The 56,254-nt window shown below is 69.5% G+C and carries 49 protein-coding genes (1 of these 49 only partly in view); 26 read left to right on the forward strand and 23 right to left on the reverse strand.

What is annotated here, in order from left to right:
• Positions 1 to 10: 10 nt before the first annotated feature.
• The 3 genes from HNR28_RS07400 to HNR28_RS07410 are packed head-to-tail and all read left to right on the forward strand — an operon-like array spanning position 11 to position 2,114.
• Positions 11 to 676 carry an amino acid ABC transporter permease gene (locus tag HNR28_RS07400; protein WP_151024005.1) on the forward strand — a complete coding sequence of 222 codons (666 nt, stop codon included), beginning with the start codon at positions 11 to 13 and terminating at the stop codon, positions 674 to 676.
• The gene (locus HNR28_RS07405) at positions 673 to 1,332 is read left to right on the forward strand and encodes an amino acid ABC transporter permease (protein ID WP_151024006.1); all 660 of its coding nucleotides are present in this window, start codon (positions 673 to 675) and stop codon (positions 1,330 to 1,332) included. Before HNR28_RS07400 ends, HNR28_RS07405 begins: the two co-directional genes overlap by 4 nt.
• Before the next feature lie 50 nt (positions 1,333 to 1,382).
• Complete coding sequence (locus tag HNR28_RS07410; protein ID WP_151024035.1) at positions 1,383 to 2,114, forward strand: amino acid ABC transporter ATP-binding protein; 732 nt, start codon at positions 1,383 to 1,385, stop codon at positions 2,112 to 2,114.
• Positions 2,115 to 2,156: 42 nt separating this feature from the next.
• Here HNR28_RS07410 and HNR28_RS07415 read toward each other — a convergent pair whose 3' ends face one another.
• A complete protein-coding gene (locus HNR28_RS07415; RefSeq protein WP_170288423.1) occupies positions 2,157 to 2,894 on the reverse strand; it encodes a GntR family transcriptional regulator in 738 nt (245 codons plus the stop codon).
• A gap of 108 nt (positions 2,895 to 3,002) precedes the next feature.
• Here HNR28_RS07415 and HNR28_RS07420 point away from each other — a divergent pair, with 108 nt between their 5' ends.
• From HNR28_RS07420 to uxuA, 3 genes are read left to right on the forward strand one after another with little or no spacing between them, the layout of a single operon-like run.
• The gene (locus HNR28_RS07420; RefSeq protein WP_151024008.1) at positions 3,003 to 4,250 is read left to right on the forward strand and encodes an enolase C-terminal domain-like protein; all 1,248 of its coding nucleotides are present in this window, start codon (positions 3,003 to 3,005) and stop codon (positions 4,248 to 4,250) included.
• Positions 4,251 to 4,276: 26 nt separating this feature from the next.
• Complete coding sequence (locus HNR28_RS07425; protein WP_211369276.1) at positions 4,277 to 5,773, forward strand: mannitol dehydrogenase family protein; 1,497 nt, start codon at positions 4,277 to 4,279, stop codon at positions 5,771 to 5,773.
• A gap of 2 nt (positions 5,774 to 5,775) precedes the next feature.
• On the forward strand, positions 5,776 to 6,975 hold the full coding sequence (uxuA, locus tag HNR28_RS07430) for a mannonate dehydratase (RefSeq protein ID WP_151024010.1): 1,200 nt from the start codon (positions 5,776 to 5,778) through the stop codon (positions 6,973 to 6,975).
• Position 6,976: 1 nt separating this feature from the next.
• Here the strand turns inward: uxuA and HNR28_RS07435 are convergent, their stop codons facing one another.
• Positions 6,977 to 7,858, reverse strand: coding sequence for a LysR substrate-binding domain-containing protein (locus HNR28_RS07435; protein ID WP_151024011.1), 882 nt, complete (start codon positions 7,856 to 7,858; stop codon positions 6,977 to 6,979).
• Positions 7,859 to 8,139: 281 nt separating this feature from the next.
• Between HNR28_RS07435 and HNR28_RS07440 the strand changes: the two genes are divergently transcribed.
• The 5 genes from HNR28_RS07440 (at position 8,140) to HNR28_RS07460 (ending at position 14,080) form a co-directional block, all read left to right on the forward strand.
• Positions 8,140 to 8,901: an SDR family NAD(P)-dependent oxidoreductase gene (locus HNR28_RS07440; RefSeq protein WP_151024012.1), complete on the forward strand. Its 762-nt coding sequence runs from the start codon at positions 8,140 to 8,142 to the stop codon at positions 8,899 to 8,901.
• Between the two features lie 17 nt (positions 8,902 to 8,918).
• A complete protein-coding gene (locus HNR28_RS07445) occupies positions 8,919 to 10,592 on the forward strand; it encodes a (2,3-dihydroxybenzoyl)adenylate synthase (RefSeq protein WP_151024013.1) in 1,674 nt (557 codons plus the stop codon).
• 47 nt (positions 10,593 to 10,639) lie between these two features.
• On the forward strand, positions 10,640 to 11,482 hold the full coding sequence (locus HNR28_RS07450) for an amidohydrolase family protein (RefSeq protein ID WP_151024014.1): 843 nt from the start codon (positions 10,640 to 10,642) through the stop codon (positions 11,480 to 11,482).
• Positions 11,479 to 12,687, forward strand: a complete 1,209-nt coding sequence (gene pcaF / locus HNR28_RS07455) for a 3-oxoadipyl-CoA thiolase (protein WP_151024015.1) — start codon at positions 11,479 to 11,481, stop codon at positions 12,685 to 12,687. Before HNR28_RS07450 ends, pcaF begins: the two co-directional genes overlap by 4 nt.
• Before the next feature lie 136 nt (positions 12,688 to 12,823).
• The gene (locus HNR28_RS07460; protein WP_043680217.1) at positions 12,824 to 14,080 is read left to right on the forward strand and encodes an MFS transporter; all 1,257 of its coding nucleotides are present in this window, start codon (positions 12,824 to 12,826) and stop codon (positions 14,078 to 14,080) included.
• Between the two features lie 66 nt (positions 14,081 to 14,146).
• Here the strand turns inward: HNR28_RS07460 and HNR28_RS07465 are convergent, their stop codons facing one another.
• Positions 14,147 to 15,400: a PQQ-dependent sugar dehydrogenase gene (locus HNR28_RS07465; protein WP_151024016.1), complete on the reverse strand. Its 1,254-nt coding sequence runs from the start codon at positions 15,398 to 15,400 to the stop codon at positions 14,147 to 14,149.
• 178 nt (positions 15,401 to 15,578) lie between these two features.
• Here HNR28_RS07465 and HNR28_RS07470 point away from each other — a divergent pair, with 178 nt between their 5' ends.
• Positions 15,579 to 17,024, forward strand: coding sequence for an NAD-dependent succinate-semialdehyde dehydrogenase (locus tag HNR28_RS07470; RefSeq protein ID WP_151024017.1), 1,446 nt, complete (start codon positions 15,579 to 15,581; stop codon positions 17,022 to 17,024).
• Between the two features lie 110 nt (positions 17,025 to 17,134).
• Here HNR28_RS07470 and HNR28_RS07475 read toward each other — a convergent pair whose 3' ends face one another.
• Together HNR28_RS07475 and HNR28_RS07480 are read right to left on the reverse strand one after the other, a co-directional pair.
• Entirely contained in the window at positions 17,135 to 17,797 is a 663-nt protein-coding gene (locus tag HNR28_RS07475; RefSeq protein WP_151024018.1) for an SGNH/GDSL hydrolase family protein, read from the reverse strand.
• Positions 17,798 to 18,077: 280 nt separating this feature from the next.
• Entirely contained in the window at positions 18,078 to 18,890 is an 813-nt protein-coding gene (locus HNR28_RS07480) for an IclR family transcriptional regulator (protein ID WP_151024019.1), read from the reverse strand.
• 460 nt (positions 18,891 to 19,350) lie between these two features.
• On the opposite strand from HNR28_RS07480, the gene HNR28_RS07485 reads away from it, so the two are divergent.
• Both HNR28_RS07485 and HNR28_RS07490 read left to right on the forward strand, forming a co-directional pair.
• Positions 19,351 to 20,097, forward strand: coding sequence for an SDR family oxidoreductase (locus HNR28_RS07485; protein ID WP_151024021.1), 747 nt, complete (start codon positions 19,351 to 19,353; stop codon positions 20,095 to 20,097).
• Positions 20,098 to 20,122: 25 nt separating this feature from the next.
• On the forward strand, positions 20,123 to 20,980 hold the full coding sequence (locus HNR28_RS07490) for a fumarylacetoacetate hydrolase family protein (RefSeq protein ID WP_151024022.1): 858 nt from the start codon (positions 20,123 to 20,125) through the stop codon (positions 20,978 to 20,980).
• 87 nt (positions 20,981 to 21,067) lie between these two features.
• On the opposite strand, the gene HNR28_RS07495 is transcribed toward HNR28_RS07490, so the two are convergent.
• From HNR28_RS07495 to HNR28_RS07515, 5 genes are read right to left on the reverse strand one after another with little or no spacing between them, the layout of a single operon-like run.
• Complete coding sequence (locus HNR28_RS07495) at positions 21,068 to 22,354, reverse strand: L-fuconate dehydratase (RefSeq protein WP_151024023.1); 1,287 nt, start codon at positions 22,352 to 22,354, stop codon at positions 21,068 to 21,070.
• A gap of 13 nt (positions 22,355 to 22,367) precedes the next feature.
• Positions 22,368 to 23,192: a transporter substrate-binding domain-containing protein gene (locus HNR28_RS07500; RefSeq protein ID WP_052355576.1), complete on the reverse strand. Its 825-nt coding sequence runs from the start codon at positions 23,190 to 23,192 to the stop codon at positions 22,368 to 22,370.
• Between the two features lie 49 nt (positions 23,193 to 23,241).
• Positions 23,242 to 23,976 carry an amino acid ABC transporter ATP-binding protein gene (locus HNR28_RS07505; protein WP_151024024.1) on the reverse strand — a complete coding sequence of 245 codons (735 nt, stop codon included), beginning with the start codon at positions 23,974 to 23,976 and terminating at the stop codon, positions 23,242 to 23,244.
• Between the two features lie 31 nt (positions 23,977 to 24,007).
• Positions 24,008 to 24,655 (reverse strand): amino acid ABC transporter permease, encoded by a 648-nt coding sequence (locus tag HNR28_RS07510; RefSeq protein WP_151024025.1) that lies wholly within the window; start codon positions 24,653 to 24,655, stop codon positions 24,008 to 24,010.
• A gap of 10 nt (positions 24,656 to 24,665) precedes the next feature.
• Positions 24,666 to 25,349: an amino acid ABC transporter permease gene (locus HNR28_RS07515; RefSeq protein WP_043680236.1), complete on the reverse strand. Its 684-nt coding sequence runs from the start codon at positions 25,347 to 25,349 to the stop codon at positions 24,666 to 24,668.
• A 172-nt stretch (positions 25,350 to 25,521) separates the two neighbouring features.
• Here HNR28_RS07515 and HNR28_RS07520 point away from each other — a divergent pair, with 172 nt between their 5' ends.
• Positions 25,522 to 26,280 (forward strand): FadR/GntR family transcriptional regulator, encoded by a 759-nt coding sequence (locus HNR28_RS07520; protein ID WP_151024026.1) that lies wholly within the window; start codon positions 25,522 to 25,524, stop codon positions 26,278 to 26,280.
• Between the two features lie 109 nt (positions 26,281 to 26,389).
• Here the strand turns inward: HNR28_RS07520 and HNR28_RS07525 are convergent, their stop codons facing one another.
• From HNR28_RS07525 to HNR28_RS07540, 4 genes are all read right to left on the reverse strand, one after another.
• The gene (locus HNR28_RS07525; RefSeq protein WP_151024027.1) at positions 26,390 to 27,562 is read right to left on the reverse strand and encodes a fumarylacetoacetate hydrolase family protein; all 1,173 of its coding nucleotides are present in this window, start codon (positions 27,560 to 27,562) and stop codon (positions 26,390 to 26,392) included.
• 4 nt (positions 27,563 to 27,566) lie between these two features.
• Entirely contained in the window at positions 27,567 to 27,797 is a 231-nt protein-coding gene (locus HNR28_RS07530; RefSeq protein WP_151024028.1) for a glutaredoxin family protein, read from the reverse strand.
• An 81-nt stretch (positions 27,798 to 27,878) separates the two neighbouring features.
• Positions 27,879 to 28,997: a ribonucleotide-diphosphate reductase subunit beta gene (locus HNR28_RS07535; RefSeq protein ID WP_043680245.1), complete on the reverse strand. Its 1,119-nt coding sequence runs from the start codon at positions 28,995 to 28,997 to the stop codon at positions 27,879 to 27,881.
• 110 nt (positions 28,998 to 29,107) lie between these two features.
• Positions 29,108 to 31,573: a ribonucleoside-diphosphate reductase subunit alpha gene (locus HNR28_RS07540; protein ID WP_170288424.1), complete on the reverse strand. Its 2,466-nt coding sequence runs from the start codon at positions 31,571 to 31,573 to the stop codon at positions 29,108 to 29,110.
• Positions 31,574 to 31,843: 270 nt separating this feature from the next.
• Here HNR28_RS07540 and HNR28_RS07545 point away from each other — a divergent pair, with 270 nt between their 5' ends.
• Positions 31,844 to 33,040, forward strand: a complete 1,197-nt coding sequence (locus tag HNR28_RS07545; protein ID WP_151024030.1) for a fimbria/pilus outer membrane usher protein — start codon at positions 31,844 to 31,846, stop codon at positions 33,038 to 33,040.
• A gap of 45 nt (positions 33,041 to 33,085) precedes the next feature.
• Here HNR28_RS07545 and HNR28_RS07550 read toward each other — a convergent pair whose 3' ends face one another.
• On the reverse strand, positions 33,086 to 33,604 hold the full coding sequence (locus HNR28_RS07550) for a GAF domain-containing protein (protein ID WP_151024031.1): 519 nt from the start codon (positions 33,602 to 33,604) through the stop codon (positions 33,086 to 33,088).
• A gap of 249 nt (positions 33,605 to 33,853) precedes the next feature.
• Here HNR28_RS07550 and HNR28_RS07555 point away from each other — a divergent pair, with 249 nt between their 5' ends.
• The 7 genes from HNR28_RS07555 to HNR28_RS07585 all read left to right on the forward strand — a co-directional run bounded on the left by HNR28_RS07555 (position 33,854) and on the right by HNR28_RS07585 (position 42,344).
• Positions 33,854 to 34,393 carry a DUF2478 domain-containing protein gene (locus HNR28_RS07555; protein WP_043680252.1) on the forward strand — a complete coding sequence of 180 codons (540 nt, stop codon included), beginning with the start codon at positions 33,854 to 33,856 and terminating at the stop codon, positions 34,391 to 34,393.
• Positions 34,390 to 35,202 (forward strand): class I SAM-dependent methyltransferase, encoded by an 813-nt coding sequence (locus HNR28_RS07560; RefSeq protein WP_244978217.1) that lies wholly within the window; start codon positions 34,390 to 34,392, stop codon positions 35,200 to 35,202. The genes HNR28_RS07555 and HNR28_RS07560 overlap by 4 nt, the downstream gene beginning before the upstream one ends.
• On the forward strand, positions 35,199 to 35,294 hold the full coding sequence (locus tag HNR28_RS07565; protein ID WP_184142694.1) for a TOBE domain-containing protein: 96 nt from the start codon (positions 35,199 to 35,201) through the stop codon (positions 35,292 to 35,294). Before HNR28_RS07560 ends, HNR28_RS07565 begins: the two co-directional genes overlap by 4 nt.
• 92 nt (positions 35,295 to 35,386) lie before the next feature.
• Positions 35,387 to 38,518: a bifunctional diguanylate cyclase/phosphodiesterase gene (locus HNR28_RS07570; RefSeq protein WP_151024032.1), complete on the forward strand. Its 3,132-nt coding sequence runs from the start codon at positions 35,387 to 35,389 to the stop codon at positions 38,516 to 38,518.
• Positions 38,519 to 38,679: 161 nt separating this feature from the next.
• Positions 38,680 to 40,725: a DUF294 nucleotidyltransferase-like domain-containing protein gene (locus HNR28_RS07575; protein ID WP_148304876.1), complete on the forward strand. Its 2,046-nt coding sequence runs from the start codon at positions 38,680 to 38,682 to the stop codon at positions 40,723 to 40,725.
• Between the two features lie 166 nt (positions 40,726 to 40,891).
• A complete protein-coding gene (locus HNR28_RS07580) occupies positions 40,892 to 41,539 on the forward strand; it encodes a 3'-5' exonuclease (protein WP_151024033.1) in 648 nt (215 codons plus the stop codon).
• Between the two features lie 190 nt (positions 41,540 to 41,729).
• Positions 41,730 to 42,344 carry an NUDIX domain-containing protein gene (locus tag HNR28_RS07585; RefSeq protein ID WP_151025553.1) on the forward strand — a complete coding sequence of 205 codons (615 nt, stop codon included), beginning with the start codon at positions 41,730 to 41,732 and terminating at the stop codon, positions 42,342 to 42,344.
• Here the strand turns inward: HNR28_RS07585 and HNR28_RS07590 are convergent.
• On the reverse strand, positions 42,329 to 42,967 hold the full coding sequence (locus tag HNR28_RS07590) for a carbonic anhydrase (RefSeq protein WP_151025552.1): 639 nt from the start codon (positions 42,965 to 42,967) through the stop codon (positions 42,329 to 42,331). The two genes, HNR28_RS07585 and HNR28_RS07590, sit on opposite strands and share 16 nt — an antisense overlap.
• The gene (locus HNR28_RS07595; RefSeq protein WP_151025551.1) at positions 42,949 to 43,905 is read right to left on the reverse strand and encodes a LysR family transcriptional regulator; all 957 of its coding nucleotides are present in this window, start codon (positions 43,903 to 43,905) and stop codon (positions 42,949 to 42,951) included. Before HNR28_RS07595 ends, HNR28_RS07590 begins: the two co-directional genes overlap by 19 nt.
• Before the next feature lie 175 nt (positions 43,906 to 44,080).
• Here HNR28_RS07595 and HNR28_RS07600 point away from each other — a divergent pair, with 175 nt between their 5' ends.
• Together HNR28_RS07600 and HNR28_RS07605 are read left to right on the forward strand one after the other, a co-directional pair.
• Positions 44,081 to 45,682, forward strand: a complete 1,602-nt coding sequence (locus tag HNR28_RS07600; RefSeq protein ID WP_244978218.1) for an NADH-quinone oxidoreductase subunit L — start codon at positions 44,081 to 44,083, stop codon at positions 45,680 to 45,682.
• The gene (locus HNR28_RS07605) at positions 45,679 to 48,201 is read left to right on the forward strand and encodes a YbcC family protein (RefSeq protein ID WP_084330801.1); all 2,523 of its coding nucleotides are present in this window, start codon (positions 45,679 to 45,681) and stop codon (positions 48,199 to 48,201) included. Before HNR28_RS07600 ends, HNR28_RS07605 begins: the two co-directional genes overlap by 4 nt.
• 88 nt (positions 48,202 to 48,289) lie before the next feature.
• Here the strand turns inward: HNR28_RS07605 and HNR28_RS07610 are convergent, their stop codons facing one another.
• The 6 genes from HNR28_RS07610 to HNR28_RS07635 form a co-directional block, all read right to left on the reverse strand.
• On the reverse strand, positions 48,290 to 49,858 hold the full coding sequence (locus HNR28_RS07610) for an aldehyde dehydrogenase (NADP(+)) (RefSeq protein WP_184142697.1): 1,569 nt from the start codon (positions 49,856 to 49,858) through the stop codon (positions 48,290 to 48,292).
• Positions 49,859 to 49,874: 16 nt separating this feature from the next.
• Positions 49,875 to 50,864: an aldose epimerase family protein gene (locus HNR28_RS07615; protein ID WP_151024621.1), complete on the reverse strand. Its 990-nt coding sequence runs from the start codon at positions 50,862 to 50,864 to the stop codon at positions 49,875 to 49,877.
• Positions 50,861 to 51,760: an ABC transporter permease gene (locus tag HNR28_RS07620; protein ID WP_151024620.1), complete on the reverse strand. Its 900-nt coding sequence runs from the start codon at positions 51,758 to 51,760 to the stop codon at positions 50,861 to 50,863. The genes HNR28_RS07615 and HNR28_RS07620 overlap by 4 nt, the downstream gene beginning before the upstream one ends.
• The gene (locus tag HNR28_RS07625) at positions 51,760 to 52,635 is read right to left on the reverse strand and encodes an ABC transporter permease (protein ID WP_151024619.1); all 876 of its coding nucleotides are present in this window, start codon (positions 52,633 to 52,635) and stop codon (positions 51,760 to 51,762) included. The genes HNR28_RS07620 and HNR28_RS07625 overlap by 1 nt, the downstream gene beginning before the upstream one ends.
• A 67-nt stretch (positions 52,636 to 52,702) precedes the next feature.
• Positions 52,703 to 53,782 carry an ABC transporter ATP-binding protein gene (locus tag HNR28_RS07630; RefSeq protein ID WP_151024618.1) on the reverse strand — a complete coding sequence of 360 codons (1,080 nt, stop codon included), beginning with the start codon at positions 53,780 to 53,782 and terminating at the stop codon, positions 52,703 to 52,705.
• Positions 53,783 to 53,862: 80 nt separating this feature from the next.
• The gene (locus HNR28_RS07635; RefSeq protein ID WP_052355584.1) at positions 53,863 to 55,035 is read right to left on the reverse strand and encodes an ABC transporter substrate-binding protein; all 1,173 of its coding nucleotides are present in this window, start codon (positions 55,033 to 55,035) and stop codon (positions 53,863 to 53,865) included.
• A 330-nt stretch (positions 55,036 to 55,365) separates the two neighbouring features.
• Between HNR28_RS07635 and HNR28_RS07640 the strand changes: the two genes are divergently transcribed.
• Positions 55,366 to 56,254, forward strand: partial view of a glucarate dehydratase family protein gene (locus HNR28_RS07640; RefSeq protein WP_151024617.1) — the 5' portion only. Its footprint extends 386 nt past the window's final position; only the first 889 of its 1,275 coding nucleotides appear in the window; it begins with the start codon at positions 55,366 to 55,368; its stop codon lies off the right edge, out of view.

Here is a 56,254-nt window from a genome sequence, read left to right on the forward strand (position 1 = left end):
CGGCGGCGGCATGGAGTTCGATTTCAGCCCGGTATTCGACAGCGCCGGCTTTTTGCTCCGGGGCGTCGGCGTCACGGTCCTGCTGTCGCTGCTGTCCGTGCTGGGCGGCGCGATACTGGGCCTGGCGGTTGGCCTGGGGCGCTGCTACGGCCCCAGGTGGCTCGCCATCCTGCTGACGTTCTACATCGATACGATGCGGGCGATTCCCGTGCTGGTGCTGCTGGTGTGGGTGTATTTCGCCTTCCCCATTCTCAGCGGCGCGAGCCTGCCGCCGTTCTGGGCCGCCTTGGCCGCGCTGTCGTTCCACCTGGCGGCCTACGTGGCGGAAATCCTGCGGGCGGGGATCCAGTCCGTCCGGCCGGGGCAGACCCTCGCCGGCCTGGCGCTGGGCATGTCCACAGCCCAGCTGGTGCGCAAGATCGTCCTGCCCCAGGCCTTCGTGCGCCTGTTGCCCGATTTCGGCTCGATCATTTCCCGCACGATCAAGGACACCGCCATCGCCACGGTGATCGCCGTACCGGAACTCATGCGCAGCGCGGATACGATCGCCACCCAGAGCTACCGGCCCATCGAAGTGTTCACGGGGGCCCTGGTCATCTATTTCATTCTCATCTTCCCCGTTACGCGCGTAGTGGACATGTTCTACCGGCGCGTGGCGCATCTGGGCCGATCATGAATCTGGACTGGTCTGTCGTCACGAGCCACTGGCAGTTGCTGGCGCATGGGGTGCTGCTGACGGTCATGCTGACCTTCTTCACCATGCTGATCGCCGTGCCGGGCGGAATCCTGCTGGCTTCGATGCGCCTGTCGAGGTTCCGCGTGCTGTCCGCGGGCAGCGCCTGCTTCGTCGAATTTTTCCGCAATGTGCCCATCATCCTGGTGGTGTACTGGGCGTTCTACGTCATGCCGGTGCTGTCGGGGCTGTCCCTGTCCCCCTTCATGACCGGCCTGGTGGCGCTGGCCCTGAACAATTCGGCCTACAACTCGGAAACGTTTCGCGGCGGGATCAATTCGATTCGCAAGGGCCAGCGCGAAGCCGGCCTCGCGTTGGGGATGAGCGGGGCGCAGACCTTCTTCAAGGTGGTGCTGCCCCAGGCGTGGCGGCGGGTGCTGCCCGTGCTGGCCAGCGGCTGGGTCTCGCTCTTCAAGGACACGTCGCTGGTGTCGGTGATCGCGGTGGGCGAGCTGGCCTATACGGCCCTGCAGATCCGCTCCCAGACCTTCCGCGTGATGGAGATGCTGACCGCCATGGCGGCCATCTACTGGCTGCTGGGCTATCCGCAGGCCAAGCTGGTCGATTGGATCAACAGGAAATACGGAGTCAAGGAATGAGCCTGGTCGATGGCGGCACGCCCGAACGCAAGGGAGCGGACAAGCCCCCCATGCTGGTGTACGAAAATGTGCGGAAATTCTATGGTTCGTTCGAGGCGTTGAAAGGCGTGTCGCTGCAGGTGAACCGCGGCGAGGTCATGTGCCTGATCGGTCCGTCCGGCTCGGGCAAGTCCACCCTGCTGCGCTGCACCAACGGGCTCGAACTCATCGACGACGGCCGCATCGTTTTCGAGGGCGCGGCACTGTCCAAGGACCCGAAATCCCTGCGCGCCGTCCGGCAGCGCATGGGCATGGTGTTCCAGAGCTTCGAGCTGTTCCCGCACAAGACGGCCATCCAGAACATCACGATGGGGCCGATGACGGTCCTGGGCATGTCCGAAGAAGCGGCCACCCGGCGGGCGATGGCGCTGCTGGAAAAGGTGGGGCTGGCCAGCAAGGCCGACAGCTATCCCAGCAACCTGTCGGGCGGCCAGCAGCAGCGGGTCGCCATTGCGCGCGCCCTGGCCATGGAGCCCGACGTGATGCTGTTCGACGAGCCGACTTCCGCCCTGGATCCGGAGACCGTCGGCGAGGTCCTCAACGTCATGAAGAAACTGGCCCACGAGGGGATGACCATGATCGTGGTGACCCATGAGATGACGTTCGCGCGCCGGGTGGCCAACTGGGTCGTGGTGTTCGAGGCCGGCGCCGTCCTGGAGCAGGGGCCTCCGGAGCAGATTTTCGGCGCTCCGCATCAGCCGCGGACGCGCGATTTCCTCAGCCATCTGGGCTGGAGCGGCTGATCCTGGCGGGGGACCGCCAGGGGCCGCGCCGTGCGTGTCCGCCTAGGCGTCGAATTCAAAATATTCGGGAAATTGGGTGGCGGTTTGGCTCAGGTGTTGAAAGATCTTGCGCAGGTGTTCCTTGACGGCGGTCTCGGCGATCGCCGATTCGCCGCTTTTGATGGCCAGGGCGATTGCGCGGTGCTGTTCGATGATCTCGGCCATGCTGTCCACGTGCTTGAGCGTGAACTGGCGGGCGCGGTCCATGTGCAGCTTTGCGTCCGCGATGTCCATCCACAGCTCGGGCAGCCCCGCATGATCGACGATGCTGCGGTGGAAGGCTTCATCGGAGGCATAGAAAGAAGCGATGTCCCCGTTCCGGATGCAGGTTTCCTGAAAGGCGATCTGCCTTTCCAGCTCTTCGTGCAAGGCCAGCTGATGTCCCGATTCGAGCGCCTTCTTGATCAGGTTGATTTCCAGGGATTCCCGGATGAACTGGGATTTCTTCAGGTTGCTGATCCGGATGGGGGCGACGATGGTCTTGCGCTGCGGGTAGATGTCCACGAGCTGCTTGGTGGCCAGCAGCACCAGCGCCTCGCGCACGGGCGTGCGGCTGACGTTCAGGCGGTCGGCCAGCATGTTCTCGGACAGGGCTTCTCCCGGCTTGAGCTCCAGGGTGAGGATCTCGTGCAGCAGGCGTTGATATACCGCCTGCATGACGGTGCGCGTCGAAGCCGGCTCGGCTCGTTTCGGCGCGCGCAACCAGCTCGATGGGGCGCTGGGGGCCCTGGTGTCCGACATGCTGCTTCCTCCCGTACGCGTCATTGATCGACCCTGATTGCATACTACCATGCAGTCGAATCTCACTTACAGAATTAAAGCGTGAATCCCACAGAGGTAAGGCAAGCCATGCGACATCCCAAGATCATCGATTTGAAAGCCACGACGGTCACCGTGCCGCTGGAGGCGCCGTTGCGCCATGCGAACGGGGCTCATTGGGGCCGATTCGTGCGCACCCTCGTCGAGGTGGAGACCGACGCCGGCATCGTCGGCCTGGGCGAACTGGGCGGCGGGGGCGAGAGTGCGGAGCAGGCCATCCGGGGACTCAAGCCGTATCTGGTCGGCACGGATCCGTTCGAGCTGGAAAACCTGCGCTTCAATATCTGCAACCCCACTGGCAGCTTGTACAACAATCGTACGCAGATCCATGCCGCGATCGAATTCGCCTGCATCGACATCATCGGCAAGTTCCTGGGCATTCCCGCGTACGACTATCTGGGCGGGAAGGTGCGCGATTCCGTCGATTTTGCCAGCTATCTGTTCTTCCGTCATCCGGACAGGGCGAGCGGCCAGGGCGAAGTGCGGACGATCGACCAACTGGTGCGCAATGCGCTCGACCTGAAGGCCAGGCACGGTTTTACTTCCCACAAGCTCAAGGGCGGGGTGTTCCCGCCGGAATACGAGCTGGAGGCCTTCAAGGCCGTCGCCGCCGCGGTGGGGGACGATCGCGTCCGCTTCGATCCCAATGGCGCGCTCAGCGTCGAGCAGGCCGTTCGCTTCGCCCGGCAGATCGAGGGGCTGAACAACGATTATTTCGAGGATCCTTCCTGGGGCCTGAACGGCATGCGCCGCGTGCGCGAAAAGACCTCGCTGCCGCTGGCGACCAATACGGTGGTGATCAACTTCGAGCAGCTGGCCAGCAATGTCCTGAACCCCGCGGTGGACGTGATCCTGCTGGACACGACCTTCTGGGGCGGCATCCGTCCCTGCATCAAGGCGGCGGGCCTGTGCGAGGCTTTCCAGCTGGGCATCGCGGTGCATTCCTCCGGCGAGCTCGGCGTGCAGCTGGCCACGATGCTGCACCTGGGCGCGGTGCTGCCCAATCTGGTGTTCTCGGCGGACGCGCATTATCACCACCTGCGCGACGACGTCATCGTGGGGGGCAAGATGCAATATCGGGGCGGGCGCATCGAGGTGCCGACGGGGCCGGGCCTGGGCGTGGAGCTCGACCGGGACAAGCTGCGCGAATATGCGGAACTGTACAAGGAGCTGGGCGGCTACCCCTATGATCGGGACCCGCAGCGGCCGGGCTGGTTTCCCCTGATTCCGAATACGCGCTGGGCCGATCCCGAGCAGGGCGGCGTGGTCGATTACTGAGGCCGGGAGAGCCGGGCATGATACGAATGGACAGGCTTTCCCAGCGGATGCTGACGGCACTGAAGCCGGGGGTGGCGATTCCTTCCTATGACCGTGCGCGCATGGAAACGCGCATCGTCCATCTGGGAGCGGGCGCCTTTCATCGCAGCCACCAGGCGGTCTATACGGATAGTCTCATGGAGGGCGGAGACGTCCGCTGGGGCATCCTGGCGGCGAGCCTGCGCAGCCCGGCGATCAGCCAGGCGCTGGCGCCGCAGGACGGTTTGTATACCTTGCTGATCAACGACGACGGAGAGCGGCAGGCGCGGGTGATCGGCAGCCTGTCGCGGGTGGTGTGCCTGGCGCAGGAGCGCGAGCTGCTGCAGGCCCGGCTGGCCGCGCCTTCGACCGAGATCGTCAGCCTGACCATCACCGAAAAGGGGTATTGCTACGAGCCCGCGTCGGGGGCGCTGGACGAGCGCCATCCCGACATCCTCGCGGATCTGGCGGCGCCGCAGCGGCCGGGCACGGCAATCGGCCTGCTGGTGGCGGCGATCCATGAGCGCAAGCGCCTGGGGATCAAGCCCTTCACCATCCTCAGCTGCGACAATCTGCCGGCGAACGGCGCGACGGTGCGGCGCGTGCTGGAGCGCTATGCCGAACTGGCGCAGCCGCGGTTCGGCGATGGAGACCTCCGGCGCCATTTCCTGGAGCATTACGCCTGTCCGGGCACGATGGTGGACCGCATCACGCCGGCCGTCACGGAGCTGGACAGGCAGGAAGTGGCGCGCCGGCTGGGCGTGTTCGACGCCGCGCCGGTCGTGACCGAGCCCTTTTCCCAGTGGGTGATCGAGGATGCCTTTTCGTCGGATCGCCCCGCCTGGGAGGATGTCGGCGCCACGCTGACCGATGACGTGGCCGCCTTCGAGGAAATGAAGCTGCGCCTGTTGAACGGCAGCCATTCGGCCCTGGCCTATCTGGGCGGGCTGGCGGGGTACGAGACCGTGGCCAGGGCGATGTGCGACGCGCACCTGGCCGGGTTCATCGAGCGGCTGATGGACGATGCCGCCCTGACGCTGACCATGCCCGCGGGCGTGGACCTGGAGGCATACCGCCGGTCGCTCCTGGCGCGTTTCCGCAATGGCGCCCTGAATCACCTGACCGCACAGATCGCCATGGACGGATCCCAGAAATTGCCGCAGCGGATCCTGGCGCCCGTGCGCCATCGCCTGGCCCGGGGGCTGGACGTCGAGCGCCACGCACTGGTCGTGGCGGCGTGGATCCGTTATCTGCAGGGGCGCAGCGAACACGGCGCCACCCTGGCGATCAACGATCCGATGGGCGATGCGCTGACGGGGGCGGTGGCGGCGGCGGGACCTTCCGTGGAAGGGCGGGTCGAAGCCGTCCTCGGCTTCGGCCAGGTGTTCGGCCAGGACCTGCCGCGCGATGCCGCTTTCGTCCGCAGCGTGGAGCGGGCGCTGCACGTCGTGTCGTCCAAAGGCGTGGGCGCCGCGTTGTCCATGCCGGCTTATCGAGGAATCTGATCATGGAACAAACGTGGCGCTGGTTCGGCCCCAAGGACCCCATCCCCCTGAATCACGTCCGCCAGGCCGGCGCGACGGGAATCGTCACGGCGCTTCATCACGTGCCGGCCGGGCAGGCCTGGCCCGTCGAGGAAATCGCCAGGCGCCAGCAGGCCATCGAGGCGGCCGGCATGTGCTGGTCGGTCGTCGAGAGCATTCCGGTGCCCGAGTCGATCAAGCTGCGCACCGGAAGCGTCGAGTCCGACATCCAGGCCTGGAAGACCTCGCTGGCGCGCTGCGGGCAGGCGGGGATCCGCACGGTTTGCTACAACTTCATGCCCGTCGTCGACTGGACGCGCACCGACCTGATGTGGCCCCTGCCTTCCACGGGCTACGCCCTGCGCTTCGATATCCATGACTTTGCCGTGTACGACATCTTCATCCTGCAGCGGGAGAATGCGCGCGATGATTTCGACGGGCGGATCGTGCAGGAAGCCGAAAGGCGGTTTGCGCGCCTGGATGAGGCCGGCATCGAGCGCCTGGAAAAGACCATCATCGCGGGCTTGCCGGGGGCGGATTTTTCCTACGACCGGGCGGCGCTCAGGCGCCTGATCGCCCAGTACGATCAGGTCGGCCCCGACGACCTGGCCCGCAATCTGGCCTTGTTTCTCGAGGAAGTCGCTCCGGTTGCGCAGGCGCATGGCGTCCAGCTGGGGATCCACCCGGACGACCCGCCGATGCCGCTCTTCGGGCTGCCGCGCATCGTCTCCACCAAGGACGACCTGCGGCGGCTGCTGGACGCCGTGCCGATCGCCGCCAACGGCCTGACCCTGTGCGTGGGATCGCTGGGCGTGCGCGCGGGCAATGACCTGGTCGACATGGTGCGCACTTTCGCCGACCGGATCCATTTCGCGCATCTGCGCGACGTGACCTACGAGCCCAATGGATCCTTTTTCGAGGCCGAGCACCTGGATGGCTCCTCGGACATGATCGGGGTGGTCTCGGCGCTGCTGGCGGAAGAGCGCCGCCGCCGGGAGCAGGGCCATGCACAGCCCGAAATCCCCTTCCGTCCCGATCACGGCCATCTGCTGGGCGACGACATCGGCAAGCGGACCAACCCCGGCTACTCGTATATCGGTCGGCTCAAGGGGCTGGCGGAATTGCGCGGCGTGATCCGGACGCTCGAATACGCGCAGGCGCGGGGCGCTGAAAAAGTCCGTTGATTCAGATCTCCCGCCGCAGCAGATCGCAGAAATAATCGGCGGCCAGCGTCAGCGGCAGTTCGCTACGGCGGATGAGCGAGATGTCGGGCGCGACCAGCAGTTCTTCCAGCCTGAGCTGCTCCAGGCACCCGCGCAGGGGAGAAAACGCGGTCCATTGCACGGGCAGGAGTGCCAGCAGGTCGGTGCTGGCCAGCGCCACCATCATGGACAGCGCCGTGCATGCCTCCAGGGCGACCCGGGGCGCGGGCAGGCCCCGCTCCAGGAAGATATGGGTCAGGTCCTGCTCGTTGTTGAAATCGGCCGCCGGCAGCGCCCATTCGGCCTGGGCGAGGTCGGCGAGCGTCCTGGCCCCGAGCAGCGGATGGTCGCGGCGCGCCATGACCGCCCTGGTGTTGCCCGAGAGGCGTTCGTGGATGAAGCCGGGCGGCACCTGCCTGGGCGTCACGCCGACGTAGAAATCGATCTCGCCCTTCCAGAGGCCTTCCTGCAGGTCCGGAAACAGGCCCTCGATCAGGCGGATGCGGACGGCGGGGTAGCGTCTCCTGAATGCCGGCAATGCCCGGGGCAGCATGCCCATGTGCGGCATGATCGAGAGCCCCGCGGTCACCGTGCCGGTGGCGTTTCCCTGCGCCTGCTGCAGTTCTTCCTGCGCCCGCCGCAATTCGTTTGTCACCAGCCTGGCCCGTTCGTAGAAGCGCTGCCCCAGCGGCGTCAGGACCATCCCCGTGGGCTGCCGGTCGAACAGCGGCGTCCCTAATTCCTTTTCCAGGCTTTTGATGCTGCGGGTCAGCAGCGGCTGGGCGACGCCCAGCCTGCGCGCGGCGGCGCGCAGGCTGCCGCTTTCGACGATGCAGGTCAGGTCGCGGAGCTGGTTGAGTTTCATGTCGGCGCGGAAAAGGAAGCGGGAATCAGAAGCGGAAATTGGATGCGGGAAGCGGGGCGGCGCGGCGCCTGCGTCCAAGGCATTGCATCAATCTACCCAGCCCTTCGATAACAATCATTAAGGGTTTTCTCTGGGTAGATATCAAAATCGAATCAGCGGCCCGGTTTTGCGATCTTCTGGCAAGGCGGCGGCGTCATTACAGTGGTTTCGACTGCTCCGCCCGATCTCCGACGTTCGTACAGGCGTGAAAGCAGGTCTTTTCCAACAATCGAGAGGAAGACATGAACCAACGACTCAAGGCGCTCGTCACGGGCGGGGCGACGGGCATCGGCCGCAGCGCGGTCCTCGCATTGGCCGGGGCCGGCTACGACGTGGCGATCGTCTATGGATCGAGCGCCGCGGCCGCCGCCACGGTGGCGGACGAGGCGCAGGCGCTGGGGGCGCGGACGCTGGTGCTGCAATGCGACGTCAGCGACGATGCCGCCGTGCGCCGCGTCATGGGCACGGTGGACGAGGCTTTCGGGCATCTCGATGCCCTGGTCAACAATGCCGGGACCACCGCCACCTGGAAGGTCAAGGACCTGGAGAGCCTGGACATGGCAGAGTGGGACCGCACCTTCGCCGTCAATGTGCGCGGCACCTTCCAGGTCACCCGCGCCGCGGTGCCGCTGCTGCGGAAAGGCACGCGGCCGGCGATCGTCAACACGGCCAGCATCGTGGGCCTGCGCCCGGGGCCGCAGCCCCTGCCGTATGCGGCCAGCAAGGCCGCCGTGGTCAATCTGACCAGGACCCTGGCCTGGAACCTGGGGCCCGACATTCGCGTGAACGCGGTGGCGCCCGGCTGGATGGAAGGCGAGTGGATGGAGCGGATGCTGGGCGACAAGTACGAGGATCTGATGGGCAAGCGTGCCCGGCTGACGCCGTTGCGCCGCTGCGTGACGGCCGACGACGTCGCCGAGGTGATGCTCAACCTGCTGACCGCCAACCGTTTCGTCACCGGCGAGGTGGTGGTGATCGACGGCGGCTTCTCGGCTTCGACCTGACTGTGGGGGTATGCATCATGCTTGAAGGATTCGTCCCATTCCCCGAGGATTTCGCCAGGCGCTACCGCGAGCGCGGCTATTGGCGCGATCGGTCGCTGGCGCAGGAATTCTCGGCCGTGTTCGCGCGTCATGCGCCGCGCATCGCCCTGATCGATGGCGAGCGCCGCTACACGTATGCGCAGCTCGATGCCCTGAGCGACAACCTGGCGCTCAATCTGCTGGCGCTGGGCCTGCGGCCGCTGGACCGGGTCGTGCCCACGCTGCCCAACGTGGCGGAGTTCGTGATCCTGTACTTCGCGCTGCAGAAGCTGGGCTGCATCCCCATCGCGGCCCTGGTCACCCATCGCCATGCCGAGATCAGCCAGTTCGTGCGTCTGGCGCAGGCGCGCTGCTGCGTCTATCCCGCATCCGTGCGCGAGCAGGGGGGAGAGTTCCGCTTCGCTCCCGTCATCGAGCGGATCCAGGCCGAGCAGTCCTGCCTGCAGCTGCGCCTGGTGCTGGGCGAGGCCGGTCCCGGCGAGCATTCGCTGCGGGCATTGATCGAACGGCCCGCCGCGCAGCCGGCCGCCCGGCTGCGCGAGATCCGCATCGATCCGGCCGATCCCTGCATCTTCCAGCTCTCGGGCGGCACCACGGGCATCCCCAAACTGATCCCGCGCACCAACAACGACTATGCCTACAACTCCAGGGTGGCCGCGGAGGTGGCCGGCGTGACCGGCGATTCGGTGCTGCTGCTGGTCCTGCCGATCGCCCACAATCTGCCGCTGGCCTGCCCGGGCATCCAGGGCTTCCTGTTCCAGGGGGCCACTGTCGTGCTGCACGCCAATACGCGGCCGGCGGAGATGTTCGCCCTGATCGAGCGGCACGGCGTCACGCACCTGAAGGTGGTGCCGGCCTTGCTGATCCGCCTGATCAACGATCCGGCCGCCGCCGGTGCCCGGCTGGATTCCGTGCGCCAGATCCAGAGCGGCGGCCAGCGCATGCAGCCGGAGGTGCGCCTGCGCACGCGCCAGCTCTTTCGCAACGCCTTCGTGCAGGAAAACTTCGGCATGAGCGAGGGCCTGCTGATGTTCGTGCGCCCGGACGACGACGAGGAGGTGCAGCTGCAGACCTGCGGCCGCCCGGTCTGCCCCGACGACGAGGTGCTGCTGATCGACGACGAGGGGCGCGAGGTGCCCGATGGCGAGGTGGGCGAGCTTGCCTGCCGCGGTCCCTACACCCTGCGGGGATACTTCGGCGTGCCCGAGTACAACGCGCGCCAGTTCACCCCCGACGGCTTCTACCGCTCGGGGGACCTGATGCGCAGGCATCCCTCGGGCAACTACATCGTCGAGGGCCGCAAGAAGGACCTGATCAACCGAGGCGGCGAGAAGATCAGCGCGGAAGAGGTCGAGAACCTGATCCTCATGCACCCGGCCGTGCAGAACGTCGCCTGCGTTCCCATGCCGGACGCCGCCATGGGGGAAAAGATGTGCGCCTATGTGGTGCTCAAGCAGGGCGCGGCGCTGGATCTGCCGGCGCTGACGGCTTTCCTGAAGGCGCACGAGATCGCCCGGTTCAAGCTGCCCGAACGCCTGGAGGTGCTGCCGGACTTTCCGGTGTCCACCTTCGGCAAGGTGTCCAAGAAGACGCTGGGCGAATGGATCGCCGCCCGGCTGGCCGACGAGGCCCGCGCCGCCGCGGCGGGCTGAGCCGCTCCGCGATTCCTCATTCCCCCCTTTCAGAAAGAGACTTGCACATGCGCATCATCGACCTGCATTGCTACCCCGGCACACCCGCCTGGATCGACGCCCAGGGCCCCTATCCCGAAGCGCTGGCCACCTACTGGAAACGCGACTGGGTGGGCAAACCTGAAGAGGGCGTGATCCAGGAGTTCGCGGCGGCCGGCGTCGAGGCCTGCCTGGTGGCCCTGGATCTGGAGACCACCGTGGCCAGTCCGCCCTGCACCAACGAGTACGTGCACGACATCTGGAAACGCCATCCCGGGCGCATCCTGCAGTGCTGGGGCGCGGTGGAGCCGGCCAAGGGCGAGATCGCCATCCGCCAGGCGAGGAAGGCCGTGACCGAACTGGGCTTCATCGGCTTCCACTTCCACCCCATCATGCAGCACTTCGCGGTGAACGACCGGCGCTACTACCCCTTGTTCGAGGAAATCGATGCGCTGGGAGCGGCGGTGATGATCGACGTCGGCACCACCGGCATGGGCGCCGGCATGCCCGGCGGCCATGGCGCCCGCATCCGCCATGCCCACCCGGGCGCCATCGACGATCTGGCGGCGGATTTCCCGAACCTGCGGATCATCATGGCCCACCCCGGCTGGCCCTGGGTGGACGAGGCCACCGCCGTGGCGCTGCACAAGGGCAATGTGTACTGGGAGATGTCGGGCTGGGCGCCCAAGCATTTCCCGGGCAACCTCAAGGTGGACATACGCGGCCGGCTGCAGGACAAGATCATGTTCGGCAGCGATTATCCCAGCCTGCCCTACGAGCGCATCCTGCGCGAATGGGACGAACTGGGCTACGGCGACGCCGTGATGGAGAAGGTGATGCACGGCAATGCCGAACGGGTGCTGGGACTATGAGCCGCGCCGCCTATCTCTGCGATGGCGTGCGCACCCCCATCGGCCGCTACGGCGGCGCGCTCGCGGGCGTGCGCACCGACGATCTCGGCGCCGTCCCGCTGCAGGCCCTGATGGCGCGTCATCCGCGCCTGGACTGGGAGCGGCTGGAGGAGGTCTACTTCGGCTGCGTCAACCAGGCGGGCGAGGACAATCGCAATGTGGCCCGCATGAGCGCGCTGCTGGCCGGCCTGCCCGTCACGGTGGCCGCGGCCACCGTGAACCGGCTGTGCGGCTCGGGCCTGGAAGCCATTGCCGGCGCGGCGCGCGGCATCGGCATGGGCCAGCTCGATCTGGCGATTGCCGGGGGCGTGGAAAGCATGAGCCGCGCCCCGCTGGTCATACCCAAGGCCGTTGCCGCCTTCAGCCGCCAGGCCGAGATCCACGATTCCACCATCGGCTGGCGTTTCGTCAACCCGCGCATGAGGGAACTGTACGGCATCGACGCCATGGGCGAGACGGCCGAGAACGTCGCCGAAGAGCAGGGCGTTTCGCGGGCGGACCAGGACGCGTTCGCGCTGCGCAGCCAGCAGCGCGCCGCCAGGGCCGTGGCGGCGGGTCTTTTCGAGGGCGAGATCATCCCGGTCCGGTGTCCCGCCGGGCGGAGCGAGACCATCCTCTTCGGCCAGGACGAGCATCCGCGGCCCGACACCACGCCCGACACCCTGGCCCGGCTCAAGCCGGCCTTCCGCCGCGATGGCACGGTCACGGCCGGCAACTCCTCCGGCGTCAACGACGGCGCTGCCGCGCTGCTGGTGGCCAGCGAGATTGGAGCCGCGCAGGCCGGCCTCGAACCGCTGGCCCGCGTGACCGGCATCGCCACGGCCGGCGTGGCCCCGCGCGTGATGGGCCTGGGCCCCGTGCCGGCGGTGCGCAAGCTGCTGCGGCAGACGGGCCTGCGCATCGCCGATTTCGACGTGATCGAGCTCAACGAGGCCTTCGCCGCGCAGGGCCTGGCCGTCCTGCGCCAGCTGGGCCTGCCCGACGACGCCGAGCATGTGAACCCCAATGGCGGTGCCATCGCCTTCGGCCATCCCCTGGGCATGTCGGGCGTGCGCCTGGCGCTGACGGCGCTGCGCCAGCTGCAGAGGACCGGCGGGCGGCGGGCGCTGTGCACCATGTGCATCGGCGTGGGGCAGGGCATCGCGCTGGCCTTCGAGCGTGTCTGAACAGGAGAGCCCCGGCATGACGCAAGAAATGCTGCTTTAGGAACGCGCCTTCTTCCCGGCGTGGCCGTGCCGCGCCGGGCCTGCCGCATCCGATCGCATCCGATAACGACATCATCCCAATCACGAGGAGACAACCATGCATTCATATCGAGACGGCGCGCACGCGCCCTGGCAGATCGCCATTGGCGCCTGCCTGGCCCTGATCGTGGGCAACGGTCCCGTCATGCAGTTCACCTTCGGGGTCCTGATCATTCCCCTGAGCGAGGCGCTGGGGACCGATCGCGGCAGCATCTCCACCGCGCTGCTGGTCGGGCTGGTGACGACCGGCGTGGCGACGCCGTGGATCGGGCGCCTGATGGACCGCCATGGCGTGCGGCGAGTGGGCTCCTTCTGCATCCTGGCATTCGCGCTGCTGATGGCGGCCTGCGGATGGCTCGCCCACTCGGTGGCCACCCTGATCCTGCTCTATTTCCTGGCGGGGGTGTTCGCCGCCGGGCAGACGCCGCTGGCCTACAGCAAGGCGATTACCGCCGCGTTCGACCGGCAGCGCGGCCTGGCGCTGGGCGTGGCGGCGGCCGGGGTCGGCCTCGGGACGATGCTCATGCCCATGGTGGCCCAGTGGCTGCTCAATCAGTTTGGCTGGCGGGGCGCCTATGTGGGATTGGGGGCGATCACCGCCCTGATCGCCCTGCCGGCGTTCCGGCTGATGGTCGTGCCGCGGGCGGGAAGCGGCGCGGCCTGCGTGTCGGCGGTGTCGGCGCAGGCGGATGCGGCCGAAGCGGCGGCCCTGCCCGGCTGGTCCGCCCGGCAGGCGCGTTCGAGCGGCATCTTCTGGACGATGGCGGGCGCCTTCTTCCTGGTGGCCCTGGCGGTGTCCGGCACCATCGCCCATATCGTGCCCCTGCTGGTGGACCGCGGCGTGTCGCCGCAGGCCGCCGCGACGGCGATCAGCACGGCGGGCCTGTCCCTGCTCGTCGGCCGGATATTCGCCGGATGGATGCTGGACCGCTGCCCGGCGCCCCATGTGGCGATCCTGTTCTTTTGCCTGCCCCTGGCCGGCCAGGCGCTCCTGCTGCTGGACCATGGCGCGTCTGCCGGCCTGATGGCGGCCGTCTTGATCGGGCTGGGGCTGGGGGCCGAAATCGACCTGATCGCCTTCATGCAGTCGCGCTACTTCGGCCGGCGGGCATTCGGTGAGATCTACGGCTATTTCTTCGCGATCTTCATGTTCGCTTCCGGGTTCGGCCCCTTTCTCATGGGACAGGCCTTCCGCGTCAGCGGCAGCTACGAGCCCTTTTTGCTGGTCTCGATGGCGGGGCTCGCGGTCGCGTGCCTGCTGATGGTGATGCTGAGCCGGCGGCCGGAGCGGGTGGCGTCCGTGGACATGGCCTGAACCACCGGCCCCGCGCGCGCTGCCCCGGATCCGCGCGGATCCGGCGGCGTCCGGGGCGGCGCCCGTTCACTTCGCCGTGAGCCGCAGCAAGCCCGCGCCGGAGCCGTCCTCGATCAGCCAGACCGCGCCGTCGGCGGCTACCGCCACGTCGCGGATGCGCCGGTCCAGCGACCAGCGGTCCGCCTGGCGGGGGATGCCGTCCTTGCCGAACGCCACCCGTACCAGGCCTTCGGCGCGCAGGCCGCCGATCAGGGCCGAGCCCTGCCAGGCGGGGAATGCCGTCCCCCGGTAGAACGCCAGGCCGGCCGGGGCGATCACCGGGGTCCAGTAGAGGCTGGGCGCGTCGAATTCGGGGCGGGTGGCGTGCCGGGGGATGGGCCAGCCGCTGTACTGGTCGCCGTTCGAGACTTCCGGCCAGCCGTAGTTGCCGCCGGGCCGGATGCGGTTCAGCTCGTCGCCGCCGCGCGGCCCCATTTCGTGTTCCCAGAGCGTGCCGTCGGGCGCGAAGGCCAGGCCGTAGGCGTTGCGGTGGCCCGTGCTCCAGGTCAGTGCGCGGATGCCGGCCTGCTCCGCCATGGGGTTGTCCGGCGGCGCGGAGCCGTCCGGGTTCAGGCGCAGGATCTTGCCCCGCGCGGCCTCGGGGTCCTGGGCGGTGTCGGGCTCCATCCGGTCGCCGACGGTCAGGAAGAGATGGCGGCCGTCGGGCGAGAAGGCGATGATGCCGCCGGGCTGGCCGCCCCGGCTGGCGGGCCGCTGGCGCCACAGGGTCGTCAGCTCGCTCAGCCGCGCGCGGCCGCCGGATTCGTCCAGCCGGGCGCGGGCCAGGATCAGCGCGCCGCCGCCCTTTTCGGGCGCCACGCGGGTGAAATAGAGCAGGCGGTCGCGGGTGAAGTCCGGCGAGGGGGCCACGTCCAGCATGCCGTTCTGGCCCCGGTCGTAGGCCGCCGGCACGCCGTCGATGGCGGTTTTGGCGCCGGCCTGCGTGACGAGGAACATGCGGCCGGCCTTTTCGGTGAGGACCAGGCGCCCGTCGGGCAGGAAGGCGATCGCCCAGGGGCGGTCGAAGGCGGCGATCCGCCGGACCGCGAACGGGGCGTCGGCCTGCGCCGGCAGGGGGCCGGCGTTTTGCGCGGCGGCGTTTTCCGGGGCGGCATTTTCCGGGGCGGCGCTTTTGGAGGCGGCCTGGTCCGGGGATGCGCTTTCCGGAGCCGTGCCGCGGAGGCCGGCGCCCTGCGGCGCGGCGCAGCGTGCGGCGGGCGCCGCCGCGGCCAGCAGCGCGGCCAGCGCGAGCGCGGCGGGGAGGGCGGAAAAACGTGTCATGTGCATGCCTTTCGGGGGGCGTCCGGCCGGGTGTCCATTCCAGTTTTATAGTCGGCGCGCGGGCCGGCATCAAGAGGCCGCGCCGGGGGCCGTCGGGGGGCTATACTCGATTGAACGGACGGCATCCCGTCCCCTTCCCCTTTCAATCCACCGGTTCCGAACGATGACGACTTCCGCGATGACGACCCCTGCCTATCCCGATACCCGGCTCCTGATCGACAACCAATGGGTCGATGCGGCCGACGGCCGGACGCTCGACGTGCTCAATCCGGCCACCGGCCAGGTAATCGGCCGGGTGGCCCACGCCGGCATCCCCGACCTGGACCGCGCGCTGGCCGCCGCCCAGCGGGGCTTCGAGACCTGGCGCGACACCTCGGCGCACGACCGCGCCGCCGTGATGCGGCGCGCGGCCGGCCTGCTGCGCGAGCGCGCGGAGGACGTCGCCCGCCTGCTGACCCTGGAGCAGGGCAAGCCGCTCGCCGAGGCGCGGGCCGAGACCCTGGCCGGCGCCACGATCATCGAATGGTTCGCCGACGAGGCGCTGCGGGTGTACGGCCGCATTGTGCCGTCGCGCAATCTCTCGGCCCTGCAGCTGGTCATCAAGGAGCCCGTGGGACCGGTGGCCGCCTTCACGCCCTGGAATTTCCCCATCAACCAGGTGGTGCGCAAGCTGGCCGCCGCGCTGGCGACCGGCTGCTCCTTCCTGTGCAAGGCGCCGGAGGAAACCCCGGCCTCGCCGGCCGCGCTGCTGCAGGCCTTCGTGGACGCCGGCCTGCCGCCCGGCGTGGTGGGCCTGGTGTACGGCAACCCGGCGGAAATCTCCGGCTACCTGATCCCGCATCCGGTCATCCGCAAGGTCACCTTCACCGGCTCCACGCCGGTCGGCAAGCAGCTGGCCGCGCTGGCGGGCGCCCACATGAAGCGGGTTTCCATGGAACTGGGCGGCCATGCGCCGGTGATCGTCGCCGAGGACGCCGACGTCGAGCTGGCGGTCAAGATCTCCGCCGCCAGCAAGTTCCGCAACGCCGGGCAGGTCTGCATCTCGCCCACGCGCTTCCTGGTGCACAGCAGCCTGGTCGATGAATTCACCCGCGCCTTCGTGCGCCGCGCCGAGTCCCTCAAGCTGGGCGACGGCCTGGCCGAAGGCACCACCCTCGGGCCGCTGGCCAATGCGCGCCGCATCGCCGCCATGGACAAGGTGGTCGAGGACGCCCGCCGGCGCGGCGCCGAGGTCCTGACGGGCGGCGCGCGCGTCGGCGAGGCGGGCAATTTCTTCGCCCCGACCATCATCGCCGGGCTCACCACCGAGGCCGACCTGTTCAACAACGAGCCTTTCGGCCCGGTGGCGGGCATCCGCGCCTTCGACCGCCTGGACGAGGCCATCGCCGAGGCCAACCGCCTGTCCTACGGCCTGGCCGCCTATGCCTTCACCCGTTCGCTGCGCAACGCGCAGCAACTGATGAGCCGGGTCGAGGCCGGCATGCTGTGGATCAACCAGCCGGCCACGCCCTCGGCCGAGCTGCCCTTCGGCGGGGTCAAGGATTCGGGTTACGGCACGGAAGGCGGCCCCGAGGCGCTGGAGGCCTACCTGAACACCAAGGCGGTGTCGGCGGTGGGGGTCTGAGGCCTTGCCCGGCGCGGGCCGGGCGCGCTTCGGCCGCCGGGCCGCGCGCACGGCGGGCCGTGCGGACAGCGGACCGCGCGGTCGTCGCCCGGGTCGCCCGATCCAGGAATTCAGCGCTTTTCGAGGGTCTTGAGCACGGGGGACTGTTCGAGCTGCTGCGTCAGGGCGTGGCCCCAGGCCGCGTAGCCGGCCCGGTTGAAGTGCACGCCGTCCACCGTGGTCCAGGCGCCGGGCCTGGACAGCTTCAGCGAGTCGATGTAGCCGCAGGGGGCCACGTTGCCGGCGAGGAACGCCGAGACGAGCTTCACGCGGGCGTCGGTCTTGCCGTACTTGCCGCCGTCCTGGCCCCAGGCCGGACCGATCCACAGGCAGGCGGTGCCGGTGGCCGACACGGCCTTGGTCAGGGCGCTGACCTGCTGCCAGGCCCAGGCCTTGGGGAAGCTGGGCTTCGGGTACGAGGCCAGGGTGTCGCCCATGACGATGAGCAGCAGCCGCGGCTTCTCGCGGGCCAGCAGGGTCTGGATGGAAGGGATCTCGGCGCCGGCCGCGAGGATTTTCACCGGCCCCTTGCCGACGCGTTCGGCCGCCCCGCAGGTGCTCTTGACGGGCGCCAGCCAGTCGCTCGGCTCGGTACCGCAGGCCCCCACGGTGTGGACCCTGGCGCCCTTGCCTTCCAGCCCCATGTGCAGCGAGTCGATGAGATTGCCCGCGCTGATCAGATGGCTGTCGCCGATGACGAGGATGGACAGGCCGGCGAGGAGGGTGGTCACCATGTCGGGATTTCCTTCGGAGTGAGTCTGCCCGCCCGGGGAGGCGCGTCTGCGCGGACGAGCGGGCGAGGAGGGCCGCCTGCGGCCGGCCTTGCGGAACCGCTGGCTCGCATTATGGCGCCGATCCCGGCCGGCCGCCAGACCACCGGCCACCAGAACGCGGACCGCCGGACCACCGGCCGCCAGACCACCGGCCACCAGAACGCGGACCTCCAGAACGCGGACCGCCGGACCACCGGACCACCGGACCACCAGAACGCCGCGCGTGCGCGCAGCGGGCCGCTCAGGCGTCTTCGTCGGCCCCCAGGCGGCGCGACAGGCGCGCGCAGATGTCGGCCTGGATGCGCTTGACGTCTTCGATGGAAGGGGCGGCGGCCGCGTCGATGCGCGCGATGTAGGGCACGTTGACGGCGGCCACCACCTTGCGGTTCAGGCCGTACACGGGGAAGGCGATGTTGGTGACGCCCTGGATCTGCTTGCTGGGCATCAGCGAGCAGCCCGCGCGCCGCACGTCGGCGAGCAGGGACAGCAGGTGGCCGGGGTCCATGTCGAGCTCGCCATCGACCTTGATGTGGTTGCGCAGCATGCGGGCGCGGCCGATCTCGTCCTGGTAGGCCAGCAGGATGTGCCCCGAGGAGGTGTCCGTCAGCCCCATGAACGCGCCGGTCTTCAGCCCGAAGGACCAGCGCTCGGGGCTGTCGACCTGGGCGACGACCACGCTGCAGCCGCGTTCGTACACGGCCAGGTGGCAGGACTGGCGCGCCCGTTGCGCCAGTTCGTCGAGCAGCGGCAGCGCCGTCTGGATCATGCGCTTGAGGGGCGGCTGGCGGTGCGCCAGGCAGAACATCTTCAGCGTGAGCGTGTAGCGGTCGCCGGCGTCGGACTGGATGTAGCCGCGCCGGTGCAATGCCACCACCATGCGGAAGATCTGGCTGACGTTGCGGTTCAGGGCGTCGGCCAGCTCCTTCAGCGTGCAGCCTTCTTCCGTCCTGCTGAGGACTTCCAGGATGTCCAGCCCCTTGTCCAGGGCGGGCGCGCTGTAGCGCAGGCTTGCGCCGGCGGGGGCCGGATCGTCCGGCGGATCGGTCGTGTCCATTGGAGGCGTCGTTCCCGGTTGAACAGGGGGCCGCCGCATGGCCTTCATGCGGCGTTCCTGGCGGCAGCCGTATCGGTCATCGGCAAGCGGTCATCGGCAAGCGGTCATCGGCAAGCGGTCATCGGCAAGCGGTCATCGGCAAGCGGTCATCGGCAAGCAGTCATCGGCAAGCGGTCATCTTGTTTTACCAGAAAAATTATAAGTTCATATAGAAAACAAGAAACGTCATTTAACGTCATTTTTCCTGAAAATTTACGTTTTATAGGGTAAACACCGAACGGAAAACAGCGTGATCTCGTTGTCAACAAACGGCCCATCGATGAACATAGAGTCTCATTCAAATAAGAAATCCATTTTCATAAGAGGAAATGGGTTCCGCCTCTCACCACTCACCGAGCCGGCCGCCCGATCCAGGGACGTGCCTGGGGCCGTCCGGTTCGCACGACAAGGAGCATGAACAATGGCAGCTCGTCTTTCCGGAAAAACCGCCCTCGTCACCGCGGCGGGCAATGGCATCGGCAAGGCCACGGCGCAGCGCTTCCTGGGCGAGGGCGCCCGCGTCATCGCCACCGACATCGACGAAGATGCGCTGCGCGCGCTGGCCGGCTGCGAGACGCGCAGGCTCGACGTCACGGATCCGGCGGCCATCGCCGCGCTGGTGGCCGAAGTCGGCCCGGTCGACGTGCTCTTCAACTGCGCCGGCTACGTGGACAGCGGCTCCATCCTCGAATGCAGCCGCGCGGCCTGGGATTTCTCGTTCGGGCTGAACGTCACGTCCATGTATGAAATGTGCCGCGCCGTGCTGCCGGGCATGCTCGACAAGGGCGCGGGCTCCATCGTCAACGTCTCGTCGGTCGCCTCCAGCGTCAAGGGGGTGCCCAACCGCTTCGTGTACGGCACGACCAAGGCGGCGGTCATCGGCCTGAGCAAGGCCATCGCGGCCGACTTCGTGGGCCGCGGCATCCGCTGCAACGCCATCTGCCCGGGCACGGTCGAATCGCCGTCGCTGCGCGCGCGCATGCGGGCCCAGGCGCAGGCGCAGACCGCCTCCCTCGACCAGGTGCGCGACGCCTTCGTGGCGCGCCAGCCCATCGGCCGCCTGGGCACCCCCGAGGAAATCGCCGCGCTGGCCGTCCATCTGGCCGGCGACGAATCCGGCTACACGACCGGTACCATCCACATCATCGACGGCGGCTGGACCAACTGACCCCGTCCGTTCCAGGAGAATACGAATGAAACTGTTGCGCCACGGCCCGGTGGGCCAGGAAAAGCCGGCCCTGGTCGATGCCCGGGGCCGCATCCGCGATCTGTCTCCCGTCATCGACGACATCACGGCCGAGACCTTGCGGCCCGCCGCGCTGGCCGCCCTGCGGGCGGTCGATCCGGCATCGCTGCCGCTGGTCGAGGCCCCGGGCCGGATCGGCGTGCCGTTCCGCGGCCCGGGCAAGTTCCTCTGCGTGGGCCTGAACTACAGCGACCACGCCGCCGAGACCGGCGCCGAGGTGCCCGCGGAGCCTGTGCTGTTCAACAAGTGGTCGCGCCCCTCGGGGGCCAACGATCCCATCGTCCTGCCCCAGGGCTCGGTCAAGACCGACTGGGAAGTCGAGCTGGGCGTGGTGATCGGCAGCAAGGCGCGCTACGTGTCCAAGGGGGATGCGCTGTCGCACGTGGCCGGCTACTGCGTCATCAACGACGTGTCCGAGCGCGAATACCAGCTGGAGCGCGGCGGCACCTGGGACAAGGGCAAGGGCTGCGACACCTTCGGGCCCGTGGGCCCCTGGCTGGTGACGGCCGACGAGATCGCCGACCCGCAGAACCTGGCCATGTGGCTGGAAGTCAACGGCCGGCGCTACCAGGACGGCAACAGCCGCACCATGATCTTCGACGTGGCCGCGCTGGTGCATTACATCAGCCGCTTCACCACCCTGTACCCGGGCGACATCATCTCCACCGGCACGCCGCCGGGGGTGGGCCTGGGGCAGAAGCCGCCGGTCTACCTGAAGGCGGGCGACACGGTGCGGCTGGGCATCGAAGGCCTGGGCGAGCAGCGCCAGCAGGTGCTGGCCTGGGATGCGGCGCTGCTCGACTGAGCGGTCCGCCGGCGATCGCGGGGCCGGTCCCGCCGATCCCGCCGGGGCCGGGCGGGCCGGCGGCGCCAGTGCGGCTCACGGCCCGGCTCACGGGGCGGGACGGAAGCGGTAGCGCTCCAGGGAGTCCCGCTTCATCTCGATCGAATAGCCGGGCCGGGTGGGCGGCATGTAGGCGGCCCGCCGGATCCGGCAGGGATCGACGAAGTGCTCGTGCAGGTGGTCCACGTATTCGATGACGCGGCCTTCCTTGGTGGCGGCGAAGCACAGGTAGTCGATCATCGACAGGTGCTGGACGTATTCGCACAGGCCCACGCCGCCGGCATGGGGGCAGACCTTCAGTCCATGCTTGGCGGCCATCAGCATGACGGCCAGCACTTCGTTGACGCCGCCGAGCCGGCAGGCGTCGATCTGCACCACGTCCACCGCCGATTCCATGATGAACTGCTTGAACATCACGCGGTTCTGGCACATCTCGCCGGTGGCGACCTGCATGCGGCCCCGCAGGGCCTGGCGGATGCGCCGGTGCCCCGCGACGTCGTCCGGGCTGGTGGGCTCCTCGATGAACCAGGGCTTGGCGAAGGCCAGGCGCTCCAGCCAGGGGATGGCCTGATCGACCTCCCAGACCTGGTTGGCGTCGATCATCAGGTGGCGCTCGTCGCCCAGGACCTCGCGGGCGATCCGCACGCGGCGGATGTCGTCCTCCAGGTCGCGCCCCACCTTGAGCTTGATGTGCGAGAAGCCGGCCTGCACGGCCTGCGTGGCCAGGCGGCGCAGCTTGTCGTCGTCGTAGCCCAGCCAGCCGGCCGAGGTCGTGTAGCAGGGATAGCCGTCGCGCTCCAGCTCCGCCAGGCGCCCGGCCTTGCCGGCGGCCCGCTGCGTCAGCAGTTCGAGCGCCTCGTCCGGCGTGACGCAGTCGGTGATGTAGCGGAAGTCGATCAGCCGGACGAGCTGCTCCGGCGTCATGTCGGCCACCAGCCGCCAGACCGGCTTGCCCTCGGCCTTGGCCCAGAGATCCCAGACGGCGTTGACCAGCGCGGCGGTGGCCAGGTGGATGGCGCCCTTGTCGGGGCCGATCCAGCGCAGCTGGCTGTCCGAGGTCATGTGGCGCCAGAAGCGGCCCATGTCCTCGGTGATCCAGTCCAGGTCCAGGCCGATCAGCCGGGGCTTGAGGGCTTCGATCGCGGCGCAGCAGATTTCCGTGCCGCGCCCGATGGTGAAGGTCAGGCCATGGCCCTCCAGCCCATCGACGTCCGTGCGCAGGATGGCGTAGGCGGCCGAGTAGTCCGGGTCCGGGTTCATGGCATCCGAGCCGTCCAGATGCGCGGACGTCGGGAAGCGGACGTCCAGTACTTCGATGGATTGGATGAGGGTCATGGTCCGGTCCGCCTCATTTGCCTTCGGCCACGATCTCGGCCGGCAGATCGGCGCCGTGGTATTTCCTGTAGATGGCGTTCAGCTCGCCGCTCTTCAGGGTCTTGCGGATCAGCTCGTTCATTTTTTCCAGGAGCTGCGGGTTGTTCTTCGCCACGCCGATGCCCAGCATGGAAGTCGCCATGACGACCTTGGTGACCAGCGGCGGCTTGCCGTTTTCGGCCAGCTGCTTGTTCAGCGAGGCGATGATGGCCGGCGCCCCGGAATAGATGTTGCCCCGGCCGCTGGTGACGGCGGTCATGGCGGTGGCGTCGTTCTCGAAGCGCACGATGTTCGTGCCGGCGGGCGCGAGCCTGGTGACGTTGGCGTCGTTGGTCGTGCCGCGCGCGGTCATCACGGTCTTGCCGGCCAGGTCCTTCATCGACGAGATGGCTTCGCTTTCCGGCGCGGCGATGACGGACTGGATGGCCGCGTAGGGAATGGTGAAATCGACGACCTCCTGGCGCTGCGGCGTGATCGTCAGGCTGGAGATCACCACGTCGGCCTTGTTGGTGAGCAGGAACGGGATGCGGTTGGCCTGGGTGGTGGGCACGATCTCGAGCCGCACGCCCAGATCCTTGGCCAGCAGCTGCGCGGTCTCGACGTCCGAGCCGGTTTCCTTGAGGCTGGCGTCCTTCATGCCGTAGGGCGGCGCGTTGAGGTCGATGGCGACGCGCAGCGTCTTCTGCTGCTGGACCTGTTCCAGCGTGTTGGCGTGCGCCGGCGCGGCGGCCGCAAGCAGCGCGGCGGCGCCCAGGGCCAGGGCGGCCATGCCGCGGTTCGGGGGGAATGAGGTGATCATGATGTGTCTCCTGTGGGAATGGTCGGCGCCATCCTGGCGCCTGGGCCGGTCAGAGCCCGTTGCTGACGAACTGCCGCAATTCGGCGGTCTGGGGGTTGCGCAGGATGTCCGCGCCGCCCTGTTCGTGGATCCTGCCCTCGTGCATGAAGATCACCCGGTGGGCGAGCTTCATGGCGAAGGCCATTTCGTGGGTGACCAGCACCATGGTCATCCCGCCCGCGGCGAGCTTCTCGATGACCCGCAGCACCTCGCCGGTGAGCTGCGGGTCCAGCGCCGAGGTCACTTCGTCGAACAGCATGAGCTGCGGGTCCATGGCGAGCGAGCGGGCGATGGCCACGCGCTGCTGCTGCCCGCCGGACAGCTGCTCGGGGTAGCAGCCGGCCTTGTCGCTCAGCCCGACCTGGGCGAGCACGTCGGCGGCGATCTTCCGCGCCTGCTCGGCCGGCAGCTTGCGCACCGAGCGGGGCGCGAGCGTGATGTTCCGCTCGACCGTCAGGTGGGGAAACAGGTTGTAGCTCTGGAACACGATCCCCACGTCCTGGCGCAGCTGTTTCAGGTCGGTGCTGGAGATGCCCTTGCCGAAGGTATGGCCGCAGACCGTGATTTCGCCTTCGTCGATGATTTCCAGGTGGTCCATGCAGCGCAGGGCGGTGCTTTTTCCCGAACCGCTCTGGCCGATGATGGCCACGATCTCGCCCTTGCGGATGCTGAGGTCGATGCCTTTGAGGACGTGGTTGCCGCCGAACCGCTTGTGGACGTTGCTGAGGCGTACGACTTCCGTCATGAAGAAACTCCTTGGCCGGGAATCCGGACTCTCAGTTGCGCGCGATGGTCAGCCTGCGTTCGAGGCGCAGGCTGTACCAGGACAGGGGGTAGCAGATGAGGAAATACAGGACCGCCGCCGCGCCGAAGTAGAGGAAGGGCTTGAAGGTCGAGTTGTTGAGGATCTTGGCGTTGTAGGACAGTTCGGCGAAACCGATGACCAGGGACGCGAACGAGGTGTTCTTGACGATCTGGACCATGAAGCCCACCGTGGGCGGCACGGCGATCTTGAAGGCCTGCGGCAGGATGACCTTGAACATGCGCTGGACGCGGTTCAGCCCCAGGCATTCGGCGGCTTCCCATTGGTTGCGCGGCACGGACTCGATGCAGCCGCGCCAGATTTCCCCGAGGAACGCGGCCGCGTGGACCGTCAGGGCCAGGACGGCGGCGAACAGCGGCGAGGTCTCCGCGGCGCCGAGGATCGAGGGGCCGTAGAAGCAGATGCCCATGATCACCAGCAGCGGCGTGCCCTGGATGACGTTGATGTAGCCGAAGGCGGCGCCCTTGACGGCCCGGCTGCCGGACACGCGCATCAGGGCGACGGCCAGGCCCAGCAGGGCCGAGCAGGCGAAGGTCAGGACCGACAGCAGCACGGTGCCCCAGGCGCCGGCGAGCAGATACAGGACTTGTTCGTGGTTCATGGCGGGGCCTTCAGAGCAGGGTGCCGAGCTTGCGCTTGCGCACGAACAGGAACTTGCCGGCCAGCGCGAAGGCGCCGCGCACCAGCGCCGACATGGCCAGGTACACCGCCCACAGCACGATGAAGACCTCGAAGTTGCGGAAGGTGAGCGCCTGGACGTTGCCCGAGATGCCGAACAGGTCTTCCGTGCCCACGGCCGAGAGCAGGCTGGTCACCAGCATCAGCAGCACGAACTGGCTGGTCAGGGCGGGGTAGACGCGCTCCAGCGCCGGCACGAGGATGATGTGCCAGTAGACCTGGAAGGGGGACAGGCCCAGGCACTCGCCGGCCTCGCGCTGGCTGCGCGGGACGGATTCGATCCCGGCGCGCACGATCTCGCAGGTGTAGGCGGTGATGTTGATCACCAGGGCCAGGATGGCGCCGGTCAGGATCGACAGGGTGAAGCCGACGCTGGACAGGCCGAAGATCAGGAAGTAGCTCTGGATGATGAGGGGCGTGTTGCGGATGACTTCGACGTAGGCGCCCACGGCCCGCCGCAGCAGCGGCCCGCCGGAGCTGCGGGCGACGGCGCAGCCCACGCCCATGACGAAGCCGGCCACGGTGGACCAGAACGACATCAGGAGCGTGGTTTCCACCCCCTGGAGGAACAGGGGCCAGTACTGCAGCACCGCGCCGAAATCGAATTGATAGGTCATGCTCGGGCCTCGCTGGCCGGCGGGCGGCCGGGGAAGGGTTTCGATGGCTGTTTCTAGTCTAAAAGGACTGACCGGTAAAACCAGTTATGGATTTCCCTGATTTTTGTATTACCGGTCAGACCAGATAAAATGGGGCCGCCGGCGGAGTGCGCCGGGGCAGCGGAGATCCCTCATGGAAAAAGCAGCGGACGTTTCGATCCACGTGGTGGACCGCACGCGGGGTTACATGCAGGTGGCCGATGCGCTGCGCCGGGAAATCCGCCGGATGGACCTTCCGGCGGGCGCGCGCCTGCCGTCGGAGCGCGAACTCGCGCAGCATCTCCGGATCTCCCGGCCCAGCCTGCGCGAGGCCCTGATCGTGCTGGAACTGCAGGGCGAGATCGAGATCCGGGTGGGCTCGGGCATCTACCTGAAGCGCGACGTGCCGACGGAGGATGTCGAGGCGGGCGCGCGGGTGCCGGGCATCGACCACGACGTCGCGCCGATGGGCCACAGTCCGCAGGACGTGAGCCAGACCCGGTATTTCCTCGAAGGCGGGGTGGCCGCGCACGCGGCGCGCTTCATCACCCGGGAGCAGATCAAGACGCTGGGCGCCAGCGTCGAGGCCATGCGCCGGGCGGTCGGCACGCGCGACCGCACCGGGGACAAGCCCCTGGCCGACGCCGACCGCCTGTTCCACGTCACCCTGTCCTCCACGACCCGCAACCGCCTGCTGATCCAGACGCTCGAAGAGCTGTTCGACCAGCGCTACACCCCGATCGGCGGCTCCATGCACCGCCTGTTCGACACCGAATCGGTCTGGCTGGACGCCGTGCAGGAGCACCAGGAAATCTACGATGCCGTGGCGGCCCGCGACCCGCTGCAGGCCCAGGCCGCCATGTACCGGCACCTGACGCGGGCCCATGCGCGCCTGATGGCCGTGATCGGCTAGCGCCCCGGCCGGGCCCGCCGCGCCCGGCCCATCGATCCAGCCCGCTGATCGGCCTGGGCTGCGAGACGAGCCAGATCACCGGCCGCCCGCATCGAGGGGCGGCGGGACTTCAGGCCGACAGCAGGCCGCGCCGCGCCAGGTTGCGCATCAGCCAGGCGATGCCGCCCGTCCAGGGCGGCGCCTCTTCGCTGTAGGTGACGCGGTTGATCAGCGTTCCCAGCCGGGGCGAACCGATGCGCACGACGTCGCCCGGCTTGTGGGTGAAGCCCTGGCCGGGCGCGTCGCGGTCCTCGGTGGGGGCGAACAGGGTGCCGGTGAACAGCATGAAGCCGTCCGGATACTGGTGATGCCGGCCGCAGGTCTGGGCCACCAGGTCCGCCAGGTCGCGGCTGATCCGGCGGATGGAGCTGTGGCCGTCCAGGACGAAGCCGTCCTCGCCGGTCACGTTCAGGCGGATTTCGAGCCGGCGGGCGTCGTCCAGGGTGAAGCGCGCGTCGAACAGCCGGATGAAGGGACCGATGGCGCACGAGGCGTTGTTGTCCTTGGCCTTGCCCAGCAGCAGGGCGCTGCGGCCTTCGATGTCCCGCAGGTTCACGTCGTTGCCCAGCGTGGCGCCGCGGATCCGGCCCGCGGCGTCCACCGCCAGGACCAGTTCGGGTTCCGGATTGTTCCACTGCGAGGCCTTCAGGATGCCGATCGCCTCGCCGCTGCCCACGGCCGACAGCACCGGGGCCTTGGTGAAGACTTCGGCGTCCGGGCCGATGCCGACTTCCAGGTATTGCGACCACAGGCCTTCCCGGACCAGGTACCGGCGCGCTTCCTCGGCTTCCCGGGAACCGGGACGGATGCTGGAGATGGCCGCGCCGATCGCCTGGCCGATCCCGTCGCGGATGCGGGCGGCGTCCTGGGGATTGCCGCCCGCCTTTTCCTCGATGACGCGTTCGAGCATGCTGTCGGCGAACGTGACGCCGCAGGCCTTGATGACCTGGAGATCGCAGGGCGCCACGAAGCGCGGCGCGTCCCGGTCGCCGGCGAGGGTGGCGCGCGCCACCGCGTCGAACGACCAGCGGGCGGGGGCCGCCCGCCCCACGGCCGCGGCCGGGTCGTCCTGGTTCAGCAGTTCGGAGACCGTGGGGAACCGATGGGTCAGATCGACCAGGACGCCGTTCCGGAGGGCGACCACGCTGGGGCCCTGGTCGCGCGGGTCATGGATGCGTCCGATCAGCAGGGCCTGTCCGGCATCGGACGGAAGCAGCGCGGAAGTGCCGTGCGTGTCGTGCATGGGATCAGGCGTACGAGACCAGCCCCTTGATCTTCTCCTGGTCGTAGCCCGACCAGGAGCCGTGCTCGGTTTCCACCACGGGGGCGCCGCGGTGGCCCAGGCCGATCAGGCGTTCGAGCTCGTCCTGGCGCTGGGTCAGGTCCACGGTCTCGTATTCGATGCCCAGGATGTCCATGTCGCGCTTGGTGAGTTCGCATTGCGGGCAGTTGGGCTTTGAATAGACGGTGATGGCCATGTCGGATCCTTTTGGGTCGTGGGGGTTGAGAGAGTGGGGGGCGGAGGCGCGGGTCCGGGGAATCCAGCGGGTGCGGCGGATTCAGAAATCCACGTCGAACACTTCGTTCTCGTCGTCGCGCTTCATCACGCCGACCTTGTACTGGGCGGTGTCCTCTTCCTGGTTGGAGGCCTGGACCTTGCTCATGTTGAGCCAGCTTTCCATGTATTTCAGCGGGTTCTCGGTGACGATCGGGAAGGACACCCGGTCCTGGACGTTGAAGAAGCGGGCCACGTCGGTGGCGCTGAAATGGACCCAGTCCTTCATCATCTGGCAGGTCACGCCGGTGAGCTCGCGGCCTTCGGAGAAGGCGTAGTCGGTCCATTCGACCTCGCTGGCGGTGACCTCGTCGATCATCTGGACGATCTTGTCGCGGCATTGCTCGAAGGCGGTGCGGCCGCGCTCGGTCTTGACCATGGCGCGCAGGACTTCCTTGCCGTACTGGACGTGGACCTCGAATTCGTCCTGGGCGATCTTCTGGACCGCCTTGCCGATGGGCTGGAACAGGCCCGTGCCGTCGCAGATGCCGAAGGTGACGGCGAACGAGGCAAGGAACTGGATGCGCTCCATGCACAGCACGGCGACGATGAACAGGTAGATGGCGTTGTAGGTTTCCTGGTCGTTCTCGCGCTGGCCGCGGGCGTAGTCGTAGCTGACCTCGAAGGCGCGGTTGAAGACCTCGCTGACGACGCGCAGGCGGCTGATGGCCTCCTTGACCGAGAGGATCTCGTTGAGGATGTCGTCGGGATTGTCGAAGCTGTTGCGGACGATCTCGGAATACGTGGCGGCGTGGACGATCTCGTTCTTGGTGATCTCCACCCAGCCGGACCAGGCCTCGCTGCTGGTGCAGACCGGGGCCAGCACGGCGGCGATGGAGCGCGAGGCGACGCTGTCGGCCTCCCATTGCCACGCCAGGGTCTTGACCATCATGTCGTAGGTGTGGCGGTCGCAGGTCTTGAACTGCACGTTGCAGGTGGAATAGTCGAACTCGTTCTCGTCCCAGTCCTGGTTCTTCAGCGTCTTGTAGAGCTTCCAGATCTCGGGATAGAACTTGTTGATCGTGTCGAACAGGCCCAGGTCCTGGCCCAGGATGATTTCCGGGAAGGCGTAGTCGGACTTGTCGGTGTTGAAGATCTTGGTGGGCAGGGCTTCTTGGGTCATTTTCGGGTCGTGCCAGGGGTAGGGGGCGGTCGGAGGCCCCGGAACGGTCGTTCGGGGCCGGGGGTCGTGCGGGCCGTGCGGCGCGGGCGGCCCTGATGTCGCGGAAGAGCCTACATCGTGCAGCTTTCGCAGACGACTTTTTCTTCCACGCCGTCGTGGATGCTGCCGGCGTTGTCCAGCGTCTTGTCCGAGGCCACGTTGGAGTTGTAGTAGTAGCGGGTCTTCATGCCGTACTTCACCATGGCGAAGTAGTGGGTGAGCAGTTCGCGGCTGGAGACCTTGTCGTCGTCTTTGATCCGGCGCCACAGGTCGGCGGAGATCCCCTGGTCGGTGAATTTCTGGAACACCGCGTAGGCCTTGATCATGTCGACTTCGGAAATGTCCCAGGCCGACTGGTAGAAGTAGGCCGGGTTGTCGCTGTCGGGCGCGGCCCAGCGGATCGTGACCGAGCCGTCGGTCTTGTTCAGCGTGACGTCGCGCACGGGATAGAGCGAGTTGGGCTTGCCCAGCGCCTTGGAGGACGATTCTCCCGGCATGTACGCCACCAGGCAGGAATGGGCGATGCCGCCGTTCTGCATGATCTCGGTGCGCAGGGCTTCCCAGTCGTAGCGGTTGTGGAAGTCGCCCAGCTCGTCGACGTTGCGGTTGTAGGTGTCGATCGGCAGCCAGCCGTCGGGCCAGCGGGTCTTGTGCATCCAGGGCGCGACGCCGCGTTCCTTGCTGATGCGCAGCGAGGCCCGGATGGCGTGGTACATGTGGCGTTCGGCGATGCGGTGCAGTTCCTCGCGGCCCTCGTCGGTGTCGTAGCGCAGGCCCTTGCGGGCCATGTGGGTGGCCACGCCCATCAGGCCCACGCCGGCGTTCATGCGGGCCTTGGCGGTCACGGCCACGTGGGGCAGCACGTAGTGCGAGTTGAGGATGCAGTAGTCGATCATCTTCAACGTCAGGTACATCGCCTCCTGGTAGGTCTCGTCGTCGTCCTCGCCGATGGCGTCGTAGGCGATGGCGCCCAGGGAGCACAGGGCGATCTCGGGTTCTTCGTGGGTCTCGACCACGCGGGCGACCCGGCCGCCCTTGCCCGGCTCGTCGGACAGGATGTCGTCGCCCGCCTTCAGTTCGCCGGCGAAGATGACGCGCGGCAGGGTGGAGTCGGCGACCGCGACGGTCAGCGGCGCGTTGAAGTCGAAGGTCTGCGTCGTTCCGTCGGCGAGCTCGACGGTGATGTGGCCCACTTCCCGGTCGGAATACAGGTCGCGCATGTCCTGGTAGGGACGGTTGGGCTCGCAGATCTCCAGGCACAGGTTGCTGGAATGGATGGGTTCCTTGAAGGGCGTGTGGCGGTTCATCTCGTCGATGTTGGCCAGGTAGGCCACGCCGGTCTCCAGCGCCTCGTTCAGCGAGGTCAGGATCAGGTCGCGCGGCTTGAAGGTTTCCTTCTTGAAGGAGGGGTCGCGCTCCAGGCGCTCGTATTCGCGCTTGAAGGCGGCCGAGTCGGGGCCGAAGAACAGCCGGGTGAGCTCGGGCGCGGTGCGCACGTTGAACGAGAAGGCTTCCTCGTTGCGGGCGACCTTTTCGGCGAAGAGCTTGTTGGTGACCAGTGCGTAGTGCAGGTCGCGGTTCTTGCGGTCCTCGGTGCTGCGCGGGTTGCGCAGGTAGGCGATGACCTCGGCCTCGGGGTCGAAGCCGGAATAGTAGGTGGTGCAGGCGCCGCCGCGCCCGGCCTGCATGTTGGCGTGCACCGCCTTGCCCAGCGAGGCCAGGTAGGGCAGCTTGCCCTGGTGCTGGATCAGGCCGCCGCGCACCGGGTCGCCCTTGCTGCGGGTGATCAGGTGGCTGCCGATCCCGGCCGAGGCCGCGGTCATGCGGTAGGCGATGTGGTCGCCGATGGCCAGGGACGCCTCGTTGTCGTCCACCACGTACAGGCAGCACGAGGCGAAGCCGCGCAGTTTGGTGCCCAGGTTGACGTAGTTGGGCGTGGGGGCGGAGATCCGCTTGGCGGAGAATTCGGTGTAGAAGCGCCGCACCAGGTCGATCCGGCGCTCGGCGGGCTCGTTTTCCGACAGCGCCATGGCCATGCGCATGTAGACGAACTGCTGCGTTTCGTATTCCTGCCGGGTGACGCGGTTCTGCAGGCTGTACTTCTTGCGGATGTAGTGCAGCGAGAAGTGCGGCGTGTCGTAGTCCTGCTCGTGGTCGATGAAGGACTCGATCTCGGCGTATTCGGCGTCGGTGTAGTCCAGGCGCACCATCACCCCGTCGGCCACCATGCGGTCGTGCAGGGCCTTGACGGTGGGGATGGCGGGGCCGTGGATGATCTTGTGCAGGTGGGACGCGTACAGCCGGCCCGCCATCAGGTAGTAGGACCAGGTGCCCTTGTCCAGGCAGTTCTGGATCAGCTTTTCCTGCAGATCGGCGGTGGAGACCGTCTCGGGCATGGTGCTGACGGCCTGCAGCACGATGCTGCTCCAGTCGACCTTGTGGCCCAGGTTGGCGGCGGCCCAGCGGCCCCAGCCGTTGAGCTTGCTGGGGATGTAGGGTTCGATGCGTCCATCACGCTTGACGATGTTCTTGATCACGGCCGGCAGTCCTTGGTGGCTTGGGGTTCTCCTGCAGAAGACCCCTTTGATTTTCTACATGTAGTGCGGCTGGAAATGATAAACACAATATATGGTGTAGGCAAGCGCGGTTTCAAATTCGTCCGTTGAAACATTTTGAGGGTTTCGGCGGCCCCCCGCGTCGTGATACCCTGGAGCGCTTTGGGGGATTTCGCGGCGGTTTTCGCGCCGCGCGATCCCTGGATTTCATCGCCCGGGCCCGCGCGGCCCGGCGATCCTGCGTGTCATCCCATGAATGGAATCGTCCGGCTGCTGGCCGTGTCGGCCCTGCTGGGCGGCGCCAGCCTCGCGCCGGCCCGGGCCTGGCAGGCGGCCGACCCGGATGCGGCGCTCATCGACCTGGCCCCCCAGCGCTATGCCGTCCCCGACGTGCCCCGCGACGTCCCGTCCGACGTCCCCTCCGACGCGGCCGAGGCGGACGTGCCGGATGCGTCCGGGGCGGTCGCCGTCCCCGGGCTGCGCTACGACCTGCTGTTCCTGGATGAGCCCGGATACGGGACAGTCCTTGCGGACTGTGACGTGCCTGGCGAATCCGGGCCGCTTGCAAGCGGCGAGGTGGAGGGATGCTTCCGCCTGCGCTGGTTCGGCTCGGCCGCCGATCCGGCGGCCGGCGCGGGGCCGTCCGGCGGATTCGGACCGCTCGCCTCCGGCGGCCTGGACGCCTGGACCCTGGGCGCGCGGAACTGGCGCTATCGCAGTTCCGCCGGCTATGGCGTGACGCTGGGCAGCACGGCCACGGGCGCGCCGGACTGGGGGCGGCCCGTGCGCCTCGCGGGGGTGGGCGTGGCCCGCTCCGTCTCCCAGGGGCGCCTGCCGGCCGGGTCGTGGGACTACGCGGTGGCGCTCGGCGCCGTGGACACCGGCCGCACGCCCGCCGAGGGCGACCTGGCCTACGGACCGGTCGCGCTCGATGCGACCACGCGCTACGCACCGGACCGCGACCTGATCCTGGCCTCGCGGCTGCAGAGCGCCCAGGGCCTGACGGCGCTGGGGCTGGGGGGCGATTATTCCATGGGCGGCGCGGGCGCCTGGCGGTTCGGCGTGTCCGGCTCGCGCCAGCCGCTGGCCGAGGGCTGGCGCCGGCAGCTGGGCTATACCCTGGGCCTGCTGCCGGGCTGGGACCTGTCCTGGGTGAATGCGCGGCAGGGCGGGGGCTATGCGGACCTGGCCGCGTACGGCGGCGACCCCGGCTGCGACTGCGTCAGCAACCAGTGGCAGCTGGACCTGGCGGCGGGCCGCTGGGGTTCGTTCAGCGGCTCGTTCGAGCGGCGGCTGGACACGGCGGGCGGCGGGCTGGACGAGCGGGTCGGGCTGGCGCACGGCTTCCGCTACGGTCCGTACCTGCGGGTGCGCCTGGAAACCAACCGCAACCTGACGTCCGGGGACTACGGCCTGGGCGCGCGGTTCTCGCTGCCGCTGGACTGGTAGGGCGGCGGCGCCGCTTGCAGGCGGCTCTGATTCGTCCGGCACCGATCAGTCCGCAGGGACTGATCGGTGTCCGGCCTCATCCACGTGGTTCATGAAGACCCGGCACAGGGCTTCCATCCCGCGCCGGTCGTCCTCGTCGAAGCGGTCCGTGACGGGGCTGTCCACGTCCCAGACGCCCAGCAGCGATCCGTCCGCGCGCACCAGCGGCACGACGATTTCCGATTGCGAGGCGGAATCGCAGGGGATGTGCCCGGAGAACCGGCTGACGTCGCGGACGACCTGGGTCCTCCGGGTGCTCGCGGCCGTGCCGCAGACGCCCGCGCCCAGGGCGATGCGGATGCAGGCGGGCTTGCCCTGGAAAGGACCGACGACGAGTTCCGTGCCGTCGTACAGGTAGAAGCCCGCCCAGTTCAGCTGCGGCAGGCTGTCGAACACCAGCGCGCTGAAATTGGCCGCGTTGGCGATCAGGTCGGGTTCCCCCGCGATCAGGCCGCGCGCCTGGGCGGCGAGGTCGGCGTAGTGTTCCGCCTTGCTGGCGTAGGCGCGGGGAGCGAATGTGAACATCGGGCATTCCAGGAGACGGTCTGAGGAAATCCCATTGTAGGGCGGCCGTTGCGGGCCGGCCGCCGGCCGGACCGCGGCATGATGATCGTTATAATCTTGTATATATAGCGAATGTGTGCCCGACTGGCTTATGCTGGGCCGGGGGACGTTTGCGCGGCATCAAGGCCGCGTGTCCGATCTCCGCATGACAATGTCGGCGGCGCGGCATGGCGCCTGTCGCCGCCGGATCCGACGCCAGGAGAACCGCCCATGATCACGCTGCCGATCGCCGCCATCGTCCATGACCACGAGGACGGGGCCGATGCGTTGATGCGCGCCTTCGCCGAGCGCCAGTCCCGCGCGGGGCTGGACGTGCGCGGCCTCGTGACGGAGCCGGGCGGCGAGGAGGCGGGCCGGTCCCGGCGGCGCCTGCGCGACGTCCGGACCGGCGAGTCCTTCGAGATTTTCCAGGACCTGGGCGCGGGATCCCGGGCGTGCTGCCTGGACGTCTTCCGGCTGGCGGCGGCCAGCGCCGCGCTGCGCGTGGCCGGGAATGACCGCCCGGACCTGGTGGTCGTGAGCCGATATGGCCGCCAGGAAGCGGGCGGCGGCGGTTTCGCCGCGGAGTTCCTCGCCCTGATGGCCGAGAGCATTCCGGTGCTGACCATCGTCGCCGGGGAATTCCTGGAGGACTGGCGGCACTTCACCGGCGGCCTGGGCGTGGAGCTGCCCGTGGATGCCGATCTGTTGAACGAATGGGGCGCGCGGGTGTGCGCGATGCCCGCGCGGAACCGATGGATGATGGCATGAATGACGACGCCTTGACGATCGAGGACCTGGATTTCGCCCGGCTGTACCGCAATCACATGGCCCGCAGCGGCCGTCCGCCGAAGCAGGCGGGCGAGTGGGACGCCCGGGTCAGGAAGAACGGCATGCCCCTGGCCGGTACGAGCGGCTATGCCGGCGAATTCCTCTCGCGCATGGACCTGAGCGGCGCGCGCACGCTGCTGGACGTGGGCTGCGGCCCCGGCACCATCTGCCTGCCGCTGGCCGGGCGCCTGGAGCGCGTCTACGGCCTGGACTACAGCACGGCCATGCTCGACGCCCTGCGTGAGCAGGCCGCGCGGCAGGGCGCCGGCAACGTCGCGGCGATCCATCGCGCCTGGGAGGACGACTGGTCCGACGTGCCGGTCTGCGACATCGCCGTGGCCTCGCGCGCCTCCAACGTGGCCGACCTGGATGCCGCGCTGGACAAGCTGTCGGCCCATGCCCGCCTGCGCGTCTACCTGACGCATCTGGTGGGCGGGCATTTCATGGATCCCGCCGTCGCGGACATCGTGGGGCGCGGCCACCAGGGGTTTCCGGACTACATCTACGTCCTCAACCTGCTGCACCGCAAGGGCATCCATCCCCGCGTGGACTATATCGAAGTGCCCAGCCGCCTGGCGGGGACGGCCTCGTTCGAGGCCTTCGCCGCGCGGGTGTCCTGGACCTATCCGGACCTGGGCGAGCAGGAGCTGGCCCGCCTGCGCGCCTGGCATGATGCCGACCCCGCGCGCGCGGCCCGGGGCGGGGCGCCGATGCGGTGGGCCTTCATCCATTGGGAGAAAACGGCATGAAAAAAAGCGCGCGCAACCTGGGCCTGGCCGTGGGCGAATCCGTGCGGGCGATCTTCAAGGCCTCCAGCGTCATCGTCGGCGTGCCGGGCTGATTTTCGGCGGGTCGATTCCCGCCGGTTCCGTGTATATTTCCTCCTTTCGGCACTACTCCTGGCGCCGGACATGACACGCAGGGAGGCACGGATTGTCCGAATCTCGCGGCACGGGTCCCCGCACAGGATTGCTCGACAGCCTCAGGGCGCGCCTGTTCCTGGCGGTGCTGGCGGTCATCGTGCCGCTCCTCTGCGGGCTGGGCTATTACGTCTGGCATCAGTACCGCGGCCTGGCGGCCGGCAGCGAGCGCGCGGCCGAAAACCTGGTCAGCGTCACGGCGGCCTACGACCGGGCGCTGATCAACGACGCCAGCGACGTGCTCCACACCCTGGCGAACTCCCCCATCCTGCGCCACGAGCGCTGGGCCGAATGCCGCGGCTACCTGGCGTCGCTGCTGGCGCGCCTGCCGCGCTACCTGAACCTGGGCGTGACCGACGCGCGCGGCTACCAGGTCTGCTCGGGCCTGCCCGACCCCGATCCCAACGGCGTCTACCTGGGCGACCGGCCCTATTTCCGCAAGGCCATCGAGCAGGCCGAGGTCACGCTGGGCGGCTTCATCATCGGGCGCATGTCCAACCTGCCCACGCTGGTCCTGGCGGTGCGCGTGCCGGGCGATTCCGGCGCCAACGGCGGGGTGGTCTTCGGCGGCATGAACCTCGGCTACCTGCGGGCCGGCGCGGCCATTCCCGACCTGCTGCCGGGCGGGCGCCTGTGGATCCTGGACCGCGAGGGGCACGTGCTGCAGCGCGTGCCGGGCGACACCAGCCACCTGGGCGAGCGGCTCGATCCGCATCCGCCCCACGAGGACGGGCTGGTGCGCGGCACCCACCTGGACGCCGACGGCCGCCGCTGGGTCACGATGTCCATGACGGCCGGCCCGCGGGGCGATCCGCACGGCCTGTCGGTGCGCTACGAGGTGCCGGAATCGGTGCTCTACGGCGAGGCCCGCCGCGCCCTGTGGGTCGGGATGTTCATCGTCGCGCTGCTGCTGTGCGTGGCGGTGCTGGCGGCCTGGAACCTGATGCAGCTGGCGGCCGGGCGCAGCCTGGAGCACCTGCGCGGGGCCGTGCGGCGGCTGGCGTCGCAGGACTTCTCCGGGCGCGTGGCCGACCGGCTGCAGGGGCGCGACCTGCGGGAGATCGGCCAGCAGTTCGACGACATGGCCGATGCCCTGCAGTCGTACCAGCGCTCCCTGGCCCAGTCCGAGCAGAGCTACCGGCTGCTGTTCGAGGGCAGCCCCAATCCGATGATGGTGCTGAGCCTGGACAGCGGCCGCTTCCTGGCCGTCAACGACGAGGCGATGCGCCGCTACGGCTACGGCCGGGACCACTTCCTGCGCCTGGGCCTCGACGACCTGCGCATCGAGGTGCTCGAACACCAGCCGGACACCGCCTTTTCCTACGAGCGCCACCGCCGCCGCGACGGGCAGCCGCTGTTCGTCGAGGTCCGCAGCCTGTCGCTGATGTTCACCGGCCAGCTGGCCCACGTGCTGGTCATCCGCGACCTGACCGAGCGCGAGACGCTGAGCCGCGGGCTGAAGGAACGCGAGCGCCTCATCAGCCAGCTGATGGACGTCACGGCGGAAGCCATCTACGGGCTGGATGCGAGCGGCTGCTGCATCTTCGCCAACCAGGCCTGTTCGCACCTGCTGGGGTACGACCACCCCGACCAGCTGGTGGGCCAGCACTTCCACAGCCTGATCCATGACCGGCACGAGGACGGCAGCCCCTATCCGCTGGAGGAATGCCGCATGCACCTGGCCCTGCGGGAGGGCAAGGGGATCCACGTGGACGACGAGGTCCTGTGGCGCCGCGACGGCACCTGCTTCCCGGCGGAATACTGGTCCTATCCGATCCTGCAGGACGGCCGGCTGGAGTTCTGCCTGGTGACGTTCCTGGACATCAGCGAACGCCGCGCGCAGCAGCGGGCGCTGGCCTACCAGGCCACCCACGATCCCCTGACGGGGCTGCTGAACCGCGGCGACATCCTGCGGCGCCTGCAGGCGCGCTCGGAACAGGCCCCCGAGGCGCCCTGGACCCTGGTCATGTCCAATCTGGACGGCTTCAAGGAGGTCAACGAGGCGCTCGGGCACGACGCGGGCGACCGGCTGCTCCAGGCGGTCGCGCAGCGGCTGCAGGGGCTGCTGGGCCCGGCGTGCATGCTGGCCCGGCTGGGCAGCGACGAATTCGCCTTCCTGCTCGACACGGGCGACGAACACCTGGCGCAGGAGCAGGTCCACGTGCTGCTCGCCGCGCTGCGCGATCCGTTCGCGCTGAACGACCTGCAGATCCGCATCAGCTGCAGCTTCGGCCTGGCCGTGCATCCCGGCCATGCGCGCGATCCGGACGAGCTGGTCCGCTGCGCCGACACCGCGATGCGCCGCGCCAAGCGCGACGGCCTGGGGATCGCCGTGTTCAATCCCCAGGACCGCGCCAGCGTGCACGACCACCTGCTGCTGCGCGGGGAACTGCGCACGGCGCTGGCGCAGGGCCAGTTCCTGCTGCATCTGCAGCCCAAGGTCTTCCTGAACGACGGCCTGCGGGCCTCGGGCTCGCCGATGGGTTTCGAGGCGCTGACCCGCTGGATGCACCCGGAACGGGGCCTGATCCCGCCGGGCCGGTTCATCCCCATCATCGAGGTCAGCGACCTGATCCATCCCTTCACCCTCTGGGTCGTGGACCAGGCGGTGGCCTGCTGCTCCCGGCTGCAGGCCGTCCATCCCGGCGTCGGCATGGCCGTGAACGTGTCCGCCCGCAACCTGCTCGACGGCCATTTCCCCAGCCAGATCAGGGACGCCCTGCTGCGCCACGGGCTGGACCCCGCGCTGCTGGAGCTCGAAGTCACCGAAAGCGCCATCATGGCCGACCCCACCCGGGCGCTGGACACCCTGCACGCCCTGCACGCCCTGGGCGTGCGGCTGTCGATCGACGATTTCGGCACCGGCTATTCCTCGTTCGCCTACCTGAACCGGCTGCCCGTCGACGCGCTGAAGATCGACCAGTCCTTCGTGGCCGGCATGGCCGCCGATGCCGACATGCGCGCCATCGTGCGCTCCATCATCGAGATGAGCCACACCCTGGGCCTGATGGTGATCGCCGAGGGCATCGAGACGCAGGAAACGCTGGACCTGCTGTGGAACATGGGCTGCGACGTCGGCCAGGGCTACTTCATCGGCCATCCGGCGCCCGAGTCCAGCGCCGAGGCCTGGCTGCGCGGCCGCTGACCGCGCGGCCGCCGGCGCCGCGCGCGGCGGCCGCGGCGGGGCCCGTCCATGTCCCGGCGGGACCCGCCCATGTCTTGATGCGGGTCGACTGGCGCTCCCGGGAAACGTGGTATGAATGAAATATCGAAGACGGGCGCGGGAGCGTTTCCATGTCAGTTTCCATGTCAGACAGAGCGGATGCGGCCGACCGGGATGCCGTGAACCAGAACGTGCAGGGACTGATGCGGTTCCTGCGGGAATATCCGCCCTTCGACCAGATGGAGCCGGGGCACGTGCGCCGGCTGGTCGAGCGGATGCGGCTGCGGTTCTTCGAGGCGGGGCAGGAGATCGCGTCCCCGGACGACGGGCCCGCCGATGCGTGGTACCTGATCCGCCAGGGCGCGGTCGAAGGCCGCCGGCCCGGCCCGGACGGCGCTGCCGGTGCGACTGCGGGTGCCGGTACAGATACAGGTGCGGGTACGGGTGCCGGTGCCGGTACAGAGACGGGTCCGGATGCCGGGGCCGGCGCGGCGGGGAAGTCCGCCGCGGGCGCCGATCCGGGCGGCGGCTTCGTCCTGGGGCCGGCCGACGCCTTTCCGGTGGCCGCCCTGCTGGAGCATCGCCCCACCCGCACGCGCTACCGCGCCCTGCAGGACACCTTCTGCCTGCAGGTGGACCGGCCCGATTTCGTCGAGGCCCTGGAATGGTCCGAGCCCTTCCGCGCCTACGCCCTGCGCGGCGCGGGCAGCCTGCTCGGGCGGCTGCACCAGCGCACGCGGCAGGAGGCCGCGGCGGTCCAGGGCGAGGGCTATGTCTTCGACCAGGCGCTGGGCTCGCTCATGGCGCGCGACCCGGTGGCCTGTACGCCGGATCTGCCGCTGTCCCGGGCGGTGCAGCGGATGCACGAGCGGCGGGTGGGCAGCATCGTCGTCACGGACGAACAGCGCCGTCCCGTGGGCATCTTCACTCTGCGCGACCTGCGCCGCGAGGTCGCGGCCGGCGCGATCCGGCTGGACGCCCCCATCGGGGAATTCATGACCCGCCATCCGGTCTGCCTGCCGCCCGACGCCATGGCCTTCGAGGCCATCCTGCTGATGACGCGCCATCGCATCGGCCACCTGTGCATCGCGCAGGCCGGCGTCCTGGCCGGCGTGGTGTCCGAGCGCGACCTGTTCGCCCTGCAGCGGATCGGCATCGTGCACCTGGCGCGGGCCATGCGCCAGGCCGAGGACGCCGAGACCCTGGCCGGGCTGCGCACGGACCTGGCCCGGGCGATCTCGGGCATGCTGGCGCACGGCGTCGATGCGCTGCAGGTGATGCGCCTGATCGCCCAGATGAACGACCACACCACGCATCGCGTGATCGAGCTGGCGCTGCGCGACGTCGGCGATCCGGGCGTGCCGTTCGCCTGGCTGGCCTTCGGCAGCGAGGGCCGGCGCGAGCAGACGCTGCTGACGGACCAGGACAACGGCATGCTGTTCCAGGCGGCGAGCGACGCCGAGGCGCAGGAACGGCGCGAAGCGCTGCGGCCGCTGGCCGAGACGATCAACCAGGACCTGGACCGCTGCGGCCTGCCGCTGTGCCGCGGCAGGGTCATGGCCAGCAATCCGGCCCTGCGCCTGGCGGCGCGCGAATGGGAACGCTGGTTCGCCGACATCATCCGGCAGCCCACGCCCGAGCACCTGCTCCAGGCGGTGATCTGCTTCGACCTGCGGCTGCTGTGGGGCGAGGACAACGGCTTCGCGGCGCTGAGCCGGTTCCTGCTGGAGCAGGTGGCCGATTCTCCCCAGTTCCAGCGGATGCTGGCCGAGACGGCCCTGCGCAACCAGCCGCCGTCGGGCGGCCTGTTCGAGATCGCGGGCGGCGCCTGGAAGGCGGGCGCCTCGGGCTTCGACCTGAAGACGCAGGCGCTCACGCCCTTCGTGGATGCCGCCCGGGTCTTCGCCCTGGCCGCCGGCATCGCCGAGACTTCCACGGTGGGGCGCCTGCAGGCGCTGGCCGAGCGCGGCGTGCTGAGCGGGCGCGACGTGGGCGCCTACGTCGAATCCTACCGCTACCTGCAGCTGCTGCGGCTGCGGCAGCACCAGGCGCGCATCCATGCCGGCGAGGCCCCGTCCAACCACGTCCTGCCGGGTTCGCTCAACGCCCTGGACCGGCGCATCCTGCGCGAGGCCCTGCGCCAGGCCGCCGACCTGCAGAAGCTGCTGCGCTACAGCTACCGCCTGTGAAGGAGGACGGCGTGGTGAGCGGGAGCAGCGTGGTGAATGGAGGCCGCATGGCGAATGAGGACAGCGTGGAGGACGGGGGCCGCATGGCGAACCAGGACGGCGTGGCGAACGGAGACGGCGTGCTCCGGCTTCGGGCAGACCGCGCGGCCGTGCGCCGGAGGCGGCGATGTGGATGAGGCGCGAGGCCTGGCGCGCGCGCGACTTCCGCAGCCAGCCGGCCGTCGTCTTCGACCTGGAGGCCAGCGGCCTGGATCCCCGGCGGGACCGCATCCTGTCCATCGGCGCGGTCCGCATCGAGGACCTGGCGATCCCGCTGGGCCGCCAGTACGCCCGCGTCGTGCGCGCGACGGGTCCGCTGGGGCTCGCGGGGCGGCTGTTCCATGGCCTGACGCGCGCCGACCTGGAGCGCGGCGTGGCGCCGCGGGACGCGCTGTCCGGCCTGCTGGATTTCGCCGGCGACGCGGTGTGGCTGGCCTTCCATGCCGGCTTCGACCGCGCGCTGCTGGCGCGCGCCCTGAAGGCGCACCTGGGACTGCGCTGGGACGGCGAGGTGCTGGACCTGGCGGTGCTGGCGCCGATGCTGTTCCCCGACCGGGCCGGTCCGCATGCGGGGCTGGACGAGTGGGCGGCGGCGTTCGGGCTGGCCGCGCCGGCCCGGCACGCGGCGGTGGCCGATGCCATGCTGACGGCGGAACTCGCCCTGGTGGCGCTGCGCCGCGCGCAGCGGCAGGGCCTGCGCACCTGGGGCAAGCTGGCCGCGGCGGCGCGGGACTGGCGGGCCGGCCGGATGGGGCCGGGCGGGCCGGTCTTCTGAGCCGGCGCGCGTCCGCGCCGCGCCGCATGACGCCGTATGATGAAAGATGCGGGCCCGTTCCAGGACGGCACACCTTCGGACGGCCCGCCGTGATCCGCCGTTCCGGCCCATGCCGGCCTTGGCCGGCTGGCGCCCGATGATCGACCTTCCCGATACGACCCTTCCTTCCGATACGACCCGCCTTTCCGACATGACCGACGATTCCGATACGAACCTGACCGAGACCCTGATCCGCAGCGAGCCCCTGTGCGAGGGCAATTTCCTGAAGGCGCGCCGCGACACGGTGCGCATGCCCGATGGCAGCGTCTCGACGCGCGAATACATCGTGCATCCCGGGGCGGTGGTGGTGATTCCCCTGCTGGACGAGCGCCACGTCCTGGTCGAGCGCCAGTTCCGCTACCCCGTGGGCCGCATCATGACGGAGTTCCCGGCCGGCAAGCTCGATCCGGGCGAGGACCCCTGGGTCTGCGCCCGGCGCGAACTGCGCGAGGAAACCGGCTACGCCGCGGAGGAATGGGCGCTTGCCGGGCGGATGCACCTGGCCATCGCCTATTCCACCGAAGTCATCCACGTGTTCTTCGCCCGCGGCCTGAAGGCCGGCGAGCGGGACCTGGACGCGGACGAGTTCCTGGACGTCGGCACCTCGTCCGACGAGGCCCTGCTCGACGCCTGCCGCGATGGCGCGGCCACCGACGCCAAGACCCTGACCTGCCTGCTGTGGCTGCAGAACGTGCGCAGCGGCCGCTGGACGCTGGACTGGCACCGGACTCCGGATGCCGGCCCGGGAGATCAGGATTCGGCGTAGGGCTCGAAGCGGCCGGTCTCCGGGTTGCGGATGAACAATACGCCCGTGGCGACGCCGAAATACGCGCCGTGGATGGCGAGCGTGCCGGCCTCGACGCGTTCGCGCACGGCGGGGAAGGTCATCAGGTTGCGCATGCTGTATTCGACCACGCCCCATTCCATCCGGCGGATCCAGTCGGCGTAGTCGTCCGTGCGGGGGCCGACCGCCTCGGCCACGGGCCTGATCTGGGACATCCACTTGCCGATGAAGTCGCGCTTGGACAGGGGCGCGGCCTGGTTGGCGTAGGCGGACACGCCGCCGCAGCTGGCGTGGCCCATGATCACGATGTGGCCGACCTCCAGGGCGTTGACGCCGAACTCGACGCAGGCGCTGGTGCCGTGGAAGGCGGTTTCCGGATCCTCGTCGCAGGGCGGGACGATGCCGGCGATGTTGCGCACCACGAACATCTCGCCCGGGCCCGCGTCGAAGATGGTTTCCGGCGCCACGCGCGAATCGCCGCAGCTGATCACCATGATGTCCGGGTGCTGGCCCTTTTCGGCCAGTTCGAGGTAGCGCGCGCGTTCGGTGGCGAGCCGGCCGTGCAGGAAGGAGCGGTAGCCGTCGGTCAGTCGTCGAGGGAGCACGATGAGTTCCTTGTGGGTTGAATGGGGTCGGATGCGTCGGTGAAGATGTCTCCGGCCGCCTCGCGCGACAGCAGCCGGCTGAGCGGGCCCGCCAGGTGGCCGTGGCGCACCGTGATGGCGTAGAAGTGTTCGGTCAGCTGCGAGGACTGGCCGACGTGCACCAGCTCGCCCGAGTGCAGTTCGTCCTGCACGACCACTTCCGGCAGCACCGTGATCCAGCCGCTGTCGCGCGCGATCAGGCGCAGCATCGTCATGTCGTCGATCTCGGCGCGCAGCCGCGGCTGCACCCCGGCCGAAAAGCACAGGGCGTCGAACTGCAGGCGCACGCCGTGGCGCACGCTGGGCATGGCCATCTCGACCCCGTCCAGGTCTTCCGGAACGCGCAGCGCGGTGCCCGACCAGCGGTCGGCCCGGCCGACCAGCGAGATGACCTGGCTGCCGAGGAAGCGCGAGGACGTGGGGCGGGTGGGGTCGGACGGCACCGGCTCGTTGGCCAGCACCACGTCCAGCTGGTGGCGCAGCAGGCGTTCCACCAGCGTCTCCAGCGAACCCGAATCCACCGACAGCACGATCGTCGGGTCGTGCAGCAGGGGGCGCAGCCAGTTGACCTGGAAGTTGCGCGACATGGTCGAGACGCTGCCCACGCGCACGCGGGTCGCGCCTTCGTCGCGGCCTTCGAGCCAGCCGAGCATCTGCTCGCCCAGCGCGAAGATGCTTTCGGCGTAGGCGAAGACCTGCTGACCCGTCGCGGTGAGCTCCAGGTGGCGGCCCTGGCGGTCGAACAGGGGCGTGCCCAGGCGGTTTTCCAGCTGCCGTATCTGGGTGGAGAGGGCCGACTGGGACGTATGGATCTGCTCGGCCGCGTGCGTGAGGGAGCCCTGCTTGGCCACGCGCCAGAAGTAGAACAGGTGCTTGAAGTTGAGCTGGTTGATGTCCATCGTTCTGTTTTAGAGAACCGTTCAATATTATAAATGTAATTTACAGAACATACGAAAACTTCAAGAATACGCAGGTCGTTTTTGCCGCCGGGCCGCCGCGACGCAGAAGCCTCCTCCGGCGGGGGAGGCGGGTGGCCGCGGGCCGGGCGGCGGGGGCCTTTTCCTGGAGTACGTGTTGGATTCGTCATTCTCATCCGAGTTGAATTTCATGCTGGCGCTGGCGCCGGCGTTGCTGATGTCGGCGGCGGCGCTGGAGGCGTGGCGCAGCCGGGAACCGGTCGAACGCCTGTGGCGCCGGTTCAACGCGCTGACCTTCGCCGCCCTGGCCTTGGCCCTGGCCGGGCTCGTCGCGCAGCTTGCGCTCGCGCCGGCGGACGGCGCGGCGGACGCCGGCATGGACGGCTGGCTGGCCGCGAACGCGTTCGGCGCCTGGGTCAGCCTGCTGGTGCAGCTGCTGGGCGCGGCGATCGGCGTCTATTCCTCCAAGCACCTGCGCGGCGAGCCGCGCCAGCCCGTCTACGCGACCGCCCTGGCCGCCGTGCTGGCGGCCGTGCACCTGCTGCTGCTGGCCAACCACTGGGTCGTCCTGATCGCCGCGTGGGCGGCCATCGGCGGCGCGATGCATCCCCTGCTGTGCTTCTACGGGGACCGGCCCTTCGCGCTGCTGGCCGCGCACAAGAAGCGCGTGACCGACCGCGCCGCCGACCTGCTGCTGATCGCCGCCGCCGCGCTGGCTTGGTCCGAGACGGGCAGCGGGTCCTTCCCCGTCCTGTGGGCGCACATCGCGGCCGGCCAGGCCTCCGCGGCCCTGGCCTGGAGCGGCGTCTGCCTGGCGCTGGCGGTCATCGCGCGCACCGCGCTGATGCCGGTGCACGGCTGGCTGGTCCAGGTGATGGAAGCGCCGACGCCGGTCTCGGCGCTGCTGCATGCGGGGGTGGTCAACCTGGGCGGGTACGTGCTGGTGCTGTTCGCACCCCTGCTGGGCGTGTCGCTCGCCGCGCGCTGGCTGCTGGTGGCCTTCGGGCTGGTGTCGGCGATGGTGGCGGGGCTGGTGCTGCTGACGCGGGTCAGCCAGAAAGTGCATCTGGCCTGGTCCACGATCGCGCAGATGGGCTTCATGCTGCTGGAATGCGGCCTGGGCCTGTACCTCTTCGCGGCGCTGCACCTGCTCGGGCATTCGCTCTACAAGGCGCACAATTTCCTGAACGCGTCGAGCACCGTCGGGGAGTGCGGGCGCACGCTCGTCACGGGCGAGGCGCGCAATTCGGGCCTCAGCATGGCGCTCGCCGTGCCGGTGGCGCTGGCGGTCGTGTTCGCCGTGCGGGCGGCCCTGGGCGGGGGCGCCTGGCCGTGGTGGTGGAGCGCGGTGCTGGCGCTCGCCTGGGCGCCGATCCTGTGGGTGCCGGCCGCGCCGCAGGGACGCGCCGCCGTGCCCGTGCGCCTGGCGGCGGCGCTGGCCATGACGGTCTTGCTGACGCTCGCGGCCGGCCTCGTCGATCATGCGCCCCTCGGGGTGGCCAACGATCCGCTGGCGCCCGCCGGCCTCGTCGCCCTGGCCGGCATGGCGGCGATGTACCTCGGCATGGCGGCGTTCCAGCTGCGGCCGCGGGCGGTCACGGCCATCCGTCGCTGGGTGTATGCCGGTTTCTACATGGACGAGGGCTATACCCATTGGGTGCTGCGGCTGTGGCCGGCGCGCTGGGCCGGCGCCGGCCGGGCGGCCGCGCCGGCGGCCTGGGGCCTGCGCGGCTCGGCCTGGGGGAGGTCCGGATCGTGAGCGCCGTCCTTTCAGCCACGGTCTCCGCGGACGCGGCCCCCGCGCCGGCCGCGCCCTGCGACGGCGCGGCCCTGCGCGACGCCGTCGCGCACGCCTGCTCGGGCATCATGCCGGCCTGGCCGCTGGACCAGGCGGTGGCGGTCAATCCCCACTGGCGGCGCATCGGCATGCCGATCCGCCACGTGGCGGCGCGCCTGGCGGTGCTGGGCGACTTCCGGGTGTTCCCCGCGCGGGACTACATCCGGCGCGAGTGGGCCGCGGGCCGCATCCTCCCCGCCGACCTGGAGGCCGCGCTGCGCGTCCACGCGGGCCGCGAGGGCGGCGCCGCGGCGGCCGAGCGCTGCATCGCCGAGCTGGCGGCGGCGCCCCGGGTGCGCCGCGCGCCGCTGCTGGTGGACCTGCTCGACGACGCGGTGCAGAAGAACCGGCGCTGGCCGTGGCGCGAGGCCATCGTCTTCCAGATGAGCCAGGCCTGCGCGACCTACTTCGACCGCCACCAGGCCGACTGGCGCGCGTCGGGCAGCCCGGACCTGTACGGCTTCTGGCGCGAGAGCATGGTCGGCGACCATGGCCTGGGCGCGCGGCTGGGCCTGCCCGGGCTCATGCGGCACCTGCGCGGGCTGCCCCTGCGCGCGCAGGACGCGATGGCCTGGGCGCTCGCCGAGCTGGAGCTGGAATCCGCGGCCTGGAAGGATTATTTCGAGGCCCTGCTGCTGTCGATCAATGGCTGGGCCGCGTGGTGCGCGTACGTCGGCTGGCAGAAGGCCGCCGCCGGGCAGGACGACGCCCGCCTGAGCGACCTGCTGGCCTGCCGGATCGCCTGGGAGGCGGTGCTGGCGCGCGCCGTGCCGCCCGCCGCGCGGAGCCCGGCGGTGGCCGCGCTGGGGGCGGCCTGGCTGGACGTCCCGCAGCGGATCGCGCGGGCCGAGGCGGAGCTGGCGATCGACGAGCTCTGGCAGGAGGCGCTGGAGGCGAGCTTCCAGCGCGAATTCGCCCGCACCCTGCGCACGCCGGCGCCCCCGCCGGCCGCGGCCTCCGCCGCGCCTGAAGTCCAGGCCGTCTTCTGCATCGATACGCGCAGCGAACGCATGCGGCGCGCGCTGGAGGCCCTGTGGCCGGGCGTGGAGACGCGCGCCTGTGCGGGCTTCTTCGGGCTGCCCGCGCACTACAGCCCGCTGGGCACCGAGGCCCGCCGGCCGCAGCTGCCGGGGCCGGCCTATCCGAGCATCGCCCTGCGCGACGTGGCGACGGCGCCCGGGCAGGCGTGCGCGGACGAAGCGCGCACGGCCCGCCTCGGTGCGGCCCGCCGGCGGCGGCTGGCGCGGCTGGACCAGTGGCTGGGCGCCGTGCGCTGGCCGAACGCCACCTTTTCCTTCGTCGAGACCCTGGGCGTGGCCTACCTGGGCAGGATCGCGCACTGGATCCGGCCGCCGGCCGCGCCGCGCGCGCCGGCGGACCGCCTGGGCATGCCGGCCGGCGGGCGCGAACCGTGCCGCCCCATGGTCGTGGGGCTGGACGCCGGGGCACGCGCCGAACTCGCCGCCGGCATCCTGCGCACGATGGGGCTGGGCGACCGGCTGGCGCCGCTGGTGATCCTGTGCGGCCACGCCGGGCACAGCACCAACAACGCGCACGCCTCGACGCTGGACTGCGGCGCCTGCCACGGGCGCTCCGGCGAGGCCAACGCGCGCGCCCTGGCGCATCTGCTGAACGACCCGCAGGTGCGCGCCGGCCTGAGCGCGCGCGGGCTCGACATCCCGTCCGGCACGGTCTTCATGGGGGCCCTGCACAACACGACCACCGACGAGGTGACCGGTTTCGACCTCGACCTCCTGCCGCCGGCGGCGCGGGCGCGCTGGGACCGGATGGAGCGGGTCTTCGCGCAGGCCGGCGACCGCGTCCGCCGCGAACGCGCGCCGGCGCTGTGGATGGACGCCGGCCTGGCGCCCGGGGCGCTGCTGAAGGCGTTCCGCCGCCGGGCCAACGACGGCGCGCAGACCCGCCCGGAATGGGGGCTCACCCGCAACGCCGCGTTCATCATCGGCCCGCGCGAGCGCAGCCGGGGCCGGGTGCTCGACCGCGTCTACCTGCACGACTACGATGCGCGCGCCGACCCGGATGGCACGGTGCTGGAGGCGCTGATGACGGGGCCGATGGTGGTCACCCACTGGCTCTCCTGGCAGTACCACGCCTCCACCTGCGACCCGCTGCACTACGGCGCGGGCAACAAGGTGCTGCACAACGTCGTGGACGGCCATGTCGGGGTGTTTGAGGGCAACGGCGGCGACCTGCGCATCGGCCTGCCCAGGCAGTCGCTGCACGACGGCGACGGCTGGTATCACCAGCCCGTGCGCCTGACCGTCGTGATCGACGCGCCGGCGGCCTCGATCGAAGGCGTCATCGCGCGCCATGCCGAACTGGGCCGGCTGTGCGACAACGGCTGGCTGCTGCTGTGGCGCTACGAGGGCGACGAACTGCGGCGCTACGAGCGCGGCCGCTGGCTGCCGCTGGCGGTCTGAACCCGCCAGGACGCGCGCGGCGGGGCGGTGGCGCGCAGGTGCGCCGGGCCCCGGCGCGGCTTCCCCGATGCCGCGGGGGCGAACGCTCCTAGCGCTCGGCGCGGGGAATGCCCCAGGGATTGTCCTGGCGCAGCGCCGGCGGCAGCAGGCCGTCGGGAATGTCCTGGTAGCACACGGGGCGCAGGAAGCGCGCGATCGCCAGCGTGCCCACCGAGGTCGAGCGCGGGTCGGAGGTGGCGGGGAACGGCCCGCCGTGGACTATGGCGTCGCACACCTCGACGCCGGTCGGATAGCCGTTGGCCAGGATGCGGCCCGCCTTCAGTTCCAGGATCGGCAGCAGGCCGGCCGCCAGGGCGTCGTCGGCGCCGGCTTCCAGGTGCAGGGTGGCCGTCAGCTGGCCTTCCAGCGCCCGGGCGACGGCCGCCAGTTCCTCGGGGGATGCGCAGCGCACGACCAGGGCGCTGGCGCCGAACACCTCGGCGCCCAGGCCGGCCGGGTCCGCCAGGAAGGCCTCGGCCGTGGTCGCCGCCAGGCCGGCCTGGCAGGGCGCGGGGCCCTGGCCCGCCGCGCCGCGCGCCAGGGGCGCGACGCCCGCGTGGCCATGCAGGCGCTCGACGCCTTCGCGGTAGGACCGGGCGATGCCGGCCGTCAGCATGGTGGCGGCCGGCGCGGCGCCCACGCCCTCGGCGGCCAGACGCACGAAACGGTCCAGGTCCGGCCCGTCCAGGCCGATGATCAGGCCCGGGTTGGTGCAGAGCTGGCCCGCGCTGCCCGTCAGCGAGGCGACGAAGCCCCGGGCGATGGCCTCGGCGCGCGCGGCCAGGGCGCCGGGCAGCAGGAACACCGGGTTGGTGCTGCTCATCTCGGCGTAGACGGGGATGGGCACGGGGCGCGCGGCGGCCGCCCGCATCAGCGCCAGGCCGCCCTGGCGCGAGCCGGTGAAGCCCACCGCCCGGATCGCGGGATGGCCGACCAGCGCCAGGCTCAGCTCGTGGCCCGGCCCCGCCAGCAGGGAAAAGACGCCTTCGTGCAGGCCGCAGCGCTGGACGGCCCGGCGGATGGCGCGGCCCACCAGTTCCGAGGTGCCGGGGTGCGCGGGATGCGCCTTGACCACGACCGGCGCGCCGGCGGCCAGGGCCGAGGCGGTGTCGCCGCCCGCCACCGAGAAGGCCAGGGGGAAGTTGCTGGCGCCGAAGACGGCCACCGGCCCCACCGGGATGTGGCGCAGGCGGATGTCGCTGCGCGGCAGCGGCGTGCGCTCGGGCAGGGCGCGGTCGATGCGGGCGCCGACCCAGTCGCCGTCGCGCACCACGCGGGCGAACAGGCGCAGCTGGTTCACGGTGCGGCCGCGCTCGCCTTCCAGGCGGGGCCGCGGCAGGCCGGTCTCGCGCATGGCGCGCTCGATCAGCGCGTCGCCCAGATCCAGGATGGCTTGGGCGACGGCTTCCAGGAAGTCGGCGCGGGCTTCCAGGCCGGTCTCGCGGTAGGACGCGAACGCGGCCTCGGCCAGCCGCGCCGCCCGGTCCACCTGGCCGGCGTCCGCGCCCAGCCAGGCGGGCGGCAGCGCCTCGCCCGTGGCGGGGTCGATGGCGTGGAATGCGGCGCCGGTGCCGGGGATGTCCTGGCTGCCGATCAATTGGGTGCCGGTGATCTGCATGATGAGGTCCTTCGTGTCAGGGGTCTGTCGGGGCCGCGCCGTCCGCGCGGCGGGCCGGGTTCGGGCGGACGTCGAGCCGCAGGCCGACGTCCAGGGATGCGCCGGGCGCCAGGACGCGCAGCCCGGTGCCGGCCTGTCCGTCCGCGCTCAGGTTGACGGCGTCGCAGACGTGGGTGGCGGGCTCGACGCACAGGTAGCGTCCGGCGTTGGCGTGCAGCACCAGGTGTTCCAGCGGGCCTTCGGCGCGCAGGTCCAGGCCCGGTCCCCGCTCCCAGTCCAGCCGGGCCAGGCCGTCCCAGCCGCCCAGGAACGCGGTCCAGGTGCGCGTGCCGCGCGGCCAGTCCGCGCGCTGGTTGGCCCGGGGAAAGCGCGCCAGCTCGTCCTCGTGGGTCCATTCGACGGCGGCGTTCAGGCGCACGCCGGCCGCGGTGAAGTAGGGGTGCAGCCCCAGGCCGGCGGGCATGGGAGTGTCCGACCGGTTGCGCAGCGACAGGCGGACGCGCAGGCCGGCGGGCTCCAGCCGGACCGTCTGGCGCAGCCGCCAGGCCCAGGGCCAGCCGCCGACGCCGGCCGGATGGTCCAGCGCCAGTTCGGCGTGGGCGGCGCCGGCGTCCAGGACCGTCCAGGGCATCGCCTGGGCCTGGCCGTGCAGGGCGTGGGGATGGCCGGGCAGGGCTTCCAGGGCCAGCGTGCCCGATCCCCAGCGCAGCCGGGCGTCGCGCACGCGGTTGGAAAACGGCGCCAGCGGAAAGAGGCCGCCCTTGGGCCAGGCGTGGGCGGGCCAGCCCTCGGCCTCGATCGGCGCCAGCCAGTCGCGCGGCCCTTCCTCGGGCAGGTCCGTGGTCCAGCGCAGGATGCGCCCGCCTGCCGCCGGCGCGAGCACGGCCCGGTGGGGGCCGCAGCTCAGGACCAGGCGGGCCGGCCCGGCCGCGTCCATCCAGGCGGCGTACATCCCGGAAGGGCCTTGCGGCGTGCCCATGGTGGCTTTTTGACGCTGCGCGTTCATGCCTCGCGGGGCGCTTCCTTGACGCGGCTGACCAGTTGCGTCGGGCTGACGAAGCGCAGGGCGATCAGGACCCACAGCAGGGTGATGGCCATGTAGATCATCGCCATCGCGTCGATCGCCTGCGGCGCGCGCACGCCGGTGGAGAACACCGCGTAGTACAGCGCCACTACCAGGGTCTGGGAATCCGGTCCCGCCGTGAAGAAGGTCAGCTCGAACATGCCGATGGTGCGCACCAGCACCAGCAGGCCCGCCGCCAGCATGCCCGGCACCAGCAGGGGCAGCAGCACGTGGCGGAAATACTGGTAGGTGTTGGCGCCGAAGATGCGCGCGGCCGATTCCAGGCCGGGGTCGATCTGCTCGATGAAGGGCGTCATCACCAGGATCACGAAGGGCAGGGCGGGCACCAGGTTGGACAGGATGACGCCCGTCAGCGTGCCGCCGACGCCGAGCTGGTACATCGCCGTGGCCATGGGGATGCCGTAGGTGACCGGCGGCACCATCATGGGCAGCAGGATCAGCAGCATGGCCAGGCGCTTGCCCGGAAACCGGGCGCGGGCCAGCGCGTAGGCGGCGGGCACGCCCAGCAGGATCGACAGCAGGACCGTGGCGGCGACGACTTCCAGCGTCACCACCAGGACGTGCGCGAGCTGGAAGTCGTCCCAGGCGCGGCCGTACCAGGACAGCGTGAAGCCTTCGGGCAGGGGCGTGCCGAACCAGCGCGTCGCCACCGAGTTGACCACCACGGTGGCGATCATGAAGACGACGTTGAGCAGGAAGAAGCCCATGACGGTCCAGATCGTGGCGCGCCACAGCCAGCCCCAGCGCCGCGAGGGCGCGGCGGAGGCGGGCAGGCCGGTCCGGGAAGTCGGGAGTGTGTTGGCGGTATCCATGATCATCAACCCTTGCCGCTGGTGGCCGGCCCGCTGTAGAAGGCGCGCCGGAATGCGAAGATCGCGCAGACGATGAGCAACTGCACGAATCCCATGACGATGGCGATGGCCGAGGCCATGCCGTAGTCGTACTGCTCGAAGGCCGCCTCGTAGGCGGCGATGGAGATCACCCGCGTCGGCCCCGCCGGGGCGCCCAGCAGGATGGCCGAGGGGAACACGGCGAAGGCCTGGACGAAGGACAGCGCGGCGGCCATCGACAGCCCCGGCACCAGCAGGGGCAGGTAGATCAGCCGGAACTGGTTCCACGGGCCGGCGCCCAGCGTGCCCGCCGCCCTGGCCAGCGTCGGGTCGATGCCCGAGATGTAGGACAGGGTCAGCAGGAAGGCGAAGGGAAAGCCCGAGATCACCAGGGAGATCAGCACGCCCCAGAAATTGTGGGTCAGGCGGACCTCGTCCATGTACAGGTGCAGGCCCTGCAGGAATTGCGGGAACCAGCCCGCCGGGCCGTAGAAGGTCAGCATGCCGTCGGCGACCAGCACGGTGCCCAGGGTGATCGGGATCACCAGCAGCGTCGTGACGATGCGCTGGGCGCGGCTGTTGCGGCGCAGGGCGAAGGCGACCGGCACGGACAGGCCGACGTTGATGAGGGTGGCGGGCACGGCCAGCTTCAGCGTCACCCACAGCGTGCTCCATTGCGACGGCGTGGTGAAGAAGTGCGTGTAGTTGGCCCACAGGCCGCCGCCTTCCAGCGGCTGCGTCGAGATGACGACGCCGTAGACGAAGGGGTAGACGAACAGGGCGAGCAGCACCAGGACGGCGGGCGCCACCAGCCAGCCGCGCCGGTCCCCCGTGGGTGCGACGCTCAGGGCGGTCGAACTCATGCGGCCCCCTTGGCGCTGCGCGCCGTCCCCCCAAGGGGGAATTCGTACTTGGAGCGGTCCTGCGTACTCATGCGGCCTCCGCGTAGGCCAGGACCCGGTCGGCCGGGATGTGCAGCCGGATGCGGTCGCCCGGCGCGAAGGCGCCCGGCAGGCGCACGTACAGGTCGCCCAGGCCGGTGGCGACGGACAGCAGGGAATCGCGTCCGCCGAATTCCAGGGTCCGGATGGTGGCGTCGAAGGCGTTGGTCTGGCCCTGCGCGGCGATCTCGAAATCGTCGGGCCGCATGGCGACGGCGACTTCCCGGTGGCCGGCCAGCTCGCCGATGGCGGTGCCGCCGAGCTGGATCTGGCTGCGTTCGAGCGTCAGGCTGTCGCCGGCCTGGCGCACGGTGCGGAAGTCGAGCACGTTGCGGTAGCCCATGAAGCGCGCCACGTGCAGGTTGCGCGGGCGGCCGTAGACTTCGCGGGGCGCGCCGATCTGCTGCACCGAGCCGGCGCGCATCACCACGATCCGGTCGGCCATCGAGAGGGCCTCGTCCTGGTCGTGGGTGACGTAGATGGTGGCGCGTTCGAGCTGGCGGTGGATGCGGCGGATTTCCGCGCGCATCTCGATGCGCAGCTTGGCGTCCAGGTTCGACAGGGGCTCGTCCATCAGGATCACGGGCGGTTCGATGACGATGGCCCGGGCGATGGCGACGCGCTGCTGCTGGCCGCCGGAGAGCTGGCCCGGCAGCTTGTGTTCGTGGCCTTCCAGCTGGACCAGGCTCATGGCCGACTGCACGCGGCGGGCGATCTCGTCCCTGCGCACGCCGCGCATCCGCAGGCCGAAGCCCACGTTGTCGCGCACCGACATGTGGGGAAACAGCGCGTAGTTCTGGAACACCATGCCGAAGCCGCGCCGCTCCGGCGGCAGCACGTCGATACGGGTATCGTCCAGCCAGATGCTGCCCTCGCTGAGCGAGGTCAGGCCGGCCAGGCAGTTCAGCGCGGTCGATTTGCCGCAGCCCGACGGCCCGAGCAGGGCGATGAACTCGCCGCGCCGGATGTCGAGACTCAGACCGCTCAGGGCGGCGACGGCCGAGCCGGAGGCCGTGTCGAATTTCCGGCCCACGCCATCCAGACGCAGCTGTTGAAAAGAATGATTCATGATCCTTGATCCAGGAGGGTCGGGCCGCCCGCGCGCCCGGGGCGGGCAGGCGGGCGGCCGTTCACGGGAATGCGACTGCGTTACTTCTTCAGGGCGCCGACTTCGGCGTCCCACTTGCGGAAGGCCTCGACCATCGCCTTGGCGTCCAGCGGCACGGCGTTCGGGCGGCGCGCGATCATTTCGTCGTATTCCGGCCGGCCGAACTTCTTGATGACCTCCTGGCTTTCGGCCGGCGCGGCCGACAGCGGCACGTCGCGGATGGCCGGACCCGGGTAGAAGTAGCCGGAGTCATAGGTCATGGCCTGCTGCTTGGGTTCGAGCATGAACTTCAGCAGCTGGAACAGGACTTTCTGCTTTTCCGCCGAGACGCCCTTGGGGATCACCATGTAGTGCGCGTCGTTCACCCAGGTGAAGTTGTCGAAGGCCTGGATCTTGAACTCGGCGGGCACCACGCCCAGCGCGCGCGGGTTGATGTCCCAGCCCGTGACGGTCACCGTCATGTCGCGGCTGCCTTCGCCCAGCTCCTTCATCACGGCCGAGGTGCCGCCGGGGTAGTAGGGCACGCAGTCGTTCAGCTCCTTCAGGAACTGCCAGGTCTTGTCCCAGCCGTTGATCGGATCGTAGGGATCCTTGTCGCCCAGCAGGTAGGGCAGGCCCATCAGGAAGGTGCGGCCCGGGCCCGAGTTCGCCGGCCGCGCGTAGATCAGCTTGTTGGGATTGGCCTTGCACCAGGCCAGCAGCTCGGCCGGCGTCTTGGGCGGGTTCTGCACCTTGGCCGGGTTGTATTCCAGCAGCGGGCCGGCCGGCATGAAGGTGACTTCCAGGCCGTAGCCCTGGGCCAGTTCCTGCATGCGGGCGGGGCCGCGCGCGTACCGGGTGAGGATGTCCTTGAACTCGGCCTCGTGGTCGGGCAGCAGCTTCAGCCACAGGCCCTGCTCGATGCCGGCGGCCAGGGCGTCGGTGCCGGTCAGGACCAGGTCGATGTCGGAGCGGCCGGCATTCTGCATGGCCTTGATCTTGCCGGGCAGCTGCGGCGAGGGCGCGTTGGTGAAGGTGATGTTCGAGACCAGGTCCGGGTGCTGGTCGCGGAAGGCTTCCAGGGCCTTCTGAGTCAGGGCCAGGTTGCCGGCCACGTCGACGACGTTCAGCGTGACGGGGGCGGCGTGGGCCGACAGGGCAGCGCCGGCCAGGGCCAGGGCGCCCGCCAGCGCGTGGAATCGTCCCAGTCGCGGGGACTGCTTGATGCCTTTCATGAGTTGTCTCCTAGGGTGTTCGCCAGTGCGCGGAAGAAGCCGGCAAACGGAATGTCCAGTTCGATCGCGGCCCGGATGTCCAGCCGTTCTTCTCGTAAGTCATCATATAAGTTCATGGGTCCGGAGGACAACATTTTTTTGCATCTCGCGGGCCCGTGGACGCGGTTCCATAAAATGAATAATAGTCCTAATATTATGATTTACATGGACTAAATTCGGAAATTCCGCTTCTTGTCAGTATATTCCCTAGTAGTCCAGGATTTCCCGCTGAATCTACAGTCTGCATGTCATACGACAACATGCAATCTCACCGTCCCCGCAAGGCCTCCCATGAAACTCAAGACTGTCAAGATCACGCCCATCGCATTCAAGGATCCCCCGCTGCTGAACGCCGCGGGCATCCACGAGCCCTACGCGCTGCGCACCATCATCGAACTGGAAAGCGACACCGGCCGGATCGGCCTGGGCGAAACCTACGGCGACGCGCCCATCATCGAACTGCTGCGGGCCCTGCAGCCGAGCCTGATCGGGCTGGACCCCTTCGACCTGAACGGCCTGCGCCGGCGCGTCCAGGACACCGTGGCACGCACCCAGGTCAGCGCCAACACGGCCTACAAGCTCGCGCCCGGCACCGATCCGGCCAAGAACGTCCAGAAGCTCTATTCCGCGCTGGAAGTCGCCCTGATGGACATGCAGGCGCGCCACCTGGGCGCGCCGCTGGTGGACCTGCTGGGCGGGCGCGCGCGCGACGCGGTGCCCTTCAGCGCCTACCTGTTCTTCAAGTATGCCCGCCACGTCGATCCCTCCTATCCCGACGACGCCTGGGGCGAGACCCTGACGCCCGCGCAGCTGGTGGCCCAGGCCGGGACCATGATCGGCCGGTACGGCTTCCAGAGCATCAAGCTCAAGGGCGGGGTGCTGGAGCCCGAACAGGAAGTCGAATGCGTCAAGGCGCTGGCGGCCCGTTTCCCCGGCATGCCGCTGCGCATCGATCCCAACGGCAACTGGTCGCTCGCCACCGCGATCGAGATGGGCAAGCGGCTCGACGGCCTGCTGGAATACTACGAGGACCCCTGCCCGACGCTGGCCGACATGGCCGCGCTGCACCGGGCGACCGGCCTGCCGCTGGCGACCAACATGGTGGTCACGGACATGGCCCAGTTCCGCGAGAACGTCTCGGCCAACGGCTGCCAGATCATCCTGTCGGACCACCACTACT

This window comes from Castellaniella defragrans, from assembly GCF_014203015.1.
Classification (GTDB): Bacteria; Pseudomonadota; Gammaproteobacteria; order Burkholderiales; family Burkholderiaceae_B; genus Castellaniella; species Castellaniella defragrans.

Coding starts and splice junctions, on each gene's coding strand:
- HNR28_RS07635 (WP_052355584.1), bottom strand. CDS start 55,035: ATGAAAGGCATCAAGCAGTCCCCGCGACTGGGACGATTCCACGCGCTG.
- HNR28_RS07575 (WP_148304876.1), top strand. CDS start 38,680: ATGTCAGACAGAGCGGATGCGGCCGACCGGGATGCCGTGAACCAGAAC.
- HNR28_RS07620 (WP_151024620.1), bottom strand. CDS start 51,760: ATGATCATGGATACCGCCAACACACTCCCGACTTCCCGGACCGGCCTG.
- HNR28_RS07530 (WP_151024028.1), bottom strand. CDS start 27,797: ATGGCCATCACCGTCTATTCAAAGCCCAACTGCCCGCAATGCGAACTC.
- HNR28_RS07505 (WP_151024024.1), bottom strand. CDS start 23,976: ATGACGGAAGTCGTACGCCTCAGCAACGTCCACAAGCGGTTCGGCGGC.
- HNR28_RS07410 (WP_151024035.1), top strand. CDS start 1,383: ATGCTGGTGTACGAAAATGTGCGGAAATTCTATGGTTCGTTCGAGGCG.
- HNR28_RS07405 (WP_151024006.1), top strand. CDS start 673: ATGAATCTGGACTGGTCTGTCGTCACGAGCCACTGGCAGTTGCTGGCG.
- HNR28_RS07560 (WP_244978217.1), top strand. CDS start 34,390: ATGAATGACGACGCCTTGACGATCGAGGACCTGGATTTCGCCCGGCTG.
- HNR28_RS07545 (WP_151024030.1), top strand. CDS start 31,844: ATGAATGGAATCGTCCGGCTGCTGGCCGTGTCGGCCCTGCTGGGCGGC.
- HNR28_RS07445 (WP_151024013.1), top strand. CDS start 8,919: ATGCTTGAAGGATTCGTCCCATTCCCCGAGGATTTCGCCAGGCGCTAC.
- HNR28_RS07475 (WP_151024018.1), bottom strand. CDS start 17,797: ATGGTGACCACCCTCCTCGCCGGCCTGTCCATCCTCGTCATCGGCGAC.
- HNR28_RS07515 (WP_043680236.1), bottom strand. CDS start 25,349: ATGACCTATCAATTCGATTTCGGCGCGGTGCTGCAGTACTGGCCCCTG.
- HNR28_RS07495 (WP_151024023.1), bottom strand. CDS start 22,354: ATGACCCTCATCCAATCCATCGAAGTACTGGACGTCCGCTTCCCGACG.
- HNR28_RS07520 (WP_151024026.1), top strand. CDS start 25,522: ATGGAAAAAGCAGCGGACGTTTCGATCCACGTGGTGGACCGCACGCGG.
- HNR28_RS07510 (WP_151024025.1), bottom strand. CDS start 24,655: ATGAACCACGAACAAGTCCTGTATCTGCTCGCCGGCGCCTGGGGCACC.
- HNR28_RS07595 (WP_151025551.1), bottom strand. CDS start 43,905: ATGGACATCAACCAGCTCAACTTCAAGCACCTGTTCTACTTCTGGCGC.
- HNR28_RS07630 (WP_151024618.1), bottom strand. CDS start 53,782: ATGAATCATTCTTTTCAACAGCTGCGTCTGGATGGCGTGGGCCGGAAA.
- HNR28_RS07470 (WP_151024017.1), top strand. CDS start 15,579: ATGACGACCCCTGCCTATCCCGATACCCGGCTCCTGATCGACAACCAA.
- HNR28_RS07425 (WP_211369276.1), top strand. CDS start 4,277: ATGGACAGGCTTTCCCAGCGGATGCTGACGGCACTGAAGCCGGGGGTG.
- HNR28_RS07400 (WP_151024005.1), top strand. CDS start 11: ATGGAGTTCGATTTCAGCCCGGTATTCGACAGCGCCGGCTTTTTGCTC.
- HNR28_RS07485 (WP_151024021.1), top strand. CDS start 19,351: ATGGCAGCTCGTCTTTCCGGAAAAACCGCCCTCGTCACCGCGGCGGGC.
- HNR28_RS07550 (WP_151024031.1), bottom strand. CDS start 33,604: ATGTTCACATTCGCTCCCCGCGCCTACGCCAGCAAGGCGGAACACTAC.
- HNR28_RS07450 (WP_151024014.1), top strand. CDS start 10,640: ATGCGCATCATCGACCTGCATTGCTACCCCGGCACACCCGCCTGGATC.
- HNR28_RS07415 (WP_170288423.1), bottom strand. CDS start 2,894: ATGTCGGACACCAGGGCCCCCAGCGCCCCATCGAGCTGGTTGCGCGCG.
- HNR28_RS07460 (WP_043680217.1), top strand. CDS start 12,824: ATGCATTCATATCGAGACGGCGCGCACGCGCCCTGGCAGATCGCCATT.
- HNR28_RS07490 (WP_151024022.1), top strand. CDS start 20,123: ATGAAACTGTTGCGCCACGGCCCGGTGGGCCAGGAAAAGCCGGCCCTG.
- HNR28_RS07615 (WP_151024621.1), bottom strand. CDS start 50,864: ATGAACGCGCAGCGTCAAAAAGCCACCATGGGCACGCCGCAAGGCCCT.
- pcaF (WP_151024015.1), top strand. CDS start 11,479: ATGAGCCGCGCCGCCTATCTCTGCGATGGCGTGCGCACCCCCATCGGC.
- HNR28_RS07625 (WP_151024619.1), bottom strand. CDS start 52,635: ATGAGTTCGACCGCCCTGAGCGTCGCACCCACGGGGGACCGGCGCGGC.
- HNR28_RS07465 (WP_151024016.1), bottom strand. CDS start 15,400: ATGACACGTTTTTCCGCCCTCCCCGCCGCGCTCGCGCTGGCCGCGCTG.
- uxuA (WP_151024010.1), top strand. CDS start 5,776: ATGGAACAAACGTGGCGCTGGTTCGGCCCCAAGGACCCCATCCCCCTG.
- HNR28_RS07420 (WP_151024008.1), top strand. CDS start 3,003: ATGCGACATCCCAAGATCATCGATTTGAAAGCCACGACGGTCACCGTG.
- HNR28_RS07480 (WP_151024019.1), bottom strand. CDS start 18,890: ATGGACACGACCGATCCGCCGGACGATCCGGCCCCCGCCGGCGCAAGC.
- HNR28_RS07435 (WP_151024011.1), bottom strand. CDS start 7,858: ATGAAACTCAACCAGCTCCGCGACCTGACCTGCATCGTCGAAAGCGGC.
- HNR28_RS07440 (WP_151024012.1), top strand. CDS start 8,140: ATGAACCAACGACTCAAGGCGCTCGTCACGGGCGGGGCGACGGGCATC.
- HNR28_RS07500 (WP_052355576.1), bottom strand. CDS start 23,192: ATGATCACCTCATTCCCCCCGAACCGCGGCATGGCCGCCCTGGCCCTG.
- HNR28_RS07535 (WP_043680245.1), bottom strand. CDS start 28,997: ATGACCCAAGAAGCCCTGCCCACCAAGATCTTCAACACCGACAAGTCC.
- HNR28_RS07580 (WP_151024033.1), top strand. CDS start 40,892: ATGTGGATGAGGCGCGAGGCCTGGCGCGCGCGCGACTTCCGCAGCCAG.
- HNR28_RS07585 (WP_151025553.1), top strand. CDS start 41,730: ATGACCGACGATTCCGATACGAACCTGACCGAGACCCTGATCCGCAGC.
- HNR28_RS07555 (WP_043680252.1), top strand. CDS start 33,854: ATGATCACGCTGCCGATCGCCGCCATCGTCCATGACCACGAGGACGGG.
- HNR28_RS07525 (WP_151024027.1), bottom strand. CDS start 27,562: ATGCACGACACGCACGGCACTTCCGCGCTGCTTCCGTCCGATGCCGGA.
- HNR28_RS07565 (WP_184142694.1), top strand. CDS start 35,199: ATGAAAAAAAGCGCGCGCAACCTGGGCCTGGCCGTGGGCGAATCCGTG.
- HNR28_RS07610 (WP_184142697.1), bottom strand. CDS start 49,858: ATGCAGATCACCGGCACCCAATTGATCGGCAGCCAGGACATCCCCGGC.